The sequence below is a fragment of the Nonomuraea sp. B19D2 genome (assembly GCF_040137845.1).
GTDB lineage: Bacteria > Actinomycetota > Actinomycetes > Streptosporangiales > Streptosporangiaceae > Nonomuraea.
In genome coordinates this window covers 1-49,236 of sequence record NZ_JBEFAK010000063.1, presented here as the reverse complement: position 1 = coordinate 49,236, position 49,236 = coordinate 1, and the positions used below count along the sequence as shown (strand labels likewise).

At 68.6% G+C, this 49,236-nt stretch carries 55 protein-coding genes, 1 rRNA gene and 2 pseudogenes; 32 read left to right on the top strand and 26 right to left on the bottom strand.

Annotation, left to right across the window (positions count from 1 at the left end):
- The first annotated feature begins 81 nt into the window (after positions 1–81).
- Positions 82–507, top strand: coding sequence for a CGNR zinc finger domain-containing protein (locus tag ABN273_RS53295; protein ID WP_349457411.1), 426 nt, complete (start codon positions 82–84; stop codon positions 505–507).
- On the opposite strand, the gene ABN273_RS53290 is transcribed toward ABN273_RS53295, so the two are convergent.
- Entirely contained in the window at positions 504–800 is a 297-nt protein-coding gene (locus ABN273_RS53290) for a S24 family peptidase (RefSeq protein ID WP_349457410.1), read from the bottom strand. The two genes, ABN273_RS53295 and ABN273_RS53290, sit on opposite strands and share 4 nt — an antisense overlap.
- Before the next feature lie 173 nt (positions 801–973).
- Between ABN273_RS53290 and sodN the strand changes: the two genes are divergently transcribed.
- From sodN to ABN273_RS53275, 3 genes are all read left to right on the top strand, one after another.
- Positions 974–1,375, top strand: a complete 402-nt coding sequence (gene sodN, locus ABN273_RS53285) for a superoxide dismutase, Ni (RefSeq protein ID WP_344992164.1) — start codon at positions 974–976, stop codon at positions 1,373–1,375.
- 127 nt (positions 1,376–1,502) lie between these two features.
- Complete coding sequence (locus ABN273_RS53280; protein WP_349457409.1) at positions 1,503–1,937, top strand: ATP-binding protein; 435 nt, start codon at positions 1,503–1,505, stop codon at positions 1,935–1,937.
- A 17-nt stretch (positions 1,938–1,954) separates the two neighbouring features.
- Positions 1,955–2,734 (top strand): RNA polymerase sigma factor SigF, encoded by a 780-nt coding sequence (locus tag ABN273_RS53275; RefSeq protein WP_176573444.1) that lies wholly within the window; start codon positions 1,955–1,957, stop codon positions 2,732–2,734.
- Here the strand turns inward: ABN273_RS53275 and ABN273_RS53270 are convergent.
- Positions 2,731–3,114, bottom strand: a complete 384-nt coding sequence (locus ABN273_RS53270; RefSeq protein WP_349457408.1) for a hypothetical protein — start codon at positions 3,112–3,114, stop codon at positions 2,731–2,733. The two genes, ABN273_RS53275 and ABN273_RS53270, sit on opposite strands and share 4 nt — an antisense overlap.
- Before the next feature lie 88 nt (positions 3,115–3,202).
- Here ABN273_RS53270 and ABN273_RS53265 point away from each other — a divergent pair, with 88 nt between their 5' ends.
- On the top strand, positions 3,203–4,165 hold the full coding sequence (locus ABN273_RS53265; protein WP_349457407.1) for a diacylglycerol/lipid kinase family protein: 963 nt from the start codon (positions 3,203–3,205) through the stop codon (positions 4,163–4,165).
- A 272-nt stretch (positions 4,166–4,437) separates the two neighbouring features.
- A complete protein-coding gene (locus ABN273_RS53260; RefSeq protein WP_349457406.1) occupies positions 4,438–4,692 on the top strand; it encodes a WhiB family transcriptional regulator in 255 nt (84 codons plus the stop codon).
- 108 nt (positions 4,693–4,800) lie between these two features.
- Here ABN273_RS53260 and ABN273_RS53255 read toward each other — a convergent pair whose 3' ends face one another.
- The gene (locus tag ABN273_RS53255) at positions 4,801–6,270 is read right to left on the bottom strand and encodes a histidine kinase N-terminal domain-containing protein (protein ID WP_349457405.1); all 1,470 of its coding nucleotides are present in this window, start codon (positions 6,268–6,270) and stop codon (positions 4,801–4,803) included.
- Between the two features lie 482 nt (positions 6,271–6,752).
- Here ABN273_RS53255 and ABN273_RS53250 point away from each other — a divergent pair, with 482 nt between their 5' ends.
- Together ABN273_RS53250 and ABN273_RS53245 are read left to right on the top strand one after the other, a co-directional pair.
- Entirely contained in the window at positions 6,753–7,472 is a 720-nt protein-coding gene (locus ABN273_RS53250; protein ID WP_349457404.1) for a GntR family transcriptional regulator, read from the top strand.
- 107 nt (positions 7,473–7,579) lie between these two features.
- Positions 7,580–8,050 (top strand): hypothetical protein, encoded by a 471-nt coding sequence (locus ABN273_RS53245; RefSeq protein ID WP_349457403.1) that lies wholly within the window; start codon positions 7,580–7,582, stop codon positions 8,048–8,050.
- Positions 8,051–8,218: 168 nt separating this feature from the next.
- Here ABN273_RS53245 and ABN273_RS53240 read toward each other — a convergent pair whose 3' ends face one another.
- The 4 genes from ABN273_RS53240 to ABN273_RS53225 are packed head-to-tail and all read right to left on the bottom strand — an operon-like array spanning position 8,219 to position 11,556.
- Positions 8,219–8,818 (bottom strand): response regulator transcription factor, encoded by a 600-nt coding sequence (locus ABN273_RS53240; protein WP_349457402.1) that lies wholly within the window; start codon positions 8,816–8,818, stop codon positions 8,219–8,221.
- A complete protein-coding gene (locus tag ABN273_RS53235; RefSeq protein WP_349457401.1) occupies positions 8,815–9,897 on the bottom strand; it encodes a sensor histidine kinase in 1,083 nt (360 codons plus the stop codon). The genes ABN273_RS53240 and ABN273_RS53235 overlap by 4 nt, the downstream gene beginning before the upstream one ends.
- A gap of 28 nt (positions 9,898–9,925) precedes the next feature.
- Positions 9,926–10,654, bottom strand: a complete 729-nt coding sequence (locus ABN273_RS53230; RefSeq protein ID WP_349457400.1) for an ABC transporter permease — start codon at positions 10,652–10,654, stop codon at positions 9,926–9,928.
- Positions 10,654–11,556, bottom strand: coding sequence for an ABC transporter ATP-binding protein (locus ABN273_RS53225; protein WP_349457399.1), 903 nt, complete (start codon positions 11,554–11,556; stop codon positions 10,654–10,656). Before ABN273_RS53225 ends, ABN273_RS53230 begins: the two co-directional genes overlap by 1 nt.
- 461 nt (positions 11,557–12,017) lie before the next feature.
- Between ABN273_RS53225 and ABN273_RS53220 the strand changes: the two genes are divergently transcribed.
- The 3 genes and pseudogenes from ABN273_RS53220 to ABN273_RS53210 all read left to right on the top strand — a co-directional run bounded on the left by ABN273_RS53220 (position 12,018) and on the right by ABN273_RS53210 (position 14,003).
- On the top strand, positions 12,018–12,605 hold the full coding sequence (locus tag ABN273_RS53220) for a Uma2 family endonuclease (protein WP_349457398.1): 588 nt from the start codon (positions 12,018–12,020) through the stop codon (positions 12,603–12,605).
- 308 nt (positions 12,606–12,913) lie between these two features.
- Positions 12,914–13,290, top strand: a pseudogene (locus tag ABN273_RS53215) (UTRA domain-containing protein); the annotation flags it as partial.
- 215 nt (positions 13,291–13,505) lie between these two features.
- Positions 13,506–14,003, top strand: a complete 498-nt coding sequence (locus tag ABN273_RS53210; RefSeq protein ID WP_349457397.1) for a hypothetical protein — start codon at positions 13,506–13,508, stop codon at positions 14,001–14,003.
- Between the two features lie 319 nt (positions 14,004–14,322).
- On the opposite strand, the gene ABN273_RS53205 is transcribed toward ABN273_RS53210, so the two are convergent.
- Positions 14,323–16,083, bottom strand: a complete 1,761-nt coding sequence (locus ABN273_RS53205; protein ID WP_349457396.1) for a hypothetical protein — start codon at positions 16,081–16,083, stop codon at positions 14,323–14,325.
- Positions 16,084–16,218: 135 nt separating this feature from the next.
- The gene (locus ABN273_RS53200; RefSeq protein WP_349457395.1) at positions 16,219–16,470 is read right to left on the bottom strand and encodes a GntR family transcriptional regulator; all 252 of its coding nucleotides are present in this window, start codon (positions 16,468–16,470) and stop codon (positions 16,219–16,221) included.
- A gap of 171 nt (positions 16,471–16,641) precedes the next feature.
- Between ABN273_RS53200 and ABN273_RS53195 the strand changes: the two genes are divergently transcribed.
- Genes ABN273_RS53195 through bioD form a run of 3 tightly spaced genes read left to right on the top strand, consistent with a single transcriptional unit; the run spans position 16,642 to position 17,860 of the window.
- Positions 16,642–16,824 (top strand): hypothetical protein, encoded by a 183-nt coding sequence (locus ABN273_RS53195; RefSeq protein ID WP_349457394.1) that lies wholly within the window; start codon positions 16,642–16,644, stop codon positions 16,822–16,824.
- 1 nt (position 16,825) lies between these two features.
- A complete protein-coding gene (locus ABN273_RS53190; protein WP_349457393.1) occupies positions 16,826–17,110 on the top strand; it encodes a hypothetical protein in 285 nt (94 codons plus the stop codon).
- A gap of 39 nt (positions 17,111–17,149) precedes the next feature.
- Positions 17,150–17,860 (top strand): dethiobiotin synthase, encoded by a 711-nt coding sequence (gene bioD / locus ABN273_RS53185; RefSeq protein ID WP_349457392.1) that lies wholly within the window; start codon positions 17,150–17,152, stop codon positions 17,858–17,860.
- Here the strand turns inward: bioD and ABN273_RS53180 are convergent.
- Positions 17,857–18,447, bottom strand: coding sequence for a hypothetical protein (locus tag ABN273_RS53180; protein WP_349457391.1), 591 nt, complete (start codon positions 18,445–18,447; stop codon positions 17,857–17,859). The genes bioD and ABN273_RS53180 overlap by 4 nt on opposite strands.
- Positions 18,448–18,578: 131 nt before the next feature.
- Between ABN273_RS53180 and ABN273_RS53175 the strand changes: the two genes are divergently transcribed.
- The 4 genes from ABN273_RS53175 to ABN273_RS53160 are packed head-to-tail and all read left to right on the top strand — an operon-like array spanning position 18,579 to position 22,858.
- Entirely contained in the window at positions 18,579–19,739 is a 1,161-nt protein-coding gene (locus ABN273_RS53175) for a sensor histidine kinase (RefSeq protein WP_349457390.1), read from the top strand.
- Entirely contained in the window at positions 19,730–20,386 is a 657-nt protein-coding gene (locus ABN273_RS53170; RefSeq protein WP_349457388.1) for a response regulator, read from the top strand. Before ABN273_RS53175 ends, ABN273_RS53170 begins: the two co-directional genes overlap by 10 nt.
- Positions 20,383–21,162: a DUF4097 family beta strand repeat-containing protein gene (locus ABN273_RS53165; RefSeq protein WP_349457387.1), complete on the top strand. Its 780-nt coding sequence runs from the start codon at positions 20,383–20,385 to the stop codon at positions 21,160–21,162. The genes ABN273_RS53170 and ABN273_RS53165 overlap by 4 nt, the downstream gene beginning before the upstream one ends.
- Positions 21,163–21,211: 49 nt before the next feature.
- Positions 21,212–22,858, top strand: coding sequence for an acetolactate synthase (locus ABN273_RS53160; protein WP_349457386.1), 1,647 nt, complete (start codon positions 21,212–21,214; stop codon positions 22,856–22,858).
- 5 nt (positions 22,859–22,863) lie between these two features.
- Here ABN273_RS53160 and ABN273_RS53155 read toward each other — a convergent pair whose 3' ends face one another.
- Positions 22,864–24,438: a serine/threonine-protein kinase gene (locus ABN273_RS53155; RefSeq protein ID WP_349457385.1), complete on the bottom strand. Its 1,575-nt coding sequence runs from the start codon at positions 24,436–24,438 to the stop codon at positions 22,864–22,866.
- Positions 24,439–24,750: 312 nt separating this feature from the next.
- Here ABN273_RS53155 and ABN273_RS53150 point away from each other — a divergent pair, with 312 nt between their 5' ends.
- Positions 24,751–25,137, top strand: a complete 387-nt coding sequence (locus tag ABN273_RS53150) for a thioesterase family protein (RefSeq protein ID WP_349457384.1) — start codon at positions 24,751–24,753, stop codon at positions 25,135–25,137.
- On the opposite strand, the gene ABN273_RS53145 is transcribed toward ABN273_RS53150, so the two are convergent.
- The 7 genes from ABN273_RS53145 to ABN273_RS53115 form a co-directional block, all read right to left on the bottom strand.
- Complete coding sequence (locus ABN273_RS53145; RefSeq protein ID WP_349457383.1) at positions 25,127–25,339, bottom strand: biotin/lipoyl-binding carrier protein; 213 nt, start codon at positions 25,337–25,339, stop codon at positions 25,127–25,129. The genes ABN273_RS53150 and ABN273_RS53145 overlap by 11 nt on opposite strands.
- 32 nt (positions 25,340–25,371) lie before the next feature.
- On the bottom strand, positions 25,372–26,727 hold the full coding sequence (locus tag ABN273_RS53140; protein WP_349457382.1) for an acetyl-CoA carboxylase biotin carboxylase subunit: 1,356 nt from the start codon (positions 26,725–26,727) through the stop codon (positions 25,372–25,374).
- 122 nt (positions 26,728–26,849) lie between these two features.
- A complete protein-coding gene (locus ABN273_RS53135) occupies positions 26,850–28,142 on the bottom strand; it encodes an HD-GYP domain-containing protein (RefSeq protein WP_349457381.1) in 1,293 nt (430 codons plus the stop codon).
- Entirely contained in the window at positions 28,139–29,488 is a 1,350-nt protein-coding gene (locus tag ABN273_RS53130) for an HD-GYP domain-containing protein (protein WP_349457380.1), read from the bottom strand. Before ABN273_RS53130 ends, ABN273_RS53135 begins: the two co-directional genes overlap by 4 nt.
- A 221-nt stretch (positions 29,489–29,709) precedes the next feature.
- Positions 29,710–30,651 (bottom strand): NAD-dependent epimerase/dehydratase family protein, encoded by a 942-nt coding sequence (locus tag ABN273_RS53125; protein ID WP_349457379.1) that lies wholly within the window; start codon positions 30,649–30,651, stop codon positions 29,710–29,712.
- A gap of 10 nt (positions 30,652–30,661) precedes the next feature.
- Complete coding sequence (rsrA, locus tag ABN273_RS53120; protein WP_349457378.1) at positions 30,662–30,928, bottom strand: mycothiol system anti-sigma-R factor; 267 nt, start codon at positions 30,926–30,928, stop codon at positions 30,662–30,664.
- A complete protein-coding gene (locus tag ABN273_RS53115) occupies positions 30,925–31,530 on the bottom strand; it encodes a sigma-70 family RNA polymerase sigma factor (RefSeq protein ID WP_173526616.1) in 606 nt (201 codons plus the stop codon). The genes rsrA and ABN273_RS53115 overlap by 4 nt, the downstream gene beginning before the upstream one ends.
- A gap of 309 nt (positions 31,531–31,839) precedes the next feature.
- On the opposite strand from ABN273_RS53115, the gene ABN273_RS53110 reads away from it, so the two are divergent.
- Positions 31,840–32,595: a class I SAM-dependent methyltransferase gene (locus tag ABN273_RS53110; protein ID WP_349457377.1), complete on the top strand. Its 756-nt coding sequence runs from the start codon at positions 31,840–31,842 to the stop codon at positions 32,593–32,595.
- Between the two features lie 109 nt (positions 32,596–32,704).
- On the opposite strand, the gene ABN273_RS53105 is transcribed toward ABN273_RS53110, so the two are convergent.
- Both ABN273_RS53105 and ABN273_RS53100 read right to left on the bottom strand, forming a co-directional pair.
- On the bottom strand, positions 32,705–33,037 hold the full coding sequence (locus tag ABN273_RS53105) for a TraR/DksA family transcriptional regulator (protein ID WP_349457376.1): 333 nt from the start codon (positions 33,035–33,037) through the stop codon (positions 32,705–32,707).
- A 155-nt stretch (positions 33,038–33,192) separates the two neighbouring features.
- Positions 33,193–33,939 carry an SOS response-associated peptidase gene (locus ABN273_RS53100; protein WP_349457375.1) on the bottom strand — a complete coding sequence of 249 codons (747 nt, stop codon included), beginning with the start codon at positions 33,937–33,939 and terminating at the stop codon, positions 33,193–33,195.
- 68 nt (positions 33,940–34,007) lie between these two features.
- On the opposite strand from ABN273_RS53100, the gene aroA reads away from it, so the two are divergent.
- From aroA to hisN, 3 genes are all read left to right on the top strand, one after another.
- Complete coding sequence (aroA, locus tag ABN273_RS53095; RefSeq protein ID WP_349457374.1) at positions 34,008–35,294, top strand: 3-phosphoshikimate 1-carboxyvinyltransferase; 1,287 nt, start codon at positions 34,008–34,010, stop codon at positions 35,292–35,294.
- Positions 35,295–35,417: 123 nt separating this feature from the next.
- On the top strand, positions 35,418–36,503 hold the full coding sequence (rsgA, locus tag ABN273_RS53090; RefSeq protein ID WP_349457373.1) for a ribosome small subunit-dependent GTPase A: 1,086 nt from the start codon (positions 35,418–35,420) through the stop codon (positions 36,501–36,503).
- A 244-nt stretch (positions 36,504–36,747) separates the two neighbouring features.
- Positions 36,748–37,551 (top strand): histidinol-phosphatase, encoded by an 804-nt coding sequence (gene hisN, locus ABN273_RS53085; protein WP_349457372.1) that lies wholly within the window; start codon positions 36,748–36,750, stop codon positions 37,549–37,551.
- 25 nt (positions 37,552–37,576) lie between these two features.
- Here the strand turns inward: hisN and ABN273_RS53080 are convergent, their stop codons facing one another.
- Together ABN273_RS53080 and ABN273_RS53075 are read right to left on the bottom strand one after the other, a co-directional pair.
- Positions 37,577–38,374 carry a fructosamine kinase family protein gene (locus tag ABN273_RS53080; RefSeq protein WP_349457371.1) on the bottom strand — a complete coding sequence of 266 codons (798 nt, stop codon included), beginning with the start codon at positions 38,372–38,374 and terminating at the stop codon, positions 37,577–37,579.
- A complete protein-coding gene (locus ABN273_RS53075; RefSeq protein ID WP_349457369.1) occupies positions 38,361–38,834 on the bottom strand; it encodes a low molecular weight protein-tyrosine-phosphatase in 474 nt (157 codons plus the stop codon). The genes ABN273_RS53080 and ABN273_RS53075 overlap by 14 nt, the downstream gene beginning before the upstream one ends.
- A 121-nt stretch (positions 38,835–38,955) precedes the next feature.
- On the opposite strand from ABN273_RS53075, the gene pstS reads away from it, so the two are divergent.
- Genes pstS through ABN273_RS53050 form a run of 5 tightly spaced genes read left to right on the top strand, consistent with a single transcriptional unit; the run spans position 38,956 to position 43,435 of the window.
- On the top strand, positions 38,956–40,059 hold the full coding sequence (gene pstS, locus ABN273_RS53070; protein WP_349457368.1) for a phosphate ABC transporter substrate-binding protein PstS: 1,104 nt from the start codon (positions 38,956–38,958) through the stop codon (positions 40,057–40,059).
- Between the two features lie 6 nt (positions 40,060–40,065).
- Positions 40,066–41,046 (top strand): phosphate ABC transporter permease subunit PstC, encoded by a 981-nt coding sequence (pstC, locus tag ABN273_RS53065; RefSeq protein ID WP_349457367.1) that lies wholly within the window; start codon positions 40,066–40,068, stop codon positions 41,044–41,046.
- Complete coding sequence (gene pstA, locus ABN273_RS53060; protein WP_349457366.1) at positions 41,043–41,918, top strand: phosphate ABC transporter permease PstA; 876 nt, start codon at positions 41,043–41,045, stop codon at positions 41,916–41,918. The genes pstC and pstA overlap by 4 nt, the downstream gene beginning before the upstream one ends.
- A 15-nt stretch (positions 41,919–41,933) precedes the next feature.
- Complete coding sequence (gene pstB / locus ABN273_RS53055) at positions 41,934–42,710, top strand: phosphate ABC transporter ATP-binding protein PstB (protein WP_349457365.1); 777 nt, start codon at positions 41,934–41,936, stop codon at positions 42,708–42,710.
- Positions 42,710–43,435, top strand: coding sequence for a winged helix-turn-helix transcriptional regulator (locus tag ABN273_RS53050; protein WP_349457364.1), 726 nt, complete (start codon positions 42,710–42,712; stop codon positions 43,433–43,435). The genes pstB and ABN273_RS53050 overlap by 1 nt, the downstream gene beginning before the upstream one ends.
- On the opposite strand, the gene ABN273_RS53045 is transcribed toward ABN273_RS53050, so the two are convergent.
- Both ABN273_RS53045 and ABN273_RS53040 read right to left on the bottom strand, forming a co-directional pair.
- The gene (locus ABN273_RS53045; protein WP_349457363.1) at positions 43,404–44,345 is read right to left on the bottom strand and encodes a serine hydrolase; all 942 of its coding nucleotides are present in this window, start codon (positions 44,343–44,345) and stop codon (positions 43,404–43,406) included. The genes ABN273_RS53050 and ABN273_RS53045 overlap by 32 nt on opposite strands.
- 33 nt (positions 44,346–44,378) lie before the next feature.
- A complete protein-coding gene (locus ABN273_RS53040) occupies positions 44,379–45,266 on the bottom strand; it encodes a phenylalanine 4-monooxygenase (protein ID WP_349457362.1) in 888 nt (295 codons plus the stop codon).
- A 125-nt stretch (positions 45,267–45,391) separates the two neighbouring features.
- Between ABN273_RS53040 and ABN273_RS53035 the strand changes: the two genes are divergently transcribed.
- From ABN273_RS53035 to ABN273_RS53025, 3 genes are all read left to right on the top strand, one after another.
- On the top strand, positions 45,392–45,844 hold the full coding sequence (locus ABN273_RS53035) for an Lrp/AsnC family transcriptional regulator (protein WP_349457361.1): 453 nt from the start codon (positions 45,392–45,394) through the stop codon (positions 45,842–45,844).
- A gap of 429 nt (positions 45,845–46,273) precedes the next feature.
- Positions 46,274–47,467, top strand: coding sequence for a lipase family protein (locus tag ABN273_RS53030; RefSeq protein WP_349457360.1), 1,194 nt, complete (start codon positions 46,274–46,276; stop codon positions 47,465–47,467).
- 44 nt (positions 47,468–47,511) lie between these two features.
- Complete coding sequence (locus ABN273_RS53025; RefSeq protein WP_349457359.1) at positions 47,512–48,228, top strand: DUF4097 family beta strand repeat-containing protein; 717 nt, start codon at positions 47,512–47,514, stop codon at positions 48,226–48,228.
- Between the two features lie 30 nt (positions 48,229–48,258).
- Here ABN273_RS53025 and ABN273_RS53020 read toward each other — a convergent pair.
- Positions 48,259–48,918, bottom strand: a pseudogene (locus tag ABN273_RS53020) (hypothetical protein); the annotation flags it as partial.
- On the opposite strand from ABN273_RS53020, the gene ABN273_RS53015 reads away from it, so the two are divergent.
- Positions 48,905–49,099 carry a hypothetical protein gene (locus ABN273_RS53015; protein ID WP_349457357.1) on the top strand — a complete coding sequence of 65 codons (195 nt, stop codon included), beginning with the start codon at positions 48,905–48,907 and terminating at the stop codon, positions 49,097–49,099. The pseudogene ABN273_RS53020 and the gene ABN273_RS53015 sit on opposite strands and share 14 nt — an antisense overlap.
- A 53-nt stretch (positions 49,100–49,152) precedes the next feature.
- On the opposite strand, the gene rrf is transcribed toward ABN273_RS53015, so the two are convergent.
- A 5S ribosomal RNA gene (gene rrf / locus ABN273_RS53010) occupies positions 49,153–49,236 on the bottom strand; the annotation flags it as partial.

Genomic DNA, 49,236 nt, shown 5'->3' with positions numbered 1-49,236 from the left:
TACCCCGGGCGGGGGGCCCCCCCCTGGGGGGGCGCGCTTCCTCAGCCAGCGGCCGGCGGGCTGATCGTGTAATACTCCGGCATGCACCTCACCTCTTACGCCGAGTGGGCCCTCCGCCTGGTCAACGACCCGGATCCGCCGCCTGAGCTGAGAGGCCTGCGGGACGAGCTCGCCGCCGTGTTCGACGCGGCCGACGACGAGCCGGCCGCGGTCGAGCGGCTGAACGCCCTGCTCGTGCGCTACCCCGTACGTCCCCAGCTCACCGACCACGACGGCCGGGGCTGGCACCTCCACCTGGCCGACGACGACGCGGCCGGCGCCGTGATGGGCCTGGCCGCGGTGGTGGCGGAGCTGGGCGTGGACCGGCTCGGCAGGTGCCAGGAGCCGCGCTGCCGGCGGGCGTTCCTGGACACCTCGTCCAACCGCTCCCGCCGCTACTGCTCGCCCCGCTGCGCCAGCCGCGCGAACGTGGCCGCCTTCCGTGCCCGGCAGCGGGACGGCTCCTAGCGCCGTCGTCGCAGGAGGGGCCAGTAGCGCAGCACGACCCGTCCCACGATGTCGCGGACAGGGCCGAAGTCCCAGCTGTCGCGGCGCCCGCCGGCCCGCTGGTTGTCGCTCTCCAGCCACCAGCCGTCGGCCCCGTGCCACTGGGCCCGTTTCACGATCAGCCGATCCGGGTCGCCGGGGAGCCTGGCCACGACGAGATCGCCCGGGCGGACGGCGGCGTTCCTGCGTACCAGGAGCCAGTCTCCTGGAACCAGCGCGGGACGCATCGAATCGCCCTCGACACGCACTCTCATGGTCTCCTCAAGGACGTGCTCGGCGCCGGGCGGGGGTCTCCGCCCGGACCTGCCGCGGAACAAGCGTAAGACCCGTGAGCGACCGGGGAATCCCCCCTCCTCCGCGGGTGTTCGTGACCCGAGTAAGGTCAGTTGTGGACCAAGCTGATTCAGCATCAAGGAAGGACTTTCTGATGCTCGCACGACTGCTACGACCCAAGCAGGTCGCTTCCGCGCACTGCGACCTGCCGTGTGGGGTCTACGACCCCGCTCAGGCCCGCATCGAGGCCGAGTCGGTCAAGGCGATCATGGAGAAGTACGCCGGCAACGAGGACCCGGTCTTCCGCGCCCGCGCGCTGACCATCAAGGAGGAGCGCGCCGAGCTGGTCAAGCACCACCTGTGGGTGCTGTGGACCGACTACTTCAAGCCGCCGCACCTCGAGCAGTACCCTCAGCTTCACCAGCTCTTCTGGGACGCCACGAAGCTCGCGGGCGCCGCCGGCGCCAAGGGCACGGTCGACGTCGCCAAGGCCGAGGACCTGCTGGGCAAGATCGACGAAATCGCCAAGATCTTCTGGGAGACCAAGGCCGCCTAAAACGGCACATAAGGCTCTGTGCGGCGGCGTCCGCGCAGAGCCTTTTCCGTTGATGGCGAGTCTGAATCGTCCAAGCACCTCCCAGGGGCGGTAAGTTGCAGTTGGCGTCGGAAACGCGAGGAGGAACGTGACCGAGGAAACCGAGACGCGCGCGGAGGGCGTGGCCGGCATCCGCGACGTGGTGAGCATCAGGCTCCCCGCCGCCAGTGCCTACCTGTCTGTGCTGCGTACGGCTACCGCCGGGCTGGCGGCGCGGCTTGACTTCACCCTCGACGAGATCGAGGATCTGCGGATCGCGGTCGACGAGGCGTGCGCCATGCTGCTGAGCGAGGCGGTGCCGGGCACCGACCTCACTGCCGAGTTCGAGCTGACCGGGCAGGAGATGCAGGTGAGGGTCGAGGTGGCGACCGTCGGCAGCTCCGCGCCCAAACGCGACGACTTCGCCTGGATGGTGTTGACCGCTCTGGCGGACGAGGTGGACGCGGTGGCGCCCGCTCAAGGCTCCCCCGACACGATGGCGATCGTCCTGCGTAAGCGCCGAGGCGCGGCGAGGCCGGCGTGACGGAAAGGACTGGAGCCATGGCCACCAGCGAACACGCCGTGCCCGACCGGGTCCGTGCCCGCATGCTCTTCGCCGAACTGGCCGAGTTGGGCCCCGAGGAGCCGCGCCGCCAGCGCATCAGAGATGAGCTGGTCGAGCTTCACCTTCCTCTGGTCGAATACCTGGCTCGCCGCTTTCGGAACAGGGGCGAGTGGCTCGACGACCTGACCCAGGTCGCCACCATCGGCCTGATCAAGTCCATCGACCGCTTCGACCTCAACCGCGGCGTGGAGTTCTCCACGTACGCCACGCCCACCATCGTCGGCGAGATCAAGCGCCACTTCCGCGACAAGGGCTGGGCGGTACGCGTGCCGCGCCGGCTGCAGGAGCTGAAGCTCTCGCTGACCAAGGCGATAAGCGATCTGTCGCAGCGCGAGGGCCGCGCGCCGACCGTGGCCGAGCTGGCCTCCTACCTCAAGATGACCGAGGAGGAGGTGCTCGAGGGCCTCGAGTCGGCCAACGCGTACTCGACCGTGTCGCTCGACGCGCCCGACTCCGGCGACGACGACGCCCCCGCGGTGTCCGACTCGCTCGGCATCGTGGACGAGTCGCTCGAGGGCGTCGAATACCGCGAGTCGCTCAAACCGCTGCTTGAGCGGCTGCCGCCACGTGAGAAGCGCATCCTGCTGTTGCGCTTCTTCGGCAACATGACGCAGTCGCAGATCGCCACGGAGCTGGGCATCTCACAGATGCACGTCTCGCGCCTGCTGGCCCGCACGCTCGCGCAGCTGCGCGAGGGCCTGACCGCCGAAGACTAACCGTCCCCGTAGAGGGCGTGGGTGGTGGGCGGCGCGAGCAGCGTCGCCAGCCCGGCCATGGCGATCACGATCAGCGGGATCCCGAGCTGCGGCTGGCCCGACTGGATGAGCGTGACGGAGACCGGCAGCACGAAGATCTGGGCCAGCACGCCGGGCGACCTGCCCCACCGCTCCATCCGGAACAGCCCGCCCCACGCCACCCAGAGCAGCCCCGCCCCGATCAGCACGCCGAACGCCGACTCCGCGATGGCGGTGGTGAGGTTGTCCGGGGTGCTGACCAGGGTCTCCGCCCCGACGTAGAGCCCGAGCCCGAGCGCGGCCAGGCCCTCAAGGGCGACGATGGCGGCGGCGATGACCAGGGTGACCGGACGACTGCTCACGCCCGTACCCTACCCCTCGGGTCCTCCGGCCCGAGAAATGGGACGTTCGGCCGATAAGGCGCGCATTGCCAGCGGATACGCTGGCGCTATGCGCGCCATGCTGCTGGTGAATCCCAAGGCCACGACCACGAACGCGCGTACGCGTGACGTGCTGATCCGCGCGCTCGGCGCGGCCGTGGAGCTGGCGGTCGAGGAGACCCGCTACCGGGGGCACGCCGCGGCGCTGGCCGCCACCGCGCGGGCCAAGGGGTACGACGTGGTGGCGGTGCTCGGCGGCGACGGGACGATCAACGAGGCCGTCAACGGCCTGCTGAACCCGGTGAACGGCCACGAGGTCCCCTCGGACGACCCCAGCGCCGGGCGCCCCGCGCTCATCGTCATCCCCGGCGGCAGCGCGAACGTGTTCGCCCGCGCGCTCGGGCTGCCGAACGACCCGGTGGAGTCCACGGGCGCCGTGCTGGAGGCGCTGCGGGAGGGCCGGCGCAGGACCGTGGGCCTGGGCCAGGCCCTGTGGGAGGGCCAGAGCCGTTACTTCACCTTCTGTTCGGGGATGGGTTACGACGCAGAGGTTGTACGGGCCGTGGAAGGCCTGAGAGGGGCCGGGCGTAAGGCGTCACCGGCGCGGTATGTGAACACCGCCCTACGGCACTATCTGGCCACGGACAAGCGGCATGCAGCGATGACGCTGGCCGGTCCCGGGATACCGACCGTCGAGGGGCTGTTCATGGCGATCATCTCGAACACCTCGCCCTGGACGTACGTCGGCAGCAAGCCCGTGCACCCGACCCCGTGGGCCGGTTTCGACACGGGCCTGGACCTGTTGGGCCTGCGACGCATGGGACCGCTCACACTCGCGCCACTGATCCGGCAGATGCTCACGGAGAGTGACGCACTTCCGGGCGGCCGGCACCTCGTACAGCTCCATGACGAGGCCGAGTTCACACTGACCGCGGACCGCCCCGTGGCCTTCCAGCTGGACGGGGACTACCTGGGGGAACGGGAAAGCGTAACATTTCGGTCTACACCGCACGCGTTACAAGTTTTGGTCTAGATGGTTACAATCGGTCATTGTGTGACGCATCCGACATCCATAACAGCCAAAACTTCACGCCAACCCCCTTGCGTGCACTCAGCGTGGCTGACAGTCTCAAGACTGACGTCGGAACGTAGGACCTTTAACACCCCAAAGGTTCTCCGAGCGTCAGCGGGCAATCCCGGATCCCTCACAGATCTGGGTAATTGTTCGCGCAAGTTAGTGAAACTCTTCACAAAGTAGTGGCCGCACGGAGCCGACCAAGGCTTCATCTACTAAGGAGTGGACGCATGGACTGGCGCCACCGAGCTGCCTGCCGTGACGTGGACCCCGAGCTGTTCTTCCCGATCGGCAACACCGGCCCGGCACTCATGCAGATCGAGGAGGCCAAGCAGGTCTGCCGGTCCTGCTCGGCCATCGACGCGTGCCTGAAGTGGGCGCTGGAGTCCGGGCAGGACGCCGGTGTCTGGGGCGGCCTGAGCGAGGACGAGCGTCGCGCCCTCAAGCGCCGCACCGCTCGCCAGCGCGCCCGCCTCACCGCCTGACCTGCTCATCCGAGCCACCGACCGCCTGACACCGCCAACCTGACATCGGCGCTTGAGCCGCGACAGGCTCACGCGCCGCCGTTGGCCCTTCCGGGTGACGCGCCGGGGTCAGGCCGCTGGGAGCGGGATCGAGAGCGTGACCTCCGTGCCCCCTTCGAGCCGTGGCTGGATGGACAGCCGGCCCGACAGCTCCCCCTCGACCAGCGTACGGACGATCTGCAGCCCCAGGCTGGTGGAGCCCTCGAGGTCGAAGCCGGCGGGAAGCCCGCGGCCGTCGTCCCAGACCGTGACGTTGAGCCGGTCGAGCGCGGGCTCGACGACCACCTCGAGCCGCTTGGGCCGCCCGTGCTGCATCGCGTTCTGCAACAGCTCGGTCAGCGCCATGGCCAGCGGCGTGGCGATGAGGGAGGGCAGCACGCCGAACCCCCCGACTCTCCTGGGCATGACGGCCGCCTCCGCCGCCGACACCTCCCCCGTCATCGCTATCACCCGGTCGGCGATCTCGTCGAAGTCCACGAACTCCTCTGGCGCGTGAGACAACGTCTCGTGCACGATCGCGATCGACCCCACCCGGCGTACCGCCTCCTCCAGCGCCTCCCGGCCCTCGGGCACCTGCAGCCGCCTGGCCTGGAGGCGGAGCAGCGCGGCCACGGTCTGCAGGTTGTTCTTCACCCGGTGGTGGATCTCGCGGATGGTGGCGTCCTTGGTCATCAGCTCGCGCTCGCGCCGCCGCAGCTCGGTCACGTCCCTGATGAGCACCAGCGCGCCGATGCGGCCGCCGCCGACGACCAGCGGGATGGCTCTGAGCTGCACGATCGTGCCGCCCGACTCCACCTCGGTCTCCTTGGCCGCGCGCCCGCTGGCCACGATCATGAGGTCTTCGTTGATCGGCTCGTCGGAGTAGCAGAGCGCCGCGGTGACCCGGCCCAGCTCGGCCCCGACCAGGTCGGCGTGCAGGCCGAGCCGCCGGTAGGCGGACAGGGCGTTCGGCGAGGCGTACGTGACGCGCCCGGCCCGGTCGAGCCTGAGCAGGCCGTCACCGACCCGCGGCGAGCGCACCAGGATCGGCTCCTCGCCCGAGAACGGGAACCGGCCCTCGGCCACCATCTGCGCCAGGTCGGACGCGCTCTGGAGGTAGGTCAGCTCCAGACGGGACGGGGTGCGGGCGGAGGAGAGGTTCGTGGAGCGCTGGATCACCGCCAGGAAGCGCCCTTCACCGCCCTCGACGGTCCGCCGCACAGGGATGGTCTCCTCCCGCACCGGGACCCCCGTGGACCAGTCGGGGTCGCCCTCGCGGCAGATCCGGCGCTCGTTCCACGCGGTGTCGATGAGGTAGCGCTCGCCCTTCGCGGCGACGGTGCCGACGATGTCGTCGTGGTAGACGGTGGGGCCCGTGGTGGGGCGCATCTGGGCGATCGCGATCCAGCCGCTCCCGCCCAGGAGCGGCGCCCACAGGATGAGGTCGGCAAAGGACAGATCGGCCAGCAGCTGCCAGTCGGAGACCAGCGAGTGCAGCCAGTCGAGATCCGCCTCGTCGAGGGCGGTGTGACGGGCTACGAGGTCGCTGAGAGTCGGCACAGATGCATCATGCGTGCTTTCCGCCGCAACAACCAAACCGACTCCCTGCTTGAATGCGCACGCCGCTACGCGGGCAGGACTCCGCACGGCACGTTCGAACGGCCGCTCAGTCGCATAGTGAGCGCAGATACGGCATCGTGCCGCCCACTGGACCTATCGGGAATCTCATATTGTGAGAACCGTCACACTGCCAAACCCGTGCAGACACCAGGACAAAGCAGTACGGAGGTGATCGAAACGGGCAGGTGGTTCCACCGCGACACGGCTCACGTACCGGCCTCGGTTGCGATCGCGTGCGCTGCTGTGGATATCCTTCACAATCAGCCTGAGCTGCCCGGATCCGTGCGTGCCAGTCGCCGTGCCCGCCCGGTGCCGGTCGGCCGCCACAGGCCGTGGTTGACCGCTCGGGCCGATGTGAGTTCCGATGATCTCGCGGTGACCAGACACGCCCTCACCGCCGTGGCAGAAGTGAAGGTGAGAGCGTGACAGACGACGGCCCCCGCGTACCGAAGTACTACGACGTGAAACGCAGCCTGCTTGAGCTCACCAAGACGCTGCCGCCGGGCACGGCGCTGCCGCCGGAGCGCACGCTCGCCGTGCGGTTCGAGACCTCGCGCACCACGGTCAGGCAGGCGCTGACCGAGCTGGTAGTGGAGGGCAGGCTGCTGCGCATCCAGGGCAAGGGCACGTTCGTGGCCCAGCCGAAGGTGGCGCAGGTGCTGCAGCTGACCTCGTACATCGGCGACCTGCGCACCGCGGGCCTGGAGCCGGACACCAAGATCCTGGAGATCGGCTACATCACCGCCGACGAGACCCTGGCCAGGCGCCTGGCCATCAACCCCGGCGGCCGTGTGCTGCGCATCCACCGCCTCCGGCTGGCCAACGGCGAGCCGGTCTCGATCGACACCACGCACCTGTCCGCGCGCCGCTTCCCCCGGCTGCGACGGGAGCTGGAGGTGCACGCGTCGCTGTACGAGACGCTGCACAACGCGTACAACGTGCGGCTCACGGACGCCGAAGAGATCATCGAAACCGTGCTGGCCACCCCGTACGACGCCAAGGCCCTCGGCGTCGACGTCGGCCTCCCCATGCTCCTCCTCACCCGCCACGCCTTCGACGCCGACGGCAACCCCGTCGAGTGGGCGCAGTCCCTCTACCGGGGCGACCGCTACAAGTTCGTCACCCGCCTCCGCAGGCCGTAGCGCAGGCGGCGTACGGAACCGGCTGCGCGATCCAGGAGGGCAGATCGCGCGCACTCCGCCTTCATGCTGATCAGCGACGAAACGATCGCATGCCCTAGGAGTTGCCCGTGATTCAGAAGATCAGCCGTCTCTGCGCGTTCGCGGCCGCGTTCGCCGTCGCGGCGATCGGCGTCCCGGCCACCGCCGCCCATGCCGACGGCACCGGCGGCTGCACGACGTACTACCGCACCATCGACCAGGTCTATATGGAGATCGGCTCCTGCATCTCCAACGCCAACGGGGAACTGAGGCCGGACACCTGGGTCCGTTTCCAGTATCGGGGGTCGGCTCCCTCAGCCCGGCCATCCTGCTGGCTCAACATCCACCTGTACAGCAAGAGCGATCCCCTTCCGGGTTCCGGAAGCTCCTGCACGTCCTATATCCCCGGCAACGGCAGCATAGGCCCATGGGTCAATGTGAAGGGCCGTTTCTACACCGACCGCGACTGGGGGTCGACCACCTACCGCACCGGAGTGATCGTCAACATCAACAACGGGCATGCGACCGACATGTTGTGGAGTCCGTGGCAGGTGGCGTGAACGATCCCGATGCTGGTTACGACGTCGCGCACGATTAGATTGCGATCTTGAGCCTACTCATCGGCTGATCTCTAGCGCATCAACAAGAAGGCCGTACGGCCCCCTTCGTGGAGGGCCGAGTCCTGAGGCGGACTCCGGGCGGCGACGACGAACACCGTACCCCGAAGGTCACAGCCACCCCTTCTCCGTGGCCAGCCGTACGGCTTCCGCCCGGGTGCGCGCCCCGGTCTTGCCCATGGCGGACGACAAGTGGTTACGCACCGTTCCCTCGGACAGGTGCAGGCGACGCGCGATGTCGGCAACCGTGCCGCCGTCCGCCGCAGCGTTCATGACCTCGAGTTCGCGGGCGGTGAGCGGGCTGATGCCGCTGCTCAGCGATACGGCGGCCAGGTCGGGGTCAACCACGCGCAACCCGGCGTAGACCTTGCGCACGGCCTCGGTCAGGTGCTCGGGCTTGGTGTCCTTGACGACGAAGCCGGCCGCTCCGGCGGCCATCGCACGGGCCAGGTAACCGGGGCGGCCGAAGGTGGTCAGCATGATCACCCGACAGTCCAGGCCGCGCAGTGCGGCGGCAGCCGCCAGGCCGTCGCCGCCTGGCATTTGGATGTCCAGCAGGACGACGTCGGGCCGGGTCACGCGTGCGGCCTCGATCGCCTCGGATGCGGTACCTGCCTGGCCAACCACCTCGATGTCGCGTTCCAGGCCGAGCAGGGCCGCCAGGGCGCCGCGTACGAGGGCCTGGTCGTCGACGAGGAGCACCCTGATCATCGCGCGCACTCGACGCGCAGGCGGTAGCCGCCGCCGGGCAGGGCGCCCGCCTCCAGGGTGCCTCCGACGTCACGCAGCCGCCTGGTCAGCCCGTCCAGCCCGTGCCCTGTGCCGTTGGCATCGCCGATCCCGTCGTCGGTGACGTCGATGAAGGCAGGGCCGAGTCGCACCTGGCAGCGGCTGGCCCCGCTGTGCTTGACCACGTTGGTCACCCCTTCGCGCAGGACGTATGCGAAGACGCTTCGGTAACGCTCCGCCACCTGATCGGTCGTTGCCGGGAGATCGGCCTGGATACCTGCCGCGTCCAGCGCCGCGGCTGCATCGGCGAGCGCGGTCTCCATCGACAGCTGGTGCGTGGCGGCGACGGCTGCCCGTACGTCGGTGAGCGCCTGCCTGCCCAGCCCTTCGATGTCCGCCACCTCGGCGTGGACCCGCTCGTTCGCATCGGCTTCCAGCAGGCGCCTGGCCAGGCCTGCTTTGACGGTGATCGTGGTCAGCGTGGATCCGACCACGTCGTGCAGATCTCTGGACATGCGCTCGCGATCTCGCAGTACGGCCAGCTCGGCGATGGTGGCGTTGGCGTCGGCCAGCGCCCGGTTGGCGCGCCAGAGTCCGGCGAGCGCGATCGAGGAGAGCACCACGAGCAGGAAGATCATCGTGGTGGCGCGTCCGTCGGACTGGGACATGACCCCGGTCGCGATCGTCACCACGATGGCCACTGCGGCCAGGCCGAACGCGACCGTCCACGGCAGCATGAAGCCGAAGATGGCCAGCGTGTAGCTGAGGTTCCAGACATGCTGGCCATACACCAGGACCAGGGGAGCGGAGGCCGCGGCGGCCAGCACGCACAGCCCCACACGCCACATAAGCGGCCTGCCGATGGCCACCCCGACGCCGACCACGTAGCACGCGATGTAGACCGCGATCAGCAGGGTGTGGACGATCTCCCCCAGCGACAGAGCCTTGACCAGGTCGAGCCACAAGGCGGCGGTGAACAGCAGGGCGAAGATCCACCATGTTCTGGGGTGACGAAACGGCCAACTCATCATCAACGGCCGAAGCGGCGAGGAAGCGGACATCGGGTGAAAGCGTAGCCCCATGCGCCCCTCAGATTCGAGCGGCCTCTCGCCGGTGAAGGGCGATCACTGCGGCGCCCACGACCACGAGCCACGCGGCCATCACAGCGACGCCCAGCGGCTGGAACGGCGCGCCGCTGAGCTGGATCCTGGCGTTCTCGGCCAGCCAATAGCTCGGCAGCACCTTGGCGAGGCCCACCATGAAGCCGGGCAATGCCTCGACGGGGATCCACAGGCCGCCGAGCATGGCCATCGGCAAGTAGACGGCCACACCGGCACCACTGGCCGCGTCGGGCTTGACCGCCAGCCCGATGGCCAGGCCGATGACGCCGTACGGCAGAGCTCCCGGCCAGGTCGCGGCGACGAGCCCGAACCACTGCCCGGCGGGCAGCTCGACGCCCTTGATCACCAATCCGGCGAGGAAGACCAGAACGATCGCGGGAAGTGCCATCGCCATCGCCACGACCACCTTGGCGGCCACGTATCCCCAGGCGGGCAGCGGTGTGAGCCGCAGCTGCCTGTTCCACCCGGCCAACCGCTCCTGGCCAACCCTGGTGCCGGCCGCGATCGACACCGAGATCGCGGCGAACGCCGCCATGCTCACCATCATGTAGCGCGGCATGTCCAGGCCGCCGGTGCCCAGCCCGCCGAACACCTCGGACATGACCAGGAAGAACACCACTGGGAAGCCGATGGTGATCGCCAAGAAGGTGACGCTGCGCGCGAGGACCTTCAGTTCGGTGACGACAAGGCTGATCATCAGACTTTCTCCTCGGCGATGAGTACGGCGAAGGCATCCTCAAGCGACATCGGCGTGACCGCGATGTCGCGCGCTGAGGGCACCTCTTCCAGGAGGGCACGGAGCGCTGTGTCGGAGTCGGTGCAGTGCAGCTCCACGAGGTCGCCGCGCCGCTCGACCGCGCTGACGCCCGGCAGCAGTTCGAAGGGGTGGTCAACGCCGGTCCTGGCGATGATCGTCCTGGTGTCGACGGAGGCGCAGACCTGGGAGACGGAGCCGTCCGCCACGATCGCGCCCTGGCGCAACAGCACAACCCGATCGGCGAAGTCCTGCGCCTCTGCCAGGTAGTGGGTGGCGAACACCACCGTGCGCCCGCCTGCGCCGTACTCCCTCATCGCGGCCCAGAACTCCTGGCGCGCCCGCACATCCATCGCCACCGTCGGCTCGTCGAGCACGAGCAGGTCGGGGTCGCATACCAGGGCCGCGGCGAACCGGACCCGCTGCTGCTGCCCGCCCGACAGCCCGCCGTACCTGAGCTTGGCGAACGGGGTGACGCCCGCCCGCTCCAGGGCATCGTCCGTTTCGAGCGGTTTCGGGTACTGCGCGGCGATCACTTTGACGATCTCCCTGGGAGTCATCTCGCCCAGGAAGCCGCCGGCCTGGAGCATCGCGCCGACAAGTCCCTCGGCCAGCGCGCGATGTGACGGGCGGCCGAACAACGCCACCTCCCCGGCATCGGGCGAGATCAGCCCGAGAAGCATCTCCATCATGGTCGTCTTGCCCGCGCCGTTGGGGCCCAGCAGGGCCACCACCTCGCCGGGCGCGACGAGCAGGTCCACATCGCGTACCGCATGCACCTCACCGAACGTCTTACGCAAAGCGCGCAGGCTCACCGCCGCTCCCGCGGACACCAGATCTTTCATGACGCCGACTCTCCTGGCTGTGACCCGGTTGTACGTCGCTTGTCTGTCACGAGTTGGCCATGACATATGTCACGGGTGCCGGATTTGGTGCGCTGAACGCGGACACACGGAAATGTCCGGCAGCGGCCCTGGGAACGCTCCCGCCTGACGATCGGCACTCAACCGTGTCGCAAACCTTGGGCCTCATCACTGCTCACAGCATCCAGGAAGTAGATCAACAGCTGGTTCAGAGAATTCGCTGGGCTCGGGCTTGCAGCGTGTTCGACCCATCGGCGGCCAGCCGCGCCCTGGCCTCGGCAGCCCTCATGCCCTGGCCGACGCCCCCGCCAGCCAGGCTCCCGATGGTACGGTGACCGTGATCGGTGTGGCTCCCAAGCTGACAGCGCGGTCGTTTCCCGTACCCGCTCCGCGTCTTCCAGTTAGCCGATCTTCGATGTCAGCCTCAAGCGAGGGAGACCGGCATGGCAACCCCTTCCTGGTACGAGTCGCTTCCCGAAGTCATGAGCGAAGCAGAGTATCGAGCATTGCCAGAGGACATCGCCAGGAGCATCGAGGTGGTCCATGGGCATGTGATCAAGTGCGAGTCACCCGCTCCACAGCACAACCGCATAGCCCGTCGTCTCGCCGGCTCACTGGAGGCCGCTCGTACGGTGAGCGGCCCGTGTCTGAGTGTTGAGACCGACATCGACGTGGTGCTCTGGCGGGTTCCCAAGTTCACCTTCCGACGCCCGGACGTGGTGGTCTACAAGTGTCTGGACGACCCTGGTCGGAAGCCGGATGCCTCCCAGACTCTGGCCGTCGTCGAGGTCTCCTCACCCGGGACCGTCCGTGAAGACCTCACCGATAAACGCACGCAGTATGCCGCCGCCGGCATCCCGCTCTACCTACTCATCCTGCTCGACGAGAAGTACGAGATCATCGAGGTGAAGGAGTTCCATCTCGATGCCGTAGCCTCCGAATACAGGCTTCATCGGGTACACCAGGCAGACCTCGAACTGGAGCTTCCTATCAGGGTGACCATCCCGTTTCTCGTGCTGACCGCTCCCTAACGTTGCCCTGCGTGCTCGTTGCGTGCCCGTTCGGTCGGTGACCAGCGAAAAGTCATGGGGATTCATGGCCACTCGATCGATATATACCCAGGTCAGCGCTACCCCCGTTCAGAGCCCATGATTTCGAAAGAGTCCCCAAGCTGACAGCGCGGGTTCGATTCCCGCCACCCGCTCTCAGCGTGAAAGCCCAGGCCAGGAGTCGTTTCCCGGAACCTGGACTTAGATCTTGTCAGGGCTTGATGATCTCCGCGTGCCTTTGGGTTTTGATCACGAGTTCGCTGTTCAGCTGAAGCGCGATGGCCGGCAGCCGGCTGCTGCGCATCCAGGGCAAGGGCACGTTCGTGGCCCAGCCGAAGGTGGCGCAGGTGCTGCAGCTGACCTCGTACATCGGCGACCTGCGCACCGCGGGTCTGGAAGCGGACACCAAGATCCTGGAGATCGGCTACATCACCGCCGACGAGACCGAAGAGATCATCGAGACCGTGCTGGCCACCCCGTACGACGCCAAGGCCCTCGGCGTCGACGTCGGCCTCCCCATGCTCCTCCTCACCCGCCACGCCTTCGACGCCGACGGCAACCCCGTCGAGTGGGCGCAGTCCCTCTCGACGGCAACCCCGTCGAGTGGGCGCAGTCCCTCTACCGGGGCGACCGCTACAAGTTCGTCACCCGCCTCCGCAGGCCGTAGCGCCCCTCGGCCATGCCGACGGGGTTGTTCCGCTGGCTGGGCGGAGCGGCCTGTGGGACAGTTGGGCCCACGTGGTCGTATGGCCGGGCGGCTGTCGGCGCCGGACCGGGGAGAGCGACTCGTGTCCAAAACTCGAGTCTCGACCATCCGACGGATGGAACCACAATCGGCATAACTCATATACGACACGGTGATAATTGGGTAGGGTCCGGGGCGTGCGACTTCGTGGCCGTTCTATGCCTGTTGCTGCGTTGCTTGCGTGCCTCGCCGTCATGTCGGCGTGCTCGGCAGAGCCCGAGAAGCCCTCGCTGGATGAGGCGGCGAAACAGCTCGTTGCCGACGGTGAGAAATTGGTGGCGTCCCGCGAGTTGACTGCTGCTGGAACTGTGACCGTGACCGAACGCGCGAGCAAGGATGGTGAATTGGGATGCCTGAAGGGCCAAGTTCAGCGCTTCTTCCGGGCTCAAGGAGATCTCGCAGGGCCGCCACACGTGCATTCACCGGGAAATTCGGCCGGCTTGATGCTGAGCGCGCTTCGAAATCTAGGCTATGACAAGGTCATAGACAGCCTGGATCTTCGCGACGAGAATCTAAGTGTGACGTTGGCGCAGAATCCGAAGACGGGGATCACTTTCCTGGTGGCCGTGCGCAACACGCAGAAGCCCAATATCATGATCGTCGGAAAGACGACTTGCTATGAGCGGAGCGAATGAGCCGACGAGGCGGCCCTATTCTTAGCCAGGCGGCCACTGGGCTGCCTCCTTCCGTAGAAGTTCGGCTTGTTTGTGCAAATGGTCGGCTGTCGTCATACAGGATTCCCGCAGTTGAACGAGCTCTCGCTGCAACTGCATGGCTTGGGCGATAAAGCGATCCGCGGCCGCCCCCTTCCAAAGCGCGTCGACATCTCGCGGCTTTGCTAGATTTCCACCGAAAACCCCTTCCAGCTCCTTGGCATACCGGATGAAGGCAGCAGCAAGGAGGTCCCTTTCGGCGGCCTGGCGGGATAGTTGCCCGTGCGATGGTATCGTCAATTCACCCTCCTCTCTTTTCCAGCGCGTCGATCAGTGCGTTGTAAAGCCTTCCTCGGAACGCCATGCGCACCTCATCTTGCTGATAGATGGTCAGCGGCTTCTGACCGTGCTTTTCCAGCGATCTCATCACCCACTGGGCCTGCTGTTCTACGAGCCTGTCGGCCACATTTCTCGCGTTCTCGGGGGTCTTTTCGTCGAAGTAACCCGTGATTATATCTTTGAACACGTCCTTGGCGTCGTCCAAGCCCTTGTCCCGAGCTGTGGCTGTCGTCGGATCGTTGATCGGCCAGTATTTGTTGGAAAGCCAATCGATGGGCAGCGTCATGGTGTCCGCGAGCCACTCCGCGTACTCGTCGTCGCTCCACTCCGCGTGAGTGGACCCGCTCAACATCAGGTTCGCTACCCCACCCGCCAGCGCGCTCCGCGACGTGTACTCCGCCTGCATGCCTTCGTCTCCAAACGGCCGGAAGCGCCCAATGTCAAGCCCAAGCATGTAGTCGTGCGATGCCTTCATCAGAGCGCTCGCCGCCGCCTTGTCCTGCATCAACGCCCCCATGAACCGGGAAGCCACGCCCGGATCGAGCTTGTCCCAGGGAGAAGCTGGATGCAGTGTGACGAGATCCGGCGAAGAGAGCTTGGCTTGGCCGCGTGCGAGCTGGTCGAGATAGGGCGTCACGTTCTCGGCCAGCGATCGGCTGACCGGCGAGTCCTTGAAAGTTCCCCATTGCCCGCCGACCCAGGGAGTGTTCTCGGCACCGAGGCCGCTGATCAGATTAAGCCACGCTCGGTCGCGCAGGTCGGCGACGCCGACACCTGGTTTCAATGCCTTGTCCAGCACGCCTGCCAGCTTCTCTTCGAAGCCGGAAATCCCTGTCGTACGAAATCGCCCCGGGTGCAGCAACCAGCCCGCGACCTGCTTGTTCTCGGCGAGCAGCCTCTGCAGCGCCTGCGGGTCGGCGTCGTAAGCCTCGACTAGCGCGTTCAAGTTCCAGTTCTGCCCAGCTGAGGACTCGGCGGTAAGAGGGCGACTCAGGACGAGTGTCGCGACCTGGTTGAGGAACGCGTCAGACTGCTTGGACAGCGCGACCAGCGAAGTCAGGACGCTGGGCTCAGTCGTTTCCACCAGCTTTCCACGCCACTCCTCGCCCAACCGCCCGGCGCCTTCCGCACTGCTGTAGGCGCGAGCGAGCTGGCCCAGGCTGCCCCTGGCCTGCTCAAGGGTGCCCGGCGGCACGCCCTTCTGCATGGCAGCCGGTCCCTTGTCCCTCATCCAATGCATAAACGTGGCCCGGAACCCGTCCGGACCGAGAGCTCCCAGCAGAGCAGCGGCGTAGGCGGGATCGTCGACCTTCTCACCGGTAGCCGCCAGCGCGTCGGCTACCTTGCGCCAACTCTCCACAGTGGTCTCGACATCGTGCCGCTTGAGCGCCTCGGCAATCGTCGCGGCGTCTCCCTTTCCCTGCTGGGCAGCCTCGGACTCGGTGGCGAAGGTGAAGAACGCGGTCACCAGACCTTGTGCCCCGCTCGGAACCATGCGCCGGATCGTGTCGATCCGCCACTTGAGGTCTCGCTGGCTCTCGTCGAAGAACGCCCAGGACCTGTGCATGGCGGTCACGCCTTGCTGACCGGTCCACGCCTCCCCTGCCTCAGCAACGGCTGCCTCGAGTCCGGATCGCGTGCTGGCCAGGACTCTCTTGCCGACTTCCATCTGCTGGATGAGCTGATCGGCTCTACCGGGGTCGATCCCAACGAACTCCCCCATGGGTCTCCTCCCAGAGGGTGCGGGTTACAGGGCGGGAGTTAAACACAGCGGGCAATACAGGTAAATGCCTCAAGTGCTGGCATAGCTACTGAGTCTGGCCGATCAGACAACTCCGATGGCCGCGAGCCCTCGACGTCAGGCTGGTTTGGTGTCGTGACGTTCAGCGACGAACAGCCCACGTCCAGGCGCGGTGATCAGAAGACCCTCGTTCTTTAGTACGTCGAGCGCCTTCTTCACGGTGTTCCGAGACAGGCCGGATTCTTCTTCCAACTGCGTCTGAGACGGCACCTTGCGGCCAGGTGGGATCTCGCCTGCCTCGATGCGGGCGCGGAGCGCGTCCGCAAGCTGGAGGTAAGGCGCTCGCAGCCCATCCGGATCGATTCTCACGATTTGAAGGCTAGGCGGCCAGGATTATCCCGAGATAGGCAGGCCCGGCCATGGCCAGCCATGGCCTAGTAGCGCTACCATGCTTTCATTCCCTCGGTGCTCGATGCCGGGCCCGCCCAGCGAGGGCAAGCGCCGTACGGCCCCTTGACCACACAGCGGAGGTCCGCCCCCATGGCACACCCAACCACAGACCTACGATTTGATCCCCGCCTGACGACCGAGATCCAGGCTGTACTCGAGAAGCACGGATACCGGCTACCCTCAGGCGGCGATCACATCCGCGAACTCGTCATGACCCGCGTCAACATCGCGCTCAAGAACCTCGTCGAGGTCTTCGAAGGACGGACCTGGTGACATGGCGCGCGAGATCCCCGACTTCCACGGTCCGCACATCGAGCCACCCTTGCCAGGCCACTTCAAATTGACCTGGCATGAACCGACCAACCGCGTAGCGCGCATCCGCGTGGTCTCTCACACGTGCGAGTGCCGCCGCACGACGTACGAGCTGTGTAGTGCCGCCGGCCAGGGATTCGTCCGCCGTACCGACCGAGAAAAGCGGACCGTCCACGAAACCTCATGGACCTTGAGCGCGGCTGCCAGGCATACCTTCGAGCAGATCTTGCGCGGCGAGGCCCGATGAGAGCCTGGGTTGAGCGAGCACCACGTCTAGGCTGGTCACGTGAGTGTTCTCGTCGTCACAGGGACGGACGCGGCGGTGGGCAAGACCGTCGTGACGGCGGCTCTGGCCGCGTTGGCGCTCGGCAGGGGCTGGAGCGTGGCAGTGGTGAAACCCGCACAAACCGGTCTCCGGCCGGACGAGCCCGGTGATCTGGACGAGGTGATCCGGCTGTCCGGGGTCACCACCACCTTCGAGCTGGGCCGGTTCGCCGAGCCGCTCTCCCCGGCCGCCGCCGCCCGGGTCGCCGGGGTGCCGCCCGTGTCGCTGGCCGTGGTCGCTCAGCTCGTGCGGGAGCTGGCCGAGAGCAACCGGCTGGTCGTCGTGGAGGGGACCGGAGGACTGCTCGAGCGGTACGACGAGGACGGCGGGACCATCGCCGATCTCGCACGCTCCTTGAGCGCGCAGGTGCTCGTCGTGGCCGGGATCGGACGGGGGACGGTCAATCACACCGCGCTCACCCTGGAGGCGTTGGCCCATCGAGGGCTCGAGCCGGCCGGGGTCGTCATCGGGCGCTGGCCGGAAGAGCCCGGGATCGTGGAGCGTAGTTGCGTGTGCGACCTGGAGATGCTGGCCGCCCGGCCGCTGGCCGGGGTGCTGCCCGAAGGGGCGGGGAGCCTCGGCAGGGACGCGTTCGCCGAAGTAGCGCGCAGAGGGCTGGCAGCCACGCTCGGCGGCACGTTCGACCCCACCGGCTTCAGGCCGACCCCCTAAAGGTCACCTGGCTGGCAGGATGCCTCCGGCAGGTCGCAGACCTTGACGGTCATGCGCTCCGCCTGGTCGATCAGGCCGCGGAAACGGTTGAGCGGCAGGCTCTTCGAGGGCCAGGCCGTCTCGCCCACGATGTAGACGGCGGCCCCGCGCCGTACCGCCACCGCCTGCTCGCCGCCCTCGTAGAAGCGACCCCCCGCCCGCAGGCCGTCGTCCCCCACGTCGAGCGGCTTGCTGAAGTAACGGGAGCGGTGGATCCCCTTGCCGACGTCCGCGCACTTCCTGAGGTCGGCGCGCAGCAGGCGCATCGCTCGCTCGGCGTGCCGGACATCCTTGTAGACCACCAGCTGCTCGTACTTCACCTCAGCTTCGCCCGAGTAGTGGACGGCCCGGTTCTCCAGCCGGCCGGCGTCGCGGCGGTGGCGGAAGAAGCAGGGGTTGAGCTGGAGCGGCAGCGACTTCGAGTCGATCACCTCGTAGCTCTCCCACTCCTTCGCGGGCGGGTGCGACTCCATGAACAACATGCCGTCAGGCAACCCGCTGGACATCATCGTCGCCGCCAGCGCGACGGCGAACCCCGTCTGAATCATCGGAAAACCTCCCATCCGTGAGATGGGGCGGGAGGCGGATTTGTTCGTGGGGCAAGGTGGGGAAAACCCCACCATCCATCAGCACACCAGGCCCATTTCGCGTCCCGGCCGCCGCTCAATACCGTTGAGTCATGAAGGTCCCCCGCCCGTGGTCGGCGCGTGCCTGGCTGCACACGGCCCACGTGATGATCGGTCTGCCGGTCGCCGTGCTGCTCGGCGGGCTGACCCTCGTGCTGGCCGTCTGGCCGCCTCTGCTGATGCGGAGCGTGCCGCGGTTCACCGGGGTGCAGCGCTCCAGGTTCGAGGCGTTCCTCGACGCGCACATCCCGCCTGTGCGCTCCCCGAGCAGCTGGCGCAGCCCGGCCACGTGGCGGCAGATCGGTTACCACCTGCTGTCGCCGTTCGTGGGCTTCGCGGCGGCGTTCCTGGTGGCGCTGGCGTGGGGCGGGGCGATCGTGGGGCTGCTGTCGTTCCTGCCGCGGAAGTTGCAGCCGCCGCCGATGGAGTTCGAGTACGGCCTCAGGGACGGCAAGGTCGTCGCCGTCTTCATGGTGATCGGATTCGTGCTGCTGCTGCTCGCGCCGCTGCTGGCGCGCGGCATGGCGGCGCTGGACCTGTCGGTGGCGCGTACGCTGCTCGGCCCCAGCCGTTCCGAGCTGGGCCAGCGGATCGAGACGCTGACCGAGAGCCGGGCAGGGATGATCGACGCCGCCGACGCCGAGCGGCGCAGGATCGAACGTGACCTGCACGACGGCGCCCAGCAGCGGCTGGTCTCCCTCGCCATGAACCTCGGCCTGGCCAGGGCCACCCTCACCGACCTGCCCGAGCCCGCCCGCGAGGCCATCGCGCAGGCCCACGAGGAGGCCAAGCAGGCGCTCAAGGAGCTGCGTGACTTCGTCCGCGGCCTGCATCCGGCCGTGCTGAACGACCAGGGACTGGACGCGGCGCTGTCCGGCGTGGCCGCCCGCGCCCCGTTCCCTGTGAAACTCCACGTCGACCTCGAACGGCGTGCCACTCCGACCATCGAGGCGGTGGCGTTCTTCATCGTGTCCGAAGCACTGACCAACATCGCCAAGCACGCCGCGGCCACCAAGGCCGAGGTGCGCGTGCGGCGCGAGCGTGACCGCCTGCACGTGCTCGTTTACGACGACGGCTGCGGCGGCGCCCGGCTGGACGGCGGCACGGGCCTGCGCGGACTGGCCCAGCGGATCCACTCGGTGGACGGGACGCTCCGGCTGTCCAGCCCGCTGGGCGGCCCGACGACGATCGAAGTGGAGCTGCCGTGCGAGTAGTGCTGGCCGAGGACTCCGTACTGCTGCGCGAGGGGCTGATCCGGCTCCTGGACGCCTCAGGCATGCAGGTGGTGGCGGCCGTGGACGAGGCCGAGGGGCTGCTGCGGGCGGCGGAGGAGCACAAGCCCGAGCTGGTCATCACGGACGTCCGGATGCCGCCCACGCACACCGACGAGGGCCTGCGGGCGGCGCTCGTGCTGCGCCGCCAGCAGCCGGGGCTGGCGGTCCTGGTGCTCTCGCAGTACGTCGAGGAGCGCTACGCCGCCCAGCTCCTCGCCTCCGCCGCGACGGGCGGGGTCGGCTACCTGCTCAAGGACCGGGTGGCGGACGTGTCCGAGTTCATCGACGCGCTGCGCCGGGTGGCCGCGGGCGGCACCGCGCTCGACCCGGAAGTGGTGGCCCAGCTCCTGCTGCGTGGCAACAGCGACCCGCTCGAACGGCTGACGCCCAGGGAGCACGAGGTGCTCAGGCTGATGGCGGAGGGCCGCTCCAACGCCGGCATCGGCCAGGCATTGGTGCTCAGCGAGGGGGCGGTGGGCAAGCACATCGGCAACATCTTCACCAAGCTCGACCTGCCGCCCGCCGAGGGCGACCACCGGCGCGTGCTGGCCGTGCTGCAGTTCCTCAAGATCAGGAGCCTGCCGTGAGAGTGGTCTGGCTGGCGGCCGGCGCCGTGGTGACCGTGATCGCGCTGCTGATCTCCACCCTGGTGCTCTGGCGCGGGGTCGCGCGGGCCAGGTTGCCGGAGGAGGACGCGCGGAGGTCCATCCCCTTCGCGCAGAAGAACGTGCGCATCAAGACGGGCAGGGGCACCCAGGTGCACCTGTCCGTTTTTCCGGGCACGGCCGGTGAACTGTTCGTGGAGAGGTCGCTGACGTGGTCGAGGGATCGGCCGACCGTCACCGAGGACTGGGACTCCCGTTCCAGCACCCTGCGGCTCGACGCGGTCTGCCCTGGCGCGGACCAGCCGGATGGCCCTCTCTGCCAGGCCGACTTCATAGTGTTCGTGCCGCCGGAGACCGACATCGAGGCCGCCACGACCGGCGGCGACCTCATCGTCAACGACGTCTTCGGCAAGCTGCGCCTGTCCTCCGTCTCCGGCAACGTTCACATCAACGACATCTCCGGCACCATCTGGGCCAGGACCGGCACGGGCAACGTCGACGCTCACGGGCTCGACGTCGAGCAGGCCGACGTGGAGATCGGCTCGGGGAGGGTGAAGCTGTCATTCATCAGCGCGCCCACGGACGTCAAGGCAGTGGTGAGGACGACGGGCAACATCAGCGTAAATGTGCCGAGGGCCACCTACCGCGTGACGGCGGACGCGGCCGAGAGCGAGATCGACGTCGAGCAGAACCCCCAGGCGTCGCGGAACATCGTGGTAAAGGCGCCGAACGGCACCGTGTCCGTCTGCTGCGACTGAAGATCCTTAAGATCTGTTTACTCCGCTGACTGGTTGGTAAGTTCCGGGCATGGAGTCTGCGAAGCACGCCGGTGACGCCGCCGTCGCCGTGTCCAAGGCCTATGGCGTCGAGACCATGTTCACTCTGTCCGGAGGTCACGTCTTCCCGCTCTACGACGGCGCGGTGCACGAGGGCATGCGCATCCTCGACGTACGCCACGAGCAGAGCGCGGTCTTCGCCGCCGAGGCGACGGCCAGGCTGGCCAGGAGACCGGGGCTGGCCGTGCTGACCGCGGGCCCAGGCGTCACCAACGGCGTCAGCGGCGTCGCGACCGCTCACTTCAACGGCTCCCCCGTGGTCGTCATGGGCGGCCGGGCGCCGCAGTCGCGCTGGGGCAGCGGCGCGCTCCAGGAAATGGACCACCCGCCGCTGCTCAAGCCGATCACCAAGCTGTCGTTCACCGCGACCGACGCCGAGTCCGTCGGCCAGGATGTCGAGGTGGCCTTCCGCACGGCGGTCGCGCCCCACCGCGGCCCGGTCTTCCTCGACTTCTACATGGACCACCTGTTCTCGCCGTCGCCGGCGCACGAGGTGCGGACGCAGACGCCGTCACCGCTCGAGCCCGACCCCGACGACCTGGCCGCCATCGCGCGGCTGCTGGCCGAGGCCGAGCGGCCCGTGCTGGTGTACGGGTCCGACGTGTGGATGGACCGGGCCGAGGAGGCCGCGCGCGACTTCGCAGAGACGTGGCGGCTGCCGGTCATCCCCAACGGCCAGGGCCGCGGCATCCTGCCCGCGGGCCACGAGCTGCTCGTCACGCGGGCGCGCGGCCTCGCCTTCGCCCAGGCCGACCTGGTCATCGTGGTCGGCACCCCGCTCGACTTCCGCCTGGGTTACGGGTGGTTCGGTGGCAAGGACGGCGCGCCGCTGGCCCGCGTGGTGCACATCGCCGACGCGCCCTCGCAGCTGGCCACCCACATGAAGCCGGTCGCGTCCGCTGCGGGCGACTTGTCGGTGGTGTTCTGGAGTCTCGGCGCGGCCTGCGGCGACGCGGGGGTCAAGCCCGACGCGTACGCCTCCTGGGTGTCGAAGCTGTCCGACGCGGCCGCCGCGGCCATCGCGGGCGACGCCGAGCTGCTGGCCTCCGGCTCCGACCCGATCCACCCCATGCGTGTGTACGGCGAGCTGGGCAAGGTCCTGGCCGACGACGCCGTGGTGATCGGCGACGGCGGCGACTTCGTCTCCTACGCGGGCAAATACGTCGAGCCGAAGCAGCCGGGCAACTGGCTCGACCCGGGCCCGTACGGCTGTCTCGGCACCGGCCTCGGCTACTCCATCGCCGCCCGCCTGGCCAGGCCGTCCTCCCAGGTGGTGCTGCTGCTGGGCGACGGCGCCGCCGGGTTCTCGCTCATGGACGTCGACACCCTCGTCCGCCACAGGCTCCCGGTCGTCATGATCTGCGGCAACAACGGCATGTGGGGCCTGGAGAAGCACCCCATGCAGCTCCTGTACGGCTACGACGTGGCCGCCGAGCTCCAGCCGCAGTGCCGTTACGACCAGGTCGTGACCGCACTGGGCGGAGGCGGCGAGCTGGTCACCAAGCCGTCGGAGATCGGGCCGGCGCTGCGCAGGGCGTTCGACTCGGGCATCCCGTACATGGTGAACATCGCGACAGACCCGCAGATCGCCTACCCCCGCAACACGACGGGGGTCTGACCCGGCTACCTGGTCGTGGTGGTGACGCTGGGGGTCGGGCTGTTCTCCGGGCAGACGCCGTCCGTGACGACCAGCTTGACCGGCTTGTTCACCGGCCACTTCACCCCGGCGCCCGGCACGGTCTGCGAGATCTTGCCGCAGCGCATGCCGTCGGAGCTGGTGGTCATGTCGTCGGGGATCACTTCCTCGAAGCCCGCCGCCAGGACCATCTCCTGTCCCTTCAGGAACGGGAGACCGACCACCTTCGGCATGACCACCATCTTGACGCTCGGCGTGGGGCTGCTCGTCGTCGGGGTCTTGGTGGGGGTCTTGGTGACGCTCGGCGTGCTGCTGGGCGTCTCCTTCGGCTCCTCTTCGTCCTCCGTGGGCCGCACCGTCGTCCTGTGAGCGGTGGGCTTGGGATCCGGCGTCGCCGGCTCGGCCGTCGCTGTCCTGGTTCGCTTGGGCGGCGGCTTGGTCGTCGTCTTGGCGATGTTCTTCGAGTCGTCGGCCGGGGACGCGGTGCTCCTCAAGGGCTCGGGCGTGGCCATGCCCGTCAGCGCGATCGCGGTGGCGCCCGCGCCCAGCACCACTGCGGCGGCGATGGCGGCGATCAGCCCGGTCCTGCGCGGGGCCTTGGCCGCCCGGCGGCTGCCCCCGCGCCGGTCGGCCACCGTCGTGGTCTCCTCCTGAGGGCTCGCCTGCTGCGCCCCCGTCTGGTACGCCTCCACCGGCGGCGCCATGGTGGCTCCGGTGGACAGGACCGGCTCGGGGGCCGCGGGCGTCTGCCCGCTCGCGATGGCCTTGGCCGCCTCGCTCATCGCCTTGGCCGTCGGGTAACGCCTGGCCGGGTCCTTGGACAGGGCGACCTCGACCAGCGTGCGCACCGCCGGAGGGATCTCGGCGGGCAGCGGCGGCGGCGCCTCGCGGATGTGCTTGAGCGCGATGGTGACCGCGCTGTCGCCGTCGAACGGCCGCTGGCCCACCAGGCACTCGTACGCGACCACGCCGAGGGCGTAAATGTCGACCGCGGGCGTGACGGGGGCGCCCTCGGCCTGTTCGGGCGCGCAATAGGCAGCGGTGCCCAGCACCATGCCCGCGTCGGTGAGCCGGTTGGCCAGGTCGGAGCGGGCGATGCCGAAGTCGGTCAGCACCAGCGTGCCGTCGCGCTGCACGAGCAGGTTGCCCGGCTTCACGTCACGGTGCACGATCCCCTGGTCGTGGACGGCCTGCAACGCCGACGCGGCCTGCGCGATCAGCTCCATGGCCGCCTGCGGCGGGATCCGGCCCAGCCTGGCCAGCAGCCGGTCGAGCGGCTCGCCGTCGACGAACTTCATCACCAGGTAGACGGTGTCGCCGCTGACGCCGTAGTCGTAGACGTCGACGACGCCGGCGTGGTTGATCGTGGCCATCGCCCGCGCTTCCCCCTGAAAGCGAGCGACGAACCCGGGGTCCTGCGTACGGCCGGGAAGCAGCACCTTGACAGCGACGGTGCGCGCAAGGACGATGTCCTCGCCCCGCCACACCTCGCCCATGCCACCGGCGCCGATGCGGGTATCCAGCCGATACCGCTCCGCCAGCGTCGTCCCTTGGGCCACCATGTCTCCCCCGCTACCCCCCTACACCTATTACCTCTCGCACCCCGCGGCTCTCCAACAAAGCGAACTTTTGTCGCGGTCAGGTAACACAGTGGTCACGGAACTCAGAGAGTGTACGACTCACCTGTCCCACATGCCACTCAAATGTTCTTAAGCCGTACAAACCCTATCCTGGGGCCTTATCACAGTACTTGTCCGCGTTTCCGGGAAGTCAGCCGTCCCATTAGTGGCGAGCCGCTGAACGGGGCTCACCATAGGTGCAGACCCCGCAACCTGTGGCGAGCCGCTGAACACGGCTCGCCATAGGCTGTCCGTATGACGCTCGCTCCTGGTCTCCGCGCCCAGCTGCTCATCATGGTCGAGATGGAGGACACCGCCAAGAAGATCGGCAGCGGTGACGTGCCCGTGCTCGCCACGCCCCGGCTGCTCGCGCTGGCCGAGGCGGCGACCGTACGGGCCGTGGACAAGCACCTCGCGCCGGACGAGACGTCGGTCGGCACCCGGGTCGAGCTCGAGCACCTGGCCGCCAGCCCGCTGGGCACGCATGTGCAGATCGGCGTCGAGCTCACCGAGGTCGACGGGCGCCGGCTGGTCTTCGCCTTCGAAGCCCACGACAAGCACACTGTCGTGGGCAGGGGCACCATCGAACGCGTCGTGGTCGACCGCGCCAGGTTCATGGCGAGGGCTACCGCTACTCGATGACGGCGATCAGGTCGCCTTCCTGGATGACATCGCCCTCGGCCACCTTGATCTGGGCCACCACGCCGTCGTCCTCGGCGATCACGGGGATCTCCATCTTCATCGACTCCAGGATGACCAGCGTGTCGCCGTCGGAGACGGTGTCACCCTCACTGACGACGACCTTCCAGACGTTCGCCACCATCTCAGCGCGTACCTCAGCCACCAGGACTCCCCTCTTTCATCACTCTATTCACATTAGGCCCGCATCCGCGCGACCAGGCCCGTGTCGTAGTCACCGGATACGAACTCCTCGTTCTCCAGCAGCTCCGCACAGAACGGCAGGTTGTTCTTGGGGCCCTCGACGACGAACGCGTCCACCGCCTTGCGGCCCCGCTCCAGCGCGTCGGCGCGGGTCTCGCCGTGGACGCAGAGCTTGGCCATCAGGGGGTCGTAGAACGGGGTGACCGTGTTGCCCGCGGTGTAGCCGGAGTCCACGCGTACGCCCTCGCCCTCCGGCTCCTCCCACGCCGTGATCGTGCCGGGTCCGGGGAAGAACCGCTTGGGGTCCTCCGCGTAGACCCTGAACTCGATCGCGTGCCCGGTGGTCGCGGGCCGCACCTCGGGGCTCTCCCCCGCGGCGACGCGCAGCTGCAGCTCGACCAGGTCGAGCCCGGTGACGAGCTCGGTGACCGGGTGCTCCACCTGCAACCTGGTGTTCATCTCCAGGAACACGAAGTCCTGCTTGTCGGCGTCGACCAGGCACTCGACCGTACCGGCGCCGAGATAGCCGACGGCCTCGCCGGCCCGCGCGGCGGCGGCCAGAATGCGCTCACGCAGCTCGGGGGTGATGCCCGGGGACGGCGACTCCTCGACGACCTTCTGGTGGCGGCGCTGCACCGAGCAGTCGCGCTCGCCCAGTGCCACGACCCGGCCGTCGGGCAGGCCGAGGATCTGCACCTCGACGTGGCGGGCCCGCTCGATGTAGCGCTCGAGCAGCACGGCCGGCCCGTCGAGCGCGTCTCCCGCGAACCTGGCCGCCGCCCTGGCGGCCTGCTCGAACGCCTTGGCCAGGCCCTCGTCGTCGTGGGCCACGCTCATGCCGATGCCACCGCCGCCGCCCGCGGTCTTGACCATGACCGGGTAGCCGATGGCCTCGGCGGCCTTGAGCGCCAGCGACAGGTCGGTGACCGGCTCGCGGGTGCCCGCGGCGACCGGCACGCCGGCGCTCTCCATGAGGTTCCTGGCGTTGATCTTGTCGCCCATCTTGTCGATGGCCTCGGGCGCGGGCCCGATCCACACCAGCCCGGCGTCGATCACAGCCCTGGCGAACGCGGAGTTCTCCGCGAGGAACCCGTAACCGGGGTGAATCGCCTTGGCACCGGTCGCGCGGGCCGCCTCCAGCACCTTGCCGGCGTCGAGGTAGCTCTGCGCGGGGTTGGCCGGGCCGATCAGCACGGCCTCGTCGGCCTCTCGCACGAACGGCAGGTCGCCGTCGGCCTCCGAGTGCACGGCGATGGCGCGCAGCCCCAGCCGCTTGACCGTGCGGATGATCCGCCGCGCGATCTCCCCTCGGTTGGCGATCAGAACGGGTCCGAGCGTCTCAGTAAGCACGCCGATCAGCCTATGGCCGCGACCGGCCCGTCTCCTTTCCCCCTAAACCACCGATCCGAAGAGCATGATCTGTAGGAACCCCACAAATGTGAGCGGCCCAAAACGGGGCAGCGGTTGTACGGCTAGCCGCGGCCGCGGTCGATCACCCGGGTGAGCGCCTCGATCGCATGGGGATCGTACGCGCTGCCGGACGACAACCGGATGCGCTCCAGCGCGGCCCCGGCACGGTCGCGGTCGGTCGAGGGACCCACGAGGTCGTCGTAGGCGTTGGCGACCTTGATGATGCGGCTCGACAGCGGCGGGTCGTCGGTGATCGGGTCGCACTGCCGCCTGACCACGTCGGCCACCCGGTCGAGCACGCCGGTCTGCCTGATCACCTCGGCGCCCAGCTCGGCGATGCGCCGCGCCTGCTCGGGCTCGGTCAGCACGGTGGCGCCGCCGGGGATCGGGTCGCGCAGCGAGAGCTGGCCGATGTCGTGCATCAGCGAGGCGTACTCCAGCTCCAGCAGCTCGGGCTCGGCCATGCCCAGCTCTCTGCCGATCGCCACGGCCAGCCGGCTCACCCTGCGCGAATGGCCGGGCTCGACGTAGCCGCCGACCTCCGTGACCCGCGACAGCGCGCGTACGGTCTGCAGGTAGGTCGCGCGGATCCCGGCGTACTTCCTGAAGGCCACCTGCGTGACCAGCAGCGGCGCGGCGAACACCAGCAGCGCGACCAGGTCCATGCTGTGCGTGGCCAGTGCGAGCAGCACGCCCGACGAGGCCACGGCCGCGCCCAGCGGGAAGGCCATGTTGATCTCGTCGCGCACGGCCACCCTGAACGCCGTGCGCAGCTGCTCGGCCCGGAGCAGCGCGGCGATCAGCACGTCGATCAGCAGGGTGATCGCGATGAGCGTCACCATCACCACGAGCGCGGGCCACCAGGTGCTGGTCGGCGGCTTGGTCAGCTCGTAGAGCGGGTCGGCCAGCGGCCGGAACGCGAAGGCCAGCAGCGCGCCGGTGAGCAGCCGCCGCGCCATCGCGTCCAGCCGGGGCGGGCGGCCGACCGCCAGGTGCGGGAGCGCCCCGGCCAGCATCCCGACCGCGATCACGGCCACGACCTGCAGGGCGGAGTGGCGGAGCGGGTGCTGGCTGAGGTCGAGCAGCAGTGTGTAGCCCAGGGCGGCGGCGGCGCCGATGGGTGCGACCTCCCTGTTGCCCGGCATGGTGAGCCTGGCCAACTCGCCGACCGCGATCAACGCGCCGAAGCCGAGCGCGATCTCCGCGCGGTCGAGCCCGACGGCGGCGGTGTGGGCGACGCCCGCGATCGCGACCAGCCCCGCCGCGCAGATGAGCAGCAGCTGGCCCGAGTCGAGCCGGCGCAGGACCGTGTTCAGCGAGCGTTCTGTACGCCTCGGGCGCTCCGTAGTGATCATTGCCCGGTCACGACCTCGATGGGCATGGTCGGGTCGTCGTGGTCCTTGATCGGGGTCTCATCGGGCGGCGGCGCCTCGACCTTGCGCGGCGGCTGCCACGGCTCCCGGTCGAGCGCGCGGATGAAGGCCGCGACCATGACCGGGTCGAAGTGGGTGCCCGCGGTCTTGCGCAGCTCGTCGAGCGCCTCCGTGACGGGCCTGGCGCCGCGGTAGGAGCGGTCGGAGGTCATCGAGTCGAACGCGTCGGCCACCGCGATGACCTTGGCGAACTCGGGGATCTCGTCACCGGCCAGGCCCATGGGGTAGCCGGTGCCGTCGTGGCGCTCGTGGTGGTGCATGATCCCGGCGTACGCCTCGTCGAGGAAACCGATGCCGCGGACGATCTCCAGGCCGCGCATGGGGTGGAGCTGGATCGCGGCGAACTCCTCCTCGGTGAGCGGCCCGTCCTTCTGCAGCACCTTGGTCGGCACTCCGAGCTTGCCCACGTCGTGCAGCATGCCCGCGTAGCGGATGGCCCGCACGCGCTCGGGGCCCATGCCGATCTCCTCAGCGATCATGGACGAGGCGAGCGAGACCCGCGTGCAGTGGCCCCGGGTGTAGTAGTCCTTGGTCTCCACGGCCTGGCAGAGCGCGGCGATGGTGGCGTCGTACGAGCGCTGCTGCGCGTGATACTGCCCGAACGCCCATCGCGCCACGAACAGCGGCAGCAGCACCAGCACCGCCGAGATCGACTGCACGGTGGCCCAGAGCCCGGCCACCAGCAGCCCGAACGTGCCGTAGCCCAGGTAAGACAGAAGGAACTGGGCCATGCCGCGCATCGGCACCTCGGTGGCCCGCACGTGCGTGGCCAGCCCGATGATGGTGAGCGTGAGCGCGATGTTGAGCGGCACGAACACGGCGGTGGCCGCCGCGTAGGGGCCGATGAGCTCGTCGAACGCGTTGACCTGGGGCACGCCGACCTGGCCGTCGAGGGCCTCGTAGACCCGCCCGGCCACGTAGCCGCAGATGGCGAACTGCGCGCCGTTGAACAGCCGCTTGATCAACGGCAGCCCGGGACGCACGCTCAGCACCGCGGTCAGCCCGACCAGCGCCGCGCCCTCCGGCCCGATCAACACCACCGCCGCCAGCGAGGCGGAGAAGCTGACCGACACCGCGAACTGCTCCACGTTGAGCAGCGTCGGCATCGACTCGCACACCAGGAACAGCAGGGCGAGCACCAGCAGGACGTCCAGGTCCTCCGGCGCCACGGGGGGACCGGAGACGATCATGCTACGTACGATGAGAGCAGCCGCCGCCCCGATCACGGCAACCAGATAGACCCTTGCAGGCCACGCCAGATCACGCATTGCGGCCCCCTACGGAGATCAGGTCCAGGACACCCCGGGAGGAACCGCTCCCCCGATCAGCATGACCACCGGAGTGATCAACAGGATGGCCGTGAGCAGCCGGGCGACCGTAACCTTCATCATCCACATGCCTCCATGTCGACTTCTGGAGTTCACGCTACAGAAGAGGACGTCACCGCAAGGGCGGAGTCGGAAATCGCAAGCAAAGCGTAATCATGCAACTACTTGCGGCGACGATTTCGCGCCCATTCGACCGTTTTCTTCACCCCGGTCGGAAGGTCGACACGTGGCTCCCAGCCGAGCCCCTCGTGGGCGGGCACCGGATCGACCGCCATGGCGGGCAGGTCGCCCGGGCGCGGTGGCGCGAACCCCGGGTGGTCCGGCGCGCCCGCCGCGTCGGCGATCAGCGAGTGGAGCCGGCGGTCGGTGGTCTGGATGCCGGTGCCGAGGTTGAACCTCTGACCGTCGCCCCGCTGCCCGCACGCCGTGACGAACCCGTCGACCACGTCGTCGACGTAGACGTAGTCGCGCGTCTGGGTGCCGTCGCCGTAGACGACCGTGGGCGTGCCGCTGAGCAGCGCGTCGGTGAAGATCGAGACCACGCCCGCCTCGCCCTCCGGCGACTGGCGCGGGCCGTAGACGTTGGAGAGCACGAGCGTGGTGTATTCGATGCCGTAGAGCGCGCGGAACGCGGCGAGGTAGGTCTCGCCGCCCAGCTTCGACGCGGCGTACGGCGAGCGCGGGTCGGTGGGCGCGTCGCCGGGCACGGGGATGGTGGCGGGCCTGCCGTAGACGGCCACGGAGGAGGCGAACACCACCTTGCGCGCGCGTCCCTCGTGGGCCGCGGCCAGCACGGAGGCGGTGCCCTCGACGTTGACCCTGGCGTCGCGCCTCGGGTCGGCCACGCTCTTGCGCACGCTGATCTGCGCGGCCAGATGACAGACGACCTCCGGCTGCAGCTCGGCCACGAGACCGGTCAGCGCCGGGTCGAGCACGTCGAGCACATGCAGCCGGAACCGATCACTGTCGGCGGCTGCGGCCAGATTGTCCCTGGACCCGGAGGACAGGTCGTCGACCACGTCGACGTCATGACCCTCGGCGAGCAGTCGATCGACAAGATTGGACCCGATGAACCCGGCGCCTCCGGTGACCAGCACACGCATGGTGTGAATCTTAGTCGGATAGCTCCGACCTGACCTGTGCGATGCGGGCCAGGACCTTGGAGCGCAGGTCAGCGGGGACCGGGTCGCAGCCGCAGTGCTTGTGCACGAGCGCCTTGACCGCCTTGTCCAGGTCGTATTCCTTCAGGCACGGGCCGCATTCGTCGAGATGCACGCGGATGTCCACGATGTCGCTCTCGGTCAGCTCGCCGTCAAGATAGGCGTAGACCTTGTCGAGCACCTCGCGACAGTCGGTGTCATGCGGGTTGCCACAGCTCATTTCGATCCCTCCGCCGGGACCAGGCCACGCTCGCGAGCATAGTCCTCAAGGAGGCCCCGGAGCTGCCTGCGTCCCCTGTGCAGCCTCGACATCACAGTGCCGATCGGAGTGCCCATGATGTCGGCGATCTCCTTGTAGGGGAAGCCTTCGACGTCGGCCAGATAGACCGCGATCCTGAACTCCTCCGGCAGGGCCGCGAGCGCCTGCTTGATGTCGCCGTCGGGCAGGTGCTCGAGCGCCTCGACCTCCGCCGACTTCAGGCCGCTCGAGGTGTGGGACTCGGCCCGCGCGAGCTGCCAGTCCTCGATCTCCTCCGTGCCGGACTGCTTGGGCTCACGCTGCTTCTTGCGGTAGCTGTTGATGAACGTGTTGGTCAGGATCCGGTAGAGCCACGCCTTGAGGTTCGTGCCCTCCTGGAACTGGTGGAACGACGCGAACGCCTTGGCGAAGGTCTCCTGCAGCAGGTCCTCCGCGTCCGCGGGATTCCGGGTCATCCGGAGCGCGGCGGAGTAGAGCTGCTCGAGATACGGCATGACATCGCGCTCGAATCGCTCGCTTCGCTGCTCCAGCGTCTCCGCGCCTGTCGCGGGCACCGGACCCACCCCCCTAAGATCACCGGTGGCCGGCTGTTGCGGAACACCGTACTCAGGGGAGGATACCCGCTGGCCGATGACGCGCTGGCCAGCGGGGAGGGGTTCGACCATGCGAGCGAAGGAGCTCGGCGGGAGTGAGCGAGGTACGAGCCGACGACTGCCGGAGCGATCGCGACCATCAACAACAGCGAGCATGCTCGTCGCAACACGCCCGCGCCCTTGTCTGTTCCCGCAAGATAGAAGGTACGAAGGACCCGGTGCGGGGAACGTCCATACGTACCGGCTGGTAGCCCTTTACCCGGAACCCAGGAGTCGCGTGTGCTGCCCATTCCGGCCGAGGAACTGAACGGCTCAGGGACGCTCGGGCCGTACTGGACCTTCTACCGCGCCGTCGCCGCCGAACAACTCAACCGATGGCTCCCCGGCGAACCCTCCGTCATCCTCGATCTCTCCGGCGGCCGGGGGCGCTGGTCCGGCCAGGCGGCCAGGGCAGGTCACAAGGTGCTCGAGGTGCTCGACTTCCGCCGTACCGTCGATGCGCAGTCCCGGCTGCGGGATGCCGACCGGGTTCGTCACGTACGCGCCGACGATCTGGCGTTCCTGCCCGACGCGAGCGTGGACGCGGTGCTCGCCGAGGAGCGCGTGCTGTCGATCGAGCTGATGGCGGAGTCGGCGATGAACGACGTGGCCAGGGTGCTGCGGCCGGGCGGTCGGGCGCTGGTGTGCGTCGACTCGCTGGTGCTGGGCATGGCGATCCTGGCCGAGCAGGAGCAGTGGCAACATCTGCGGCAGACCGGCGAGGTCATGCTCGTGCCGTGGCCGGACGGCAGCATCACGCGCTGCTTCAGCAGCGGGCAGCTGCGCGAGCTGCTGGTGGGCGCGGGGCTCGAGGTCGAATGGATGCGGCCGCGCACGGTGCTGTCGCCGTCCACGGTGGACCACGTGCTCGGGTCCGACGCGCGCGCACTGAACTACCTGGTACGCACGGAGCTGGAGGCCCATCCGGACGACGACGACACGGTCGGCATCCATCTGGTGGCCAGCTGCCGCAAGAGCCCGTCCCACCCGGCCTGAGCACCCGAGCCCGGGCCGTGAAGCGCCTGAGTCGCGTCCTGCAGAGCTCCCGTGCCGTGACCGCGCGTTCTTCGTGGCCGCCGTTCTTCGTGGCCGGCGGCCCGCGGAGTCAGCGGCGCCGCTCCTGCTTACCTTGACACTGCACGCAGCGCGCGGCCTCCGGGCGGGCCTCCAGCCGCCCTTCCGGCACGGGCTTGGCACAGTCGACGCACTGGCCGTACACGCCTTCGTCCAGGCGCTTGATCGCCTCGATCACGGCGCGACGCTGCGCGGTGGCAACGGTCAGCATGGCCTGCGCACGGTCGGCGTCGGTCAGGTCTGAGCCTGCGTCGGCCGCCGAGTGCTCGCGTACGGCGACGGGGTCGCCCTGGAGGACCCCGATCGACCGGTCCAGTTCCGCGAGCATGTCTTCCAGCCGCTCACGAGCGGTCGTGACGTCCACGAATCCGCACCTCCGGGTGATTCACGGCAACCCGCGGCTAGGACTCCCCGATTGTCCCGCCCGGTGCAATTAGGGGGCATTTTTGGCGGTGACACCGAGTGAACGGATGCATCGCTTTCCTCACCGGATGCCCACTTACAGGGCTTCTTACACCTTTAGAAAAGGGCAGTTTCCTCCTCCTCCGGTAGTGGTTTGATGAGATCCGGGCCGTTGTTTCTGACGTTGTTGACATCAGTGGAGACCGGGTACGCCGTGAGCCGCCCCTGGTCGGCTGGCACCAGCAGCCGCGTGGCCTGGCCGACGTCGGTGAACTTGGGGTCGAGCCACTCCGCCCAGCGCTCCCGCTCGATCATCATGGGCATCCTGTCGTGGATGCGGCCGAGCTCGTCCTCCGCGTCCGTGGTGATGACGGTGCAGGTCACCAGCCACTTGAGCGGGTCGTCGTCGGCACGCGACGGGTCCTTCCAGAACTCGTACAGGCCCGCCATGGCCAGCACCCCGCCGTCCTCAGGATGGATGAAGTACGGCTGCTTCTTCTTCTTTTCGCCTTCGACGGGCATCCACTCGAAATAGCCGTCGGCCGGGAGCAGGCACCTGCGCTTGGCGAACGCCTGGCGGAACGACGGCTTCTGGGCCACCGTCTCGATCCTGGCGTTGATCAGCCGGGACCCGATCGACGGATCCTTCGCCCAGGCGGGCACCAGGCCCCACTTCACGATCCTGAGCTGCCGTACCGCCCGCTCTGCCTCCTGGGGGACACGGCTGAGCACGGCGTAGACGTTCTTGGTCGGCGCGACGTTGTAGTCGGCGCCGAGCTCCTTGTCGGGGTCGCCGTCCTGCTCGACCTGGAACTCCTCGAGCAGCTCGTGCTTCTTGCGCGCCGAGGCGTATCTACCGCACATAACCCCACACTGCCACGTACGGCTTTCGCTCGCATGTTTGCCTCCGTGACGGCCGGTAGTCTTTGACCATGCCCGCTCCGCACTGGCCCGCACCCACGGCGACCGCTCCGGTGACCGCCACCGTCTCGCTGCCCGGCTCCAAGTCGGTGACCAACCGCGCCCTCGTCCTGGCCGCGCTCGCCGACGGCCCAGGCGTCGTGCGCAGGGCGCTGCGCAGCCGCGACGCGGACCTGATGGTCTCGGCCCTGCGTGCCCTGGGCGCCACCCTGGAGGCCGCCGGCGAGAGCGCCGCCGGGGTCGACTGGCGGGTCACGCCGGGCCCGATCCGGGGCGGCGCGAGCATCGACGCCGGGCTGGCGGGCACGGTCATGCGGTTCGTCCCGCCGATGGCCGCCCTGGCCGACGGCCCGGTCTTCTTCGACGGCGACCCGCACGCCCGCAAGCGCCCGATGGGCCCCATCCTCGACGCCCTGCGCTCGCTGGGCGCGAGGGTCGACAACGACGCGCTCCCGTTCACGATCAGCGGGCCGCCGGCGGGCGGCGAGGTCACGCTGGACGCCTCGGGCTCGTCGCAGTTCGTGTCCGGGCTGATGCTGACGGCGGCGCGGTTCCAGAAGGGCATCACGATCCGCCACGTCGGCCCGCCCGTGCCCTCGCAGCCGCACATCGAGATGACCGTGGAGATGCTCAGGGCGGTGGGCGTCACGGTCGACGACGGCGAGCGCGACGTGTGGCGGGTCGAGCCCGGCCCGATCGCGGCCAGGGACATGACGGTGGAGCCCGATCTGTCCAACGCGGCCCCGTTCCTGGCCGCCGCCCTCGTCACGGGCGGCACGGTCACCATCCCCGCCTGGCCGGCCAGCACCACGCAGCCGGGCGACGCCCTGCGCGGCCTGCTCACCGCGATGGGTGGCGCGGTCACCCGCTCACCGGACGGCTCGGACCTGGTGGTCACGGGGCGGCCGACAGGCGAGATCACCGGCCTCGACACCGACCTGCACGAGGTGGGCGAGCTGACGCCGACGATCGCGGCCCTCGCCGCGCTCGCGACCACGCCGAGCCGCATCCGGGGCGTGGCCCACCTGCGCGGCCACGAGACCGACCGCCTGGCCGCGCTGGCCACCGAGATCAACCGCCTGGGCGGTGACGCGGAGGAGACCGAGGACGGCCTGATCATCCGTCCCCGCCCGCTGCACGGCGGCACCTTCCACAGCTACGACGACCACCGCATGGCCACGGCCGGGGCCGTGATCGGCCTCAGGGTGCCCGGCGTGGAGGTGGAGAACATCGCGACGACGGCCAAGACCCTTCCCGAGTTCGTCCAGATGTGGGCCGGCATGCTGGAGGCACGGTGACCCGGGCGCGCTGCCCCGCAGCTGCGGGTTTCGCGATGGAAACGCCGGGCACGTCGGGAAAAGGGCGGCATGTGAGGATCGGCCGCCCATCTGGCGAGGTCCACCGGCACGACGCGTCCCCGCATGCCCGCGACGAGGGAAAGTGAGACAACGCATGGGAGCAGACCGCTGAGGAAGCGGGAGTACGACGAGGACGACGTACGGGTCCGGCCGGGCAGAGGTTCCAGGCCACGGACCCGGATCCGTCCTGCGCACGAGGACGCCGTCGAAGGCTTCGTGGTGGCCGTCGACCGCGGCCGATACACGACGCTGGTCGAGCCGGAACGCCCGAAGGGGTCCGCGCAGAAGCGCAAGCCGCCGCAAAGACGCCTCGTGGTGGCCATGAAGGCCCGCGAGCTGGGCCGCAAGGGCATCGTCGTGGGCGACCGGGTGGCCCTGGTCGGCGACGTCTCCGGCCGCCCCGACACCCTGGCCAGGGTCGTACGCGTGGAGCCGCGCACGTCGATGCTCCGCCGCTCGGCCGACGACACGGACGACACCGACGGCATCGAGCGCCCGGTCGTGGCCAACGCCGACCAGCTCGTCATCGTGACCGCCCTGGCAGACCCGCCGCCCCGGCCCCGCATGATCGACCGCATACTGGTGGCGGCCTTCGACGCCGAGATCGACACCCTGCTCTGCCTCACCAAGTCCGACCTCGCACCGCCCGACGAGCTGGTGGCCCTCTACAACCCCCTGGGCGTCCAGCACGTCGTCGTGCACAAGGGCGGCCCCCTGGAGGAGCTCCGCGACCATCTGGCAGGCCGCGTCAGCGTCCTGGTCGGCCACTCGGGCGTCGGCAAGTCCACGCTCGTCAACGCCCTGGTGCCGGCCGCCAATCGGGCCGTGGCCCAGGTCAACGCCGTGACGGGCCGCGGCCGCCACACCTCCACCTCGGCCGTCGCCCTGGAGCTGCCGGAGGGCGGCTGGATCATCGACACACCGGGCGTCCGCAGCTTCGGCCTGGCCCACGTACACATGGAAACGGTCCTGGCCGCGTTCCCCGATCTCGTGGAGGGCACGGTCGACTGTCCCAAGGGCTGCACCCACCAGGGCCCCGACTGCGCCCTGGACGCCTGGGTCGCCGCGGGCAACGCCGATCCCACCCGCCTCGAGTCCCTGCGCCGCCTTCTCTCCAGCCGCGAAGGCACCCTCGAGGACGCCCCCTGATCCGGGTGGGTTTCCCGAAGTACCGCCCTCCGGCGGGAATCACAACTTTCCCTACCAAAGGGTGGTCCTCATTCTCTGTCGGTACCCGGCGCGTCAAACAGGGGAATCAACCGATCTGAGCTGTCTGAACGCCCTTTTACCTTGACGGCGAAACAGCAGTTCTTGCCCAGTCTCACGGAAAAGTCCGCTTTACCCCGGGCCTGAAGCCGGAGCAGTGAGGACAATTCCGGTAGCGTTGGCGACCGTGCAGGGTTATAACGATGATCTTCGCCTCGCGCATGTCATGGCGGACGCCGCCGATGACCTGACCATGCGGCGGTTCAAGGCGGTCGATCTCAAGGTCGACACCAAGCCCGATCTGACGCCGGTCAGCGACGCCGACCGTGCCGTGGAGGAGACCATCCGGGGCACGCTGCGCCGTGCCAGGCCGCGTGACGCGGTCGTGGGCGAGGAGTTCGGGAAGACCGGCTGGGGTGCCCGTTCCTGGATCATCGACCCGATCGACGGCACGAAGAACTACGTGCGCGGCGTCCCGGTGTGGGCGACCCTGATCGCGCTCATGGAGTACGGCAAGGTCGTCGTCGGCCTGGTGTCGGCCCCGGCGCTCGGCCGGAGATGGTGGGCGGCCACCGAGAACGGCGCGTGGACCGGCAAGAGCCTGACCAAGGCGTCCAGGATGCAGGTCTCCTCCGTGTCCAGCCTGGAGGACGCGTCGTTCTCGTACTCCAGCTTCGGCGGCTGGGAGAAGACGGGCAGGCTCGACAACTTCCTCGACCTCGGCCGGACCTGCTGGCGCACCAGGGCGTACGGCGACTTCTGGTCGCACATGATGGTCGCCGAGGGATCGGTGGACCTGTCGGCCGAGCCCGAGCTGTCGCCGTGGGACATGGCGGCCCTCACGGTGATCGTCGAGGAGGCCGGGGGCCGCTGGACCGACGTCGCCGGGGTGCGCGGGCTGGAGGGCGGCAGCCTGGTCTGCACCAACGGGATCCTGCACGACGAGGTGATCGACCGCCTCAACGGCACCACATTCACCCGGCGTTCATGAGCCCGGCATTCATAAACCGCGGAGGCTAGAGCGCCAGCACCCGCCGGACCGCGTTCATCAACCCGTCACGGTAGGACCCGCCGAACAGCACCACGTGGACGAGCAGCGGATGCAGCTGATGCAGCGGCACCCGCTCCCGCCACCCCTCAGCCAGCGGAAACTCCTCGTGGTACGCCCCCAGCACCCGATCGAGGTACGGCAGCCCGAAAAGCGCGAGCATGGCCAGGTCGGTCTCCCGATGCCCGCCATGGGCCGCGGGATCGATCAGCACCGCCGACCCGCCGGACCACAACACGTTCCCGCTCCACAGATCCCCGTGGATCCGGGCGGGCGGCTCGGGCGGCCCGGCCACCGCGGCGAACCGCTCCACGGCCCGCTCGATGAGCGCCACGTCGGACGAGGGCAGCCGGGCCTGCCGCGCGAAGGGCAGCACCCGCTGGGAGGCGTAGAAGGAGGGCCAGTCGGGGGCGGGCGAATTGCCCATCGGCAGCTCGGCGATGAACCCCGGCCACGGCGCGCCGAAGTCCGCGGCCCCGGCCCGATGCAGCCGGGCCAGCGAACGCCCGAACCGCTCGGCCGCCGCCGCGCTGGGCGCCTCCTCCCGTACCCAGGACAACACGAGCCGATCGGGACCGACCTCGACCACCTCGGGCACCGCGATGGCCTCGCCCAGCCAGCGCAGCCCGGCGGCCTCTGAGGCGAACACCTCGGAGGCGGCCCCAATGACTGACGCTGTCTTCGCGAACACCTCACGCCCGTCGTCCAGCACGCCCCGCAGCCGCCGCCAGCCGTGGGACGAGCCGAGGCTCTCAGTCGATCTCATCGGCGATGTGCTTGGCCACGCCCTCGGAGGCGGACTCGACCAGCGCGAGCACCTCCTCGAACCCCTCGCGGCCCCCGTAGTACGGATCGGGCACCTCGGCCCCTTCCTCGGCGGCGGGATCGAACGAGCGGAACAGCCGCACCTCCCCCCAATCGGGCGCGATCCGTCGTAGATTGGCGAGGTTGTCCCGGTCCATGGCCAGCACCAGGTCGTAGCGGTCGAACCAGTCCCGGGTGAACTGCCTCGCCCGGTGCGCCGAGCCGTCGTAACCGTGCTGCTCGAGGATGGTCAGCGCCCGTTCATCCATGGGGTCACCGGCGTGCCAGCCGCCGGTCCCCGCGCTCTCGACGGTGACGCGGTCGCCCAGCCCGCGGTCGACGAGCGTCTGGCGCAGCACCACCTCCGCCATGGGGGACCGGCAGATGTTTCCCATGCACACCAGGCATACGCGATAAGTCATAACCCCCATCATGGGGCCGACCGGGCGCGTTCACCGAACGTTCACCCTTGTCAGGGGGTTCAAGTCACCTTCGCTGCATAGCTTCATGGCGACTAAGGACCAAGTGGGAGGAAACCCAACCGTGAAGTATGCAGGCCGGCTCGCCGCCGTCGCCGTCGTCGGCGCGCTCTCCCTCGCTGCGTGCGGCACAGACAACAACACCCCCGGCGGTGGCACCACGTCTGCCAGCGCGCCCGCCGCGGGCAACGACAATGGTCTGAGCGGCACGATTCAGTCCGCGGGCTCCTCGGCCCAGGCCAACGCGATCACCGAGTGGACGAAGAACTTCACGGCCACGAACCCGGGCGTGACCATCAACTACCAGCCCAGCGGCTCCGGCGCGGGCGTGCAGTCGTTCATCCAGGGCACGGTCGCCTTCGCCGGCTCCGACTCGGCGCTGAAGGAGGACGAGGCCCCGCAGGCCGACGCCCGCTGCAAGACCGGCAAGGCCATCAACATCCCGATGGTGACCGGCCCCGTCGCGGTGGTCTACAACCTGCCCGGCGTGGACGGCCTCCAGCTGTCGCCCAAGACGCTCGCCGGCATCTTCAACAGCAAGATCACCAAGTGGGACGACGCCGCCATCAAGGCCGAGAACCCCAACGCCAAGCTGCCGGCCACCCCGATCCAGGCCTTCCACCGTTCGGACGAGTCGGGCACCAGCGACAACTTCACGAAGTTCCTCAAGGCGACCGGCGGCTGGCCGTACGAGCCCGCCAAGGCGTGGCCCGCCGAGGCCAAGGGCCAGGGCTCCAAGGGTTCTGACGGCATCTCCTCCTCCGTGAAGGACACCGAGGGCGCGATCAGCTACGTCGAGCTCTCGTACGCCGAGAACTCCCAGCTGCAGAAGGCCAAGGTCGCCAACGGCGCCAACGAGTTCGTCGAGCTGACCCCCGAGAGCGCGGCCAAGACCGTCGAGACCGCCGAGATCAAGGGCACCGGCAACGACCTCGCCCTGTCGATCGACTACGCCACGAAGACCCCAGGCGCCTACCCGATCGTGCTGGTGACGTACGAGATCACCTGCGAGAAGGGCCTCGCGGCCGAGGAGTCGAAGGTGGTCAAGTCCTTCCTCACCTACACCGCCAGCGACGAGGGCCAGGCGGCGCTGAAGGAGCTGGGCTACGCCCCGCTGGCGGGAACGCTGCTCACCAAGGTCCGGTCCGCTGTCGAGGCGATCTCCTGATTGCAGATGACCACAAATCTGAAGACCCGTGACGGCGGGCCGGCCATGAGCCGGTCCGCCTCGCGGCGCAGCCATGGTGAAGGCCCCTTCCGCTTCGTCTCCACCGCAGCGGGTGTCATCCTCCTGGCGATCATGGCGGCGATCGCCGTGTTCCTCATCAGCGAGGCCATCCCCGCCCTGCAGGCGAACAACGGCTCCTTCTTTTCCGAGCTGACCTGGGATCCCAACGGCCAGAAGGTGTTCGGCATCGCCGCCCTGGCCTTCGGCACCGTGCTCAGCTCCGCGCTCGCTCTGGTCATCGCCACCCCGATTGCGGTCGGGGTGGCGTTGTTCATCTCGCACTACGCGCCCCGCCGCCTGGCGGCGCCGCTCGGCTACCTGGTCGACCTGCTCGCCGCCGTGCCCAGCGTGGTCTACGGCCTGTGGGGCGTGGCGTTCCTGGTGCCGCTGCTGCGCGAGCCGTCGAAGTGGCTGAACGAGACCCTCGGCTGGTTCCCGCTGTTCGCCGGCGAGGGCGCCATCGGCGGCAAGACCATGCTCGCGGGCTCGATCGTGCTGGCGATCATGATCCTCCCGATCATCGCGGCCATCTCGCGCGAGGTGTTCCTCCAGGCGCCGAAGATGAACGAGGAGGCGGCGCTCGCGCTCGGCGCCACCCGCTGGGAGATGATCAGGATGGCCGTGCTGCCGTTCGGCCGTCCCGGCGTGATCAGCGCCGCCATGCTCGGCCTCGGCCGGGCCATGGGCGAGACCATCGCGGTCGCGCTGATCTTCCCCGCCACCTTCGACATCACCTTCGAGATCCTCACGCCCCACGCCAACAGCATCGCCGCGAACATCGCCAACGGCTTCGCCGAGGCCACCCAGATCGGCCGCGGCGCGCTGATCGCCTCCGGCCTGGTGCTGTTCGCCATCACGCTGCTGGTCAACATGGGTGCACGCCTGATCATCAACCGCCGCAAGGAGTACGCGAGGGCCGGCGCATGACGGGAATCCAGCACATCTCGACCGGCCGCCGGGTCAAGGACAAGTTCGTCCAGGGGCTGGTCTACCTGGCGTTCGCGCTGGCCGTGGTGCCACTCGTCTCGGTGCTCTGGCTGGTCATCTCCAACGGCCTGGCCCGCTTCGACCTCGAGTTCCTCACCCACTCGATGCGCGGCATCGGCGCCCGCGACGCGGGCGGCGGCGCGTACCACGCCATCGTCGGGACGCTCGAGCAGGTCCTGCTCGCCTCGCTCATCTCGGTGCCGATCGGCCTGTTCACCGCGATCTACCTGGTCGAGTACGGCAACGGCGGCCGGCTCAGCCGCTCGATCAGCTTCTTCGTGGACGTCATGACCGGCGTCCCCTCGATCGTCGCCGGCCTGTTCATCTTCGCGTTCTGGATCCTCTTCCTCGGCTTCCAGTTCTCCGGCTGGGCGGGCGCGCTCGCACTGTCGATCCTGATGATGCCGACGGTGGTCAGATCCTCCGAGGAAATGCTCCGGCTGGTGCCCAACGACCTACGCGAGGCCTCGTACGCGCTGGGCGTGGCCAAATGGCGCACGATCATGAAGGTCGTGCTGCCGACGGCGTTCACCGGCATCGTCACCGGCGCCATGCTGGCCGTGGCCAGGGTCGCCGGCGAGACCGCGCCACTGCTGATGACGGTGTTCTTCACCAACTCCATCAACAACGATCCGTTCACCGGACCGCAGATGGGCCTGCCGCTCTTCGTCTTCGACCAGGCGGGCCGCCCCAACGACACCGCCATCGACCGGGCGTGGACCGGCGCCCTCACGCTCATCCTGATCGTCATGCTGCTCAACCTGGTGGCGCGCCTGATCGCCTGGTGGCGCGCGCCCGCCAGGGGCCGATAGGGGGTTACCGCCGCAATGTCCAAGCAGATCCAGGTCTCAGGTCTCGACGCGTACTACGGGTCGCACAAGGCGATCGAGGACGTGTCGATGACCATCGAGCCCCGTTCGATCACCGCGTTCATCGGCCCGTCCGGATGCGGCAAGTCCACGTTCCTCCGCACGCTCAACCGCATGCACGAGGTGATCCCCGGCGCCCGCGTCGAGGGCAAGGTCCTGCTCGACGGCGAGGACCTGTACGCCGCCACCGTCGCGCCCGTGTCAGTGCGCCGGATGATCGGCATGGTCTTCCAGCGCCCCAACCCGTTCCCGACGATGTCGATCTACGAGAACGTGGCCGCCGGGCTCCGGCTCAACGGCCGGGTCAGCAGGTCGGAGCTCGACGGCATCGTGGAGGATTCACTCAAGGGCGCCAACCTCTGGAACGAGGTCAAGGACCGCCTCAACAAGCCGGGCGCCGGCCTGTCGGGCGGTCAGCAGCAGCGGCTCTGCATCGCCCGGGCCATCGCGGTCAAGCCGCAGGTCCTGCTGATGGACGAGCCTTGCTCGGCGCTCGACCCGATCTCCACGCTGGCCATCGAGGACCTGATGGCCAAGCTCAAGGACGAGTACACGATCGTCATCGTCACCCACAACATGCAGCAGGCCGCCCGGGTCAGCGACAGGACGGCGTTCTTCAACCTCGCCGAGCAGGGCAAGCCCGGCAAGGTGATCGAGATGGACGAGACGTCCCGCATGTTCACCAATCCATCTCAGAAGGCCACGGAGGACTACATCACTGGGCGCTTCGGCTGATGACCCAACAGCAGGCGGCAGCCACGGTGAACGGGGAAGCTCGGACCAAGCCCGTACTGCTCATCGCCGACCCTGACGACGCCGTCGTGGAGGACCTCGCCACGGCGCTCGAAAGCGAGGGCGTGGCCGTCACGGGCGCGCCCGACGGGGCTCAGGGCCTCCTCCAGGCGGGCGCCCTGCAGCCGGACGTGGTGCTGGTCTCGGCCACGCTGACGGTCATCGACGCGGTGGAGTTCGTGCGCGCGGTGCGCCTCGCGCGTGCCGTGCCTGTGCTGCTCGGCGTCGGTGAGGGGCACGCCGAGCAGGCGGTACGCGCGCTCGCGGCCGGCGCGGCCGCCTGCGTGGCCAGGCCCTACCGGGTGACGGAGCTGCTGCCGTTCATCCAGGCGGCCTCGCCCGGGTCGCGCCAGGTGCTGGCCGTGGGCGAGGTCGAGCTGGACGTACAGGCCTACCAGGTACGCGTGGGCGGGCGGGCCGTGCACCTGCCGCTGCGGGAGTTCGAGCTGCTGCATTACCTGATGCGCAACGCGGACCGCACGGTCACCCGCGAGCAGATCATGCGTCATGTGTGGCACGCCGCGGCGACCACCTCGACCAACACGATCGCGGTGCACGTCAAGCGCCTGCGTGCCCGGCTGGGCGACGAGGACGACCGGCTCATCCAGACCGTGCGGGGCGTCGGCTACCGCCTGGTCACGCCGGGCACTTCCGAAATCCCTGCATGATCCTCTTCGCCACGCCTTCGACGGTCGCTATGCCGTACCCCACCTGAGGGTTTCCCTCGGTGAGTACGGCAATGGCGTAGTCGTGGCCGTCGCGTCTGAGCAGGCCCACGCTGATCGTGGCCCAGAGCTTGTTCGAGACGTGCTTGAGCCAGCCGTTCTTCAGCGCCACGCGGTCGCCCTCGCACGCGGCGGCGCTGATTCCCCAGTTCTGGCCGTCGACGACCCGGCCCATGAGGTCGAGTACCCGGTCGCGGTCCTTGGCCTTGAGCGGGCTCTTGGGGGACACCAGGGCCTGTATGAGGCGGATCTGGTCGTCCACTGACGTTCTGGTGATTCCCCAGCAATACAGGTCGACGCAGTTGCCCGGGACTCCCTGCGTGTGTTTGAGCCCGAGCTTCCTGCCTGCCTTCGTGAAGCCGGGCGCGCCGCCGATGCGCAGCCAGAGGCGGTCGGCGGCGTGGTTGTCGCTGTAGCGGATCATCGTCTCGGCGTCGTGCCGGACCGCCTGCGGCAGCTTCTTCCACGGTGTCTTCAGCAGCAGCGCCATGAGGATCTGCAGCTTGGCGGTGCTCGCGGTGATCAGCCGCTCCCCCGGGCGATAGCGGTAGACACGCCCGGTCGCCAGGTCCTTGACCATGGCGGTGGCCTGCCCGGACCGGCCCGCGAGGTAGGCGTCGAGCCGCTTGCCGATCCGCTTGGCCGGGACCGGCGTCAGGGTCTCCTCGGCCGAGACCTGCTCCAGCCGTGCTCCTGTGGCCTCCTCGCGGATCTCCAGGAGCACGGGGGCCTGCCGCGCGACGGGTGCTGGCGCGGGGGCCGGTAATCGCGGGGCCGACGCCGGCACGAGGGCGGCGAGCAGGGCAAGCGCGATGACCGCTCGTGGTATCGCCTGTCCGCGGCTCGCCACCATTGACGCATTATCACGAAAAATTGCGACAGGCCGCTAGACGGCGGCGGCGATGAGTTTCGCGATCGAGTCGTCGTCACACGTGTCCCAGAAGTCCCCCACGACGTCCTCCAGGTGCTGAAGGGACTCGGCCTGAAACAGTACGTCCTGATATTTCGTGATGTCGTAGTGCGTCGTGCCCATCGCGGACAGGTCCAGCGGCCGGATGTCCATGCCGCGGAACTCCTCGATCTCCCCGTACGACGACAGGATGCCCGCCCCGTACGCCTTGAGCTCGCCCGCCTCCCGCATGACCCCGAACTCCAGCGTGAACCAGAACACCTTCGACACGAACTCCAGCGCCTCATCGGACTGGACCCGGCGCGCCGCCTGGCCCGCCAGGCGGTAGAGGGTGGCGTACCGGGAGGCGGCCAGCGCGTTGGCGTGCCCGATCACCTCGTGGATGACGTCAGGCTCCGGCGTGTAGAAGGGCACGGAGTGGTGCCGGATGTACTGCGTCGAGTGGAAGTACCCGTCGGCCAGCACGCCGTAGAAGTCCCGCAGCGGCACCAGCCCCGCGGCAGGCAAGTAGCGGAATCCGGTCAACGGCTCCAGCAGCCGCGAGACCTCCTCGAGCTGCGGGATCCGCTCCCGCGGCAGCCCCAGCCGGTCCGCGCCGTCCAGGTATTCGGCGGTGGCGTACTTGGCGTGCTTCACCGCCAGTTCCCTGGTGACCAGGGCCCAGACCTCGTGCTCCTGCTCGGTGTACTCGGCGGCCGGGATGGGCGCGCCGGGCCGGTGGTTGACGGCCAGCCCGGCGATCGCGTTCCGCCGCGCCCGATACACCGGGTCCGCGAACCCCGGATGAGACGCGGACAGCTCGACCACCACCGACCCGTCCTCCTGAGCCGCGACGGGGGCGAAGTACTGCGCTTCCTCAAACATGCCCAAATGACAGCAAGTCCTGATTTTCCTGGCAAGAGCGACCAGCTCAGCTGAGCGATACGCTTGCTTTCGCACTCTAAATTCCGTAATTTCTGGTCGAATCGCACAGTCCGGGAGGGCGCCACATGGACGATCTTGATGCGAGGTTGCTGGTGACCATGCGCGCCCATCCCCGCATCGGGCTGACGGAGCTGGCCCGGCTGCTGGGCGTGGCGCGCGGCACCGTACAGGCTCGGGTGGAGAAGCTGACGGCCAGGGGCGTGATCGAGGACTTCGGCCCCACCGTGTCACCGGCCCGGGCCGGGTACCCCATCCTGGCGTTCGTATGGCTGCAGATCGCCCAGGGCCGGCTGGCGGAGGCCGTGGAGGCGCTGCGGGCCGTGCCACAGATCCTGGAGGTTCACGGTACGAGCGGCCAGCACGACCTGCTGTGCCGGGTGGTGGCGCGCACGACGGACCACCTCCAGGAGATCATCGCCCACATCCTGGCGTCACCGGCGGTGCAGCGCACGGACACGACCATCTCCCTGTCCACCCAGATCCCCTACCGGATCGAGCCTCTCCTGGACAGCCGCTGACGATCACTCCGGTGCCACTGGCACGACTTGCCTCTTTCGTGAAATCCCTCCACGATCGGGGCGCAAGTGGCATCGGGGCCGGGCCATCAGCACTACAACGCTCCTTGGCAGGGAGCGCCTCCCTTCCCCCCTCCACCGCCCAGGAAAAGCAGGACCGGGCTCTGGCTGCGCTTTGGGAGCGATGCCCCTCGTCCTGGTCATCGCCCTAGTACGGCAGCCGCCATTCGTTAGCTGAGCTGGGTATATGCGGTGGCCAGGCGGGTGCGTTGGTGGAACCAGCGGGCGCGTGCTTGATGCCGGCAGGTGCGGTCCGGGCGGGACGAAGACGCCGTTCACGCTCCACGGCGGCGCAGGGGTAAGGCTGGCACTACCAAGAACCAGGGTGCCGCCAGCAATGCCGCCCTTTGCGGCTGTATCTAGGGTTTCGGCATGACCTTTTCTCGCGCCATAGTGACCGCCGGGCTCGCCCTGGGCTGCCTTGCCACCACGTTCCCCGCCGAAGCCTCAGTAACACAAACCGTGGCACCCGGCGCCGTGGTGTCCTCGACTCTCGTGGAGAAGCTGGACAAGGGCCAGATCGCCGAGCGGCTCAAAGCGGCCGGCATCGATGCGGCGCAGGTGAAATACGGGGTCAGCGCCTATCGCGTGGTCTATCGCACCGTTGACGCCAAGGGCCGGTCCACCACCGCCAGCCAGTTGGTCGCCCTGCCTGACAACGGCCGGCGCGACCTGCGGGTCGTCTCCTGGTTGCACGGCACCACCGTCTACCGGGGTGATGTGGCCTCGGTGAACGAGAAATCCACCGACCGCGCCGCGGCGCTGCTGTTCGCGGGGGCCGGGCATGCGGTGTCCGCCCCTGACTATCTCGGCCTGGGCACGGGGCCCGGCCACCACACCTACGGAGACCCGCGGACCACGGTCTCCGCCCCAGTGGACGCCCTGCGCGCGACCCGCGCCTTCACCAGGGACCACGAGCGGCGGCTCGACTCGCGCGTGCTGGTCAGCGGCTTCTCACAGGGCGGTCCCGCGACCATGATGGTGGGGCGCTTCCTGCAACAGGGGCATGACCCGTACTTCCAGCTTGGCGGCCTCGCCCCGATCGCCGGCCCGTTCGACCTGAGCTCTTTCGAGGCCGCCGCCGCGGACGACAAGATCCGGATGGCCTCGCTCTACCTCGCCTACTTCGTGATCTCGGCGGACCGCTATACCGACATCTACCGCACGCCGAGCGAGGCCTTCCGCGCCCCGTACGACGAGCAGGTGGAGAAGCTCTTCGACGGCAACCACCAGGCCGCGGAGATCGCCCAAGCGTTGCCGCCGACGTCCGAGAAGTTGTTCACCGCACAGTTCCTGGACAGGGTCCGTAAGCCGACCGGCAAACTGAAGGAACTGCTGACCGCGCTCGACTCCACCTGCAACTGGAAGCCGGCCGTTCCGGTCCGCCTGCATCACGCCAAGGGCGACACGGACGTCGCGTACGACAACGCGCTGTACTGCCAGCGTCAACTGCGTTCCCACGGCGCCACGCAGACCCTCACCGACGCGGGCAGCGTGGATCATAACCAGACCGTCCGTAAGGCGCTGCCGCTGGTGGTCGCCGGCTTCACGGGCAACCGGGTCTGATCCGTCCGGCCTCGAGAACACCGCTACGGCCGAATCTCTCAGAGATGAACATGACGAAGATGCAGAGCACCATGATGATCGCGGGCCTTCTCGGGCTCGTGGCGGTGTCGACCGGCTGCGGCACCAGCAGCCCGCTGGCGGAGGACACCGTGTCGTACGACGTCACCGGCAAGGTGGCGGCGCTGCACGTCGAAGCCGCCAACGCCGGGACCGTCGAAGTGGTGGAGTCCCATCGTCGGAGCATCCGCGTGGCGGAGCGGCTGAGCTGGCTCAAGAACAAGCCGAAGACCAGCCACAAGGTGCAAGGAGACACGCTGGGACTGACGTTCACCTGTCCCACCACCTGGGGGTGGGGCGCCTTGGGCGCGTCCTGCGACGTGCACTACCAGGTCGAGGTGCCCACGGGACTCCGCGTCAAGGTGAGCTCCGACTCGGGGAACCTGACGCTGAAGAACCTGTCGGGCGAGTTGGAAGCCACCACCGACTCCGGGGCAATCGAGGCCACCGAGCTGACAGGCGAGAAGATCGCCACGAAGACCGGCTCGGGCGATATGAATCTGGCCTTCGCCGGGCCGCCCGACCAGGTCACGACCACCACGGATTCGGGCAAGACCGTGATCCAGGTGCCTCAGGGGTCGTACAACATCGTGGCCAAGACGGACTCCGGCCACAAGAACATCAAGCCCGCGAGCGTCCCCTCGGCCCAGCGCACGATCGCGCTGTCCAGCGACTCCGGGGATCTGGAGGTCAGGGCACCCTGATGGGCCCCTCCCAGCGACAGCCGTCATTCGTTAGCTGAGCTGGATATATGCGGTGGCCAGGCGGGCGCGGCGATGGAACCAGCGGGCGCGTGCTTGATGACGGCGTCGCCAGGCTGACCAGTGAGCAACGTGTTCCAGGGCCGGTGTGTGGCCAGTGACGGCGTTGAACAGGCGCTTGACCTCTGCGATCGTCAGCGGGATCAGGCCAGGGTCCTCGGGCGGTGCTTCGTCGGGACGGGTGGGGCGCGTGGCCTGGGTGTCGGTGCGGCGCCGGGTCGTGGCGGCGGTGGCCGCGCAGACGGCCAAGGCGGCCATGACCAGCACAAGGTGCCGCAGCAGCGCCTGGTGGAGGCGGACCTGTGACTCGTCCAGGCCGAACAGGTCCTTGCCGGCCTGGAAGCTTTCCTCCACCGGCCACCGCAGCCCGGCCGCGGTGATCAGGCGAGCCAGGGTGGCTGGCTGACCGGCGGGCACGAAGCAGTAGTGAAAGGCCAGTTCACCAGTCGTGCGGTGCTTACGCACCAGCAGATAGTGGGCGGGGCTGGCAGTGGCGATCCAGGCCCAGGCGTAGGTGCGCTCGCCCTTGGAGCCAGTCCCGGCCGAGCGGAACAGGTCGATGGCCAGCTCGCCCTTGGTTGCGAAGGTCAGATGCAGCGGCAGGCCGGTGGTGATCGCGGTGACGGGGTCGCTTGACACGCCTCTCGCCGTCACCACCGGCAAGGCCACTGCGCTGGCCTCATTGCCGCAGAAGTACGGAACGGACGGTCAGGACGCCCAGGTCTTCGAACGGAACGGCGCTGTCGTCATCGTTCCGTGGACCTCGGTCACTGCCAAGTACGCCATCACGTACGTCAACACGAAGGGCGGCTGACCGCCAACGCAAAAGAGGGCCACCCCGAAAGGTGGCCCTCTTCCATAAGAATTGTGCGGCGATGACCTACTCTCCCACACCCTCCCGAGTGCAGTACCATCGGCGCAGGGAAGCTTAACTTCCGGGTTCGGAATGTA

Coding starts and splice junctions, on each gene's coding strand:
- ABN273_RS53225 (WP_349457399.1), bottom strand. CDS start 11,556: ATGAAAGATCTGGTGTCCGCGGGAGCGGCGGTGAGCCTGCGCGCTTTG.
- ABN273_RS53045 (WP_349457363.1), bottom strand. CDS start 44,345: ATGGTGGCGAGCCGCGGACAGGCGATACCACGAGCGGTCATCGCGCTT.
- ABN273_RS53160 (WP_349457386.1), top strand. CDS start 21,212: ATGGAGTCTGCGAAGCACGCCGGTGACGCCGCCGTCGCCGTGTCCAAG.
- ABN273_RS53075 (WP_349457369.1), bottom strand. CDS start 38,834: ATGACTTATCGCGTATGCCTGGTGTGCATGGGAAACATCTGCCGGTCC.
- ABN273_RS53180 (WP_349457391.1), bottom strand. CDS start 18,447: ATGATTCAGACGGGGTTCGCCGTCGCGCTGGCGGCGACGATGATGTCC.
- rsgA (WP_349457373.1), top strand. CDS start 35,418: ATGCCCGCGACGAGGGAAAGTGAGACAACGCATGGGAGCAGACCGCTG.
- ABN273_RS53175 (WP_349457390.1), top strand. CDS start 18,579: ATGAAGGTCCCCCGCCCGTGGTCGGCGCGTGCCTGGCTGCACACGGCC.
- ABN273_RS53230 (WP_349457400.1), bottom strand. CDS start 10,654: ATGATCAGCCTTGTCGTCACCGAACTGAAGGTCCTCGCGCGCAGCGTC.
- ABN273_RS53125 (WP_349457379.1), bottom strand. CDS start 30,651: ATGCGTGTGCTGGTCACCGGAGGCGCCGGGTTCATCGGGTCCAATCTT.
- rsrA (WP_349457378.1), bottom strand. CDS start 30,928: ATGAGCTGTGGCAACCCGCATGACACCGACTGTCGCGAGGTGCTCGAC.
- ABN273_RS53260 (WP_349457406.1), top strand. CDS start 4,438: ATGGACTGGCGCCACCGAGCTGCCTGCCGTGACGTGGACCCCGAGCTG.
- pstB (WP_349457365.1), top strand. CDS start 41,934: ATGTCCAAGCAGATCCAGGTCTCAGGTCTCGACGCGTACTACGGGTCG.
- ABN273_RS53025 (WP_349457359.1), top strand. CDS start 47,512: ATGAACATGACGAAGATGCAGAGCACCATGATGATCGCGGGCCTTCTC.
- ABN273_RS53030 (WP_349457360.1), top strand. CDS start 46,274: ATGACCTTTTCTCGCGCCATAGTGACCGCCGGGCTCGCCCTGGGCTGC.
- ABN273_RS53275 (WP_176573444.1), top strand. CDS start 1,955: ATGGCCACCAGCGAACACGCCGTGCCCGACCGGGTCCGTGCCCGCATG.
- ABN273_RS53195 (WP_349457394.1), top strand. CDS start 16,642: ATGGCACACCCAACCACAGACCTACGATTTGATCCCCGCCTGACGACC.
- ABN273_RS53265 (WP_349457407.1), top strand. CDS start 3,203: ATGCGCGCCATGCTGCTGGTGAATCCCAAGGCCACGACCACGAACGCG.
- ABN273_RS53050 (WP_349457364.1), top strand. CDS start 42,710: ATGACCCAACAGCAGGCGGCAGCCACGGTGAACGGGGAAGCTCGGACC.
- ABN273_RS53100 (WP_349457375.1), bottom strand. CDS start 33,939: ATGTGCGGTAGATACGCCTCGGCGCGCAAGAAGCACGAGCTGCTCGAG.
- ABN273_RS53205 (WP_349457396.1), bottom strand. CDS start 16,083: ATGGGGGAGTTCGTTGGGATCGACCCCGGTAGAGCCGATCAGCTCATC.
- ABN273_RS53150 (WP_349457384.1), top strand. CDS start 24,751: ATGACGCTCGCTCCTGGTCTCCGCGCCCAGCTGCTCATCATGGTCGAG.
- pstC (WP_349457367.1), top strand. CDS start 40,066: ATGACCACAAATCTGAAGACCCGTGACGGCGGGCCGGCCATGAGCCGG.
- ABN273_RS53235 (WP_349457401.1), bottom strand. CDS start 9,897: ATGTCCGCTTCCTCGCCGCTTCGGCCGTTGATGATGAGTTGGCCGTTT.
- aroA (WP_349457374.1), top strand. CDS start 34,008: ATGCCCGCTCCGCACTGGCCCGCACCCACGGCGACCGCTCCGGTGACC.
- ABN273_RS53135 (WP_349457381.1), bottom strand. CDS start 28,142: ATGATCACTACGGAGCGCCCGAGGCGTACAGAACGCTCGCTGAACACG.
- ABN273_RS53240 (WP_349457402.1), bottom strand. CDS start 8,818: ATGATCAGGGTGCTCCTCGTCGACGACCAGGCCCTCGTACGCGGCGCC.
- ABN273_RS53155 (WP_349457385.1), bottom strand. CDS start 24,438: ATGGTGGCCCAAGGGACGACGCTGGCGGAGCGGTATCGGCTGGATACC.
- ABN273_RS53080 (WP_349457371.1), bottom strand. CDS start 38,374: ATGAGATCGACTGAGAGCCTCGGCTCGTCCCACGGCTGGCGGCGGCTG.
- ABN273_RS53295 (WP_349457411.1), top strand. CDS start 82: ATGCACCTCACCTCTTACGCCGAGTGGGCCCTCCGCCTGGTCAACGAC.
- pstA (WP_349457366.1), top strand. CDS start 41,043: ATGACGGGAATCCAGCACATCTCGACCGGCCGCCGGGTCAAGGACAAG.
- ABN273_RS53035 (WP_349457361.1), top strand. CDS start 45,392: ATGGACGATCTTGATGCGAGGTTGCTGGTGACCATGCGCGCCCATCCC.
- ABN273_RS53040 (WP_349457362.1), bottom strand. CDS start 45,266: ATGTTTGAGGAAGCGCAGTACTTCGCCCCCGTCGCGGCTCAGGAGGAC.
- ABN273_RS53290 (WP_349457410.1), bottom strand. CDS start 800: ATGAGAGTGCGTGTCGAGGGCGATTCGATGCGTCCCGCGCTGGTTCCA.
- ABN273_RS53220 (WP_349457398.1), top strand. CDS start 12,018: ATGGCAACCCCTTCCTGGTACGAGTCGCTTCCCGAAGTCATGAGCGAA.
- sodN (WP_344992164.1), top strand. CDS start 974: ATGCTCGCACGACTGCTACGACCCAAGCAGGTCGCTTCCGCGCACTGC.
- ABN273_RS53190 (WP_349457393.1), top strand. CDS start 16,826: ATGGCGCGCGAGATCCCCGACTTCCACGGTCCGCACATCGAGCCACCC.
- ABN273_RS53130 (WP_349457380.1), bottom strand. CDS start 29,488: ATGCGTGATCTGGCGTGGCCTGCAAGGGTCTATCTGGTTGCCGTGATC.